The 57671-nt window shown below is 72.0% G+C and carries 46 protein-coding genes and 1 pseudogene (1 of these 47 running past the window's edge); 25 read left to right on the forward strand and 22 right to left on the reverse strand.

All coding sequences use genetic code 11. The features are described 5' to 3' along the window. The 4 genes from AWQ70_RS42055 to AWQ70_RS37835 all read right to left on the reverse strand — a co-directional run. Nucleotides 1-1328, reverse strand: a 1328-nt coding sequence (locus AWQ70_RS42055) for a serine/threonine protein kinase (RefSeq protein ID WP_157530214.1), incomplete at its 3' end; no start/stop codon positions are given. Nucleotides 1329-1370: 42 nt separating this feature from the next. Beyond that, on the reverse strand, nt 1371-2507 hold the full coding sequence (locus AWQ70_RS20790; protein ID WP_067178680.1) for a serine/threonine-protein kinase: 1137 nt from the start codon (nt 2505-2507) through the stop codon (nt 1371-1373). A 443-nt stretch (nt 2508-2950) separates the two neighbouring features. Beyond that, entirely contained in the window at nt 2951-4627 is a 1677-nt protein-coding gene (locus tag AWQ70_RS20795) for a fumarate hydratase (RefSeq protein ID WP_067178681.1), read from the reverse strand. After that, the gene (locus tag AWQ70_RS37835) at nt 4512-5606 is read right to left on the reverse strand and encodes a DMT family transporter (protein ID WP_245647071.1); all 1095 of its coding nucleotides are present in this window, start codon (nt 5604-5606) and stop codon (nt 4512-4514) included. The genes AWQ70_RS20795 and AWQ70_RS37835 overlap by 116 nt, the downstream gene beginning before the upstream one ends. Nucleotides 5607-5674: 68 nt before the next feature. Here AWQ70_RS37835 and AWQ70_RS20800 point away from each other — a divergent pair, with 68 nt between their 5' ends. Next, nucleotides 5675-7192: an aminotransferase-like domain-containing protein gene (locus tag AWQ70_RS20800; RefSeq protein WP_067178682.1), complete on the forward strand. Its 1518-nt coding sequence runs from the start codon at nt 5675-5677 to the stop codon at nt 7190-7192. A gap of 91 nt (nt 7193-7283) precedes the next feature. Beyond that, nucleotides 7284-8075 (forward strand): 5-deoxy-glucuronate isomerase, encoded by a 792-nt coding sequence (iolB, locus tag AWQ70_RS20805; protein ID WP_067178683.1) that lies wholly within the window; start codon nt 7284-7286, stop codon nt 8073-8075. Between the two features lie 44 nt (nt 8076-8119). On the opposite strand, the gene AWQ70_RS20810 is transcribed toward iolB, so the two are convergent. Beyond that, complete coding sequence (locus tag AWQ70_RS20810) at nt 8120-9322, reverse strand: MFS transporter (RefSeq protein WP_067178684.1); 1203 nt, start codon at nt 9320-9322, stop codon at nt 8120-8122. 135 nt (nt 9323-9457) lie between these two features. On the opposite strand from AWQ70_RS20810, the gene AWQ70_RS20815 reads away from it, so the two are divergent. Then, the gene (locus tag AWQ70_RS20815; RefSeq protein ID WP_245647072.1) at nt 9458-10111 is read left to right on the forward strand and encodes a DUF1707 SHOCT-like domain-containing protein; all 654 of its coding nucleotides are present in this window, start codon (nt 9458-9460) and stop codon (nt 10109-10111) included. 11 nt (nt 10112-10122) lie between these two features. On the opposite strand, the gene glpX is transcribed toward AWQ70_RS20815, so the two are convergent. Then, nucleotides 10123-11151, reverse strand: coding sequence for a class II fructose-bisphosphatase (glpX, locus tag AWQ70_RS20820; RefSeq protein ID WP_067178685.1), 1029 nt, complete (start codon nt 11149-11151; stop codon nt 10123-10125). 144 nt (nt 11152-11295) lie between these two features. Here glpX and AWQ70_RS20825 point away from each other — a divergent pair, with 144 nt between their 5' ends. Beyond that, nucleotides 11296-11883, forward strand: coding sequence for a TetR/AcrR family transcriptional regulator (locus AWQ70_RS20825; protein WP_067178686.1), 588 nt, complete (start codon nt 11296-11298; stop codon nt 11881-11883). 128 nt (nt 11884-12011) lie between these two features. Beyond that, nucleotides 12012-12545, forward strand: coding sequence for a DUF4245 domain-containing protein (locus tag AWQ70_RS20830; RefSeq protein ID WP_067178687.1), 534 nt, complete (start codon nt 12012-12014; stop codon nt 12543-12545). Nucleotides 12546-12566: 21 nt separating this feature from the next. Here AWQ70_RS20830 and AWQ70_RS20835 read toward each other — a convergent pair whose 3' ends face one another. The 3 genes from AWQ70_RS20835 to AWQ70_RS20845 all read right to left on the reverse strand — a co-directional run bounded on the left by AWQ70_RS20835 (nt 12567) and on the right by AWQ70_RS20845 (nt 15379). Further along, a complete protein-coding gene (locus tag AWQ70_RS20835; RefSeq protein ID WP_067178688.1) occupies nt 12567-12845 on the reverse strand; it encodes an exodeoxyribonuclease VII small subunit in 279 nt (92 codons plus the stop codon). Between the two features lie 305 nt (nt 12846-13150). Then, on the reverse strand, nt 13151-14356 hold the full coding sequence (gene xseA, locus AWQ70_RS20840) for an exodeoxyribonuclease VII large subunit (protein WP_084517517.1): 1206 nt from the start codon (nt 14354-14356) through the stop codon (nt 13151-13153). Then, a complete protein-coding gene (locus AWQ70_RS20845) occupies nt 14357-15379 on the reverse strand; it encodes a hypothetical protein (protein WP_067178689.1) in 1023 nt (340 codons plus the stop codon). Nucleotides 15380-15456: 77 nt separating this feature from the next. Here AWQ70_RS20845 and AWQ70_RS20850 point away from each other — a divergent pair, with 77 nt between their 5' ends. Next, nucleotides 15457-16431: a 4-hydroxy-3-methylbut-2-enyl diphosphate reductase gene (locus AWQ70_RS20850; protein ID WP_067178690.1), complete on the forward strand. Its 975-nt coding sequence runs from the start codon at nt 15457-15459 to the stop codon at nt 16429-16431. 424 nt (nt 16432-16855) lie between these two features. Here the strand turns inward: AWQ70_RS20850 and AWQ70_RS42060 are convergent, their stop codons facing one another. The 5 genes from AWQ70_RS42060 to AWQ70_RS20880 form a co-directional block, all read right to left on the reverse strand. Further along, nucleotides 16856-17230, reverse strand: a complete 375-nt coding sequence (locus tag AWQ70_RS42060) for a twin-arginine translocase TatA/TatE family subunit (protein WP_067178692.1) — start codon at nt 17228-17230, stop codon at nt 16856-16858. Nucleotides 17231-17444: 214 nt separating this feature from the next. Next, entirely contained in the window at nt 17445-20429 is a 2985-nt protein-coding gene (locus AWQ70_RS41380) for an HAD-IC family P-type ATPase (protein ID WP_067178693.1), read from the reverse strand. Continuing rightward, entirely contained in the window at nt 20413-20763 is a 351-nt protein-coding gene (locus tag AWQ70_RS20870; RefSeq protein ID WP_067178694.1) for an ArsR/SmtB family transcription factor, read from the reverse strand. Before AWQ70_RS20870 ends, AWQ70_RS41380 begins: the two co-directional genes overlap by 17 nt. 280 nt (nt 20764-21043) lie before the next feature. After that, on the reverse strand, nt 21044-21562 hold the full coding sequence (locus AWQ70_RS20875) for a DUF6542 domain-containing protein (protein ID WP_067178695.1): 519 nt from the start codon (nt 21560-21562) through the stop codon (nt 21044-21046). Between the two features lie 11 nt (nt 21563-21573). Next, entirely contained in the window at nt 21574-22854 is a 1281-nt protein-coding gene (locus AWQ70_RS20880; RefSeq protein WP_084517521.1) for a DNA recombination protein RmuC, read from the reverse strand. A gap of 152 nt (nt 22855-23006) precedes the next feature. Here AWQ70_RS20880 and AWQ70_RS20885 point away from each other — a divergent pair, with 152 nt between their 5' ends. The 13 genes from AWQ70_RS20885 to AWQ70_RS20945 all read left to right on the forward strand — a co-directional run bounded on the left by AWQ70_RS20885 (nt 23007) and on the right by AWQ70_RS20945 (nt 40445). Beyond that, a complete protein-coding gene (locus tag AWQ70_RS20885) occupies nt 23007-23750 on the forward strand; it encodes an LppU/SCO3897 family protein (RefSeq protein ID WP_157530215.1) in 744 nt (247 codons plus the stop codon). 11 nt (nt 23751-23761) lie between these two features. Next, nucleotides 23762-24850: a redox-regulated ATPase YchF gene (gene ychF, locus AWQ70_RS20890; RefSeq protein WP_067178697.1), complete on the forward strand. Its 1089-nt coding sequence runs from the start codon at nt 23762-23764 to the stop codon at nt 24848-24850. A 224-nt stretch (nt 24851-25074) separates the two neighbouring features. Continuing rightward, nucleotides 25075-26613, forward strand: coding sequence for an MFS transporter (locus tag AWQ70_RS20895; RefSeq protein ID WP_067178698.1), 1539 nt, complete (start codon nt 25075-25077; stop codon nt 26611-26613). Between the two features lie 28 nt (nt 26614-26641). Further along, entirely contained in the window at nt 26642-27229 is a 588-nt protein-coding gene (locus tag AWQ70_RS20900) for a TetR/AcrR family transcriptional regulator (RefSeq protein ID WP_067178699.1), read from the forward strand. A 425-nt stretch (nt 27230-27654) separates the two neighbouring features. Further along, nucleotides 27655-28662 (forward strand): conjugal transfer protein, encoded by a 1008-nt coding sequence (locus AWQ70_RS20905; RefSeq protein ID WP_067178700.1) that lies wholly within the window; start codon nt 27655-27657, stop codon nt 28660-28662. Between the two features lie 55 nt (nt 28663-28717). Then, nucleotides 28718-28990: a hypothetical protein gene (locus AWQ70_RS20910; protein ID WP_245647082.1), complete on the forward strand. Its 273-nt coding sequence runs from the start codon at nt 28718-28720 to the stop codon at nt 28988-28990. A gap of 21 nt (nt 28991-29011) precedes the next feature. Further along, on the forward strand, nt 29012-32137 hold the full coding sequence (locus AWQ70_RS20915) for a conjugal transfer protein (RefSeq protein WP_067178702.1): 3126 nt from the start codon (nt 29012-29014) through the stop codon (nt 32135-32137). Between the two features lie 245 nt (nt 32138-32382). After that, nucleotides 32383-34860 carry an ATP-binding protein gene (locus AWQ70_RS20920; RefSeq protein ID WP_084517523.1) on the forward strand — a complete coding sequence of 826 codons (2478 nt, stop codon included), beginning with the start codon at nt 32383-32385 and terminating at the stop codon, nt 34858-34860. A gap of 8 nt (nt 34861-34868) precedes the next feature. Next, nucleotides 34869-37205 carry a type IV secretion system protein gene (locus AWQ70_RS20925; RefSeq protein WP_245647073.1) on the forward strand — a complete coding sequence of 779 codons (2337 nt, stop codon included), beginning with the start codon at nt 34869-34871 and terminating at the stop codon, nt 37203-37205. Between the two features lie 2 nt (nt 37206-37207). Then, nucleotides 37208-37855, forward strand: coding sequence for a hypothetical protein (locus tag AWQ70_RS20930; protein ID WP_067178705.1), 648 nt, complete (start codon nt 37208-37210; stop codon nt 37853-37855). After that, the gene (locus AWQ70_RS20935; protein WP_067178706.1) at nt 37855-38940 is read left to right on the forward strand and encodes a C40 family peptidase; all 1086 of its coding nucleotides are present in this window, start codon (nt 37855-37857) and stop codon (nt 38938-38940) included. The genes AWQ70_RS20930 and AWQ70_RS20935 overlap by 1 nt, the downstream gene beginning before the upstream one ends. A gap of 5 nt (nt 38941-38945) precedes the next feature. Next, complete coding sequence (locus tag AWQ70_RS20940) at nt 38946-39338, forward strand: (deoxy)nucleoside triphosphate pyrophosphohydrolase (protein WP_067178707.1); 393 nt, start codon at nt 38946-38948, stop codon at nt 39336-39338. 72 nt (nt 39339-39410) lie between these two features. Then, nucleotides 39411-40445 carry a hypothetical protein gene (locus tag AWQ70_RS20945; protein ID WP_067178708.1) on the forward strand — a complete coding sequence of 345 codons (1035 nt, stop codon included), beginning with the start codon at nt 39411-39413 and terminating at the stop codon, nt 40443-40445. A gap of 181 nt (nt 40446-40626) precedes the next feature. Here the strand turns inward: AWQ70_RS20945 and AWQ70_RS20950 are convergent, their stop codons facing one another. Genes AWQ70_RS20950 through sdhC form a run of 3 tightly spaced genes read right to left on the reverse strand, consistent with a single transcriptional unit; the run spans nt 40627 to nt 44102 of the window. Further along, nucleotides 40627-41382 carry a succinate dehydrogenase/fumarate reductase iron-sulfur subunit gene (locus AWQ70_RS20950; protein WP_067178709.1) on the reverse strand — a complete coding sequence of 252 codons (756 nt, stop codon included), beginning with the start codon at nt 41380-41382 and terminating at the stop codon, nt 40627-40629. After that, on the reverse strand, nt 41382-43289 hold the full coding sequence (locus tag AWQ70_RS20955; RefSeq protein ID WP_067178714.1) for a fumarate reductase/succinate dehydrogenase flavoprotein subunit: 1908 nt from the start codon (nt 43287-43289) through the stop codon (nt 41382-41384). The genes AWQ70_RS20950 and AWQ70_RS20955 overlap by 1 nt, the downstream gene beginning before the upstream one ends. A gap of 12 nt (nt 43290-43301) precedes the next feature. Beyond that, nucleotides 43302-44102, reverse strand: coding sequence for a succinate dehydrogenase subunit SdhC (sdhC, locus tag AWQ70_RS20960; protein WP_067178718.1), 801 nt, complete (start codon nt 44100-44102; stop codon nt 43302-43304). Nucleotides 44103-45803: 1701 nt separating this feature from the next. Between sdhC and AWQ70_RS41385 the strand changes: the two are divergent. Then, a pseudogene (locus AWQ70_RS41385) lies at nt 45804-46166 on the forward strand (histidine kinase); the annotation flags it as partial. Nucleotides 46167-46553: 387 nt separating this feature from the next. On the opposite strand, the gene AWQ70_RS20965 reads toward AWQ70_RS41385, so the two are convergent. After that, nucleotides 46554-47159: a response regulator transcription factor gene (locus AWQ70_RS20965; RefSeq protein ID WP_067178719.1), complete on the reverse strand. Its 606-nt coding sequence runs from the start codon at nt 47157-47159 to the stop codon at nt 46554-46556. A gap of 98 nt (nt 47160-47257) precedes the next feature. On the opposite strand from AWQ70_RS20965, the gene AWQ70_RS20970 reads away from it, so the two are divergent. Both AWQ70_RS20970 and AWQ70_RS20975 read left to right on the forward strand, forming a co-directional pair. Then, nucleotides 47258-47989 carry an ABC transporter ATP-binding protein gene (locus AWQ70_RS20970; protein WP_067178904.1) on the forward strand — a complete coding sequence of 244 codons (732 nt, stop codon included), beginning with the start codon at nt 47258-47260 and terminating at the stop codon, nt 47987-47989. Then, nucleotides 47989-50466 (forward strand): ABC transporter permease, encoded by a 2478-nt coding sequence (locus tag AWQ70_RS20975; protein WP_174552407.1) that lies wholly within the window; start codon nt 47989-47991, stop codon nt 50464-50466. The genes AWQ70_RS20970 and AWQ70_RS20975 overlap by 1 nt, the downstream gene beginning before the upstream one ends. A 7-nt stretch (nt 50467-50473) precedes the next feature. Here AWQ70_RS20975 and AWQ70_RS20980 read toward each other — a convergent pair whose 3' ends face one another. From AWQ70_RS20980 to AWQ70_RS20995, 4 genes are all read right to left on the reverse strand, one after another. Then, a complete protein-coding gene (locus tag AWQ70_RS20980) occupies nt 50474-50923 on the reverse strand; it encodes a response regulator (protein WP_084517525.1) in 450 nt (149 codons plus the stop codon). Beyond that, a complete protein-coding gene (locus tag AWQ70_RS20985) occupies nt 50916-52535 on the reverse strand; it encodes a sensor histidine kinase (protein ID WP_067178724.1) in 1620 nt (539 codons plus the stop codon). Before AWQ70_RS20985 ends, AWQ70_RS20980 begins: the two co-directional genes overlap by 8 nt. Next, entirely contained in the window at nt 52532-53722 is a 1191-nt protein-coding gene (locus tag AWQ70_RS20990) for a PP2C family protein-serine/threonine phosphatase (RefSeq protein ID WP_245647074.1), read from the reverse strand. Before AWQ70_RS20990 ends, AWQ70_RS20985 begins: the two co-directional genes overlap by 4 nt. A gap of 79 nt (nt 53723-53801) precedes the next feature. Then, a complete protein-coding gene (locus AWQ70_RS20995) occupies nt 53802-54728 on the reverse strand; it encodes a LysR family transcriptional regulator (RefSeq protein ID WP_067178726.1) in 927 nt (308 codons plus the stop codon). 278 nt (nt 54729-55006) lie between these two features. Between AWQ70_RS20995 and AWQ70_RS21000 the strand changes: the two genes are divergently transcribed. The 3 genes from AWQ70_RS21000 to AWQ70_RS21010 form a co-directional block, all read left to right on the forward strand. Next, nucleotides 55007-55642, forward strand: coding sequence for a succinate dehydrogenase cytochrome b subunit (locus AWQ70_RS21000; RefSeq protein ID WP_067178728.1), 636 nt, complete (start codon nt 55007-55009; stop codon nt 55640-55642). Beyond that, nucleotides 55639-57582: a fumarate reductase/succinate dehydrogenase flavoprotein subunit gene (locus tag AWQ70_RS21005; RefSeq protein WP_067178730.1), complete on the forward strand. Its 1944-nt coding sequence runs from the start codon at nt 55639-55641 to the stop codon at nt 57580-57582. The genes AWQ70_RS21000 and AWQ70_RS21005 overlap by 4 nt, the downstream gene beginning before the upstream one ends. A gap of 76 nt (nt 57583-57658) precedes the next feature. Next, on the forward strand, nt 57659-57671 hold the 5' portion of the coding sequence (locus AWQ70_RS21010) for a succinate dehydrogenase/fumarate reductase iron-sulfur subunit (RefSeq protein WP_067178732.1). It continues 725 nt past the right edge of the window; the window shows 13 of its 738 coding nt (coding positions 1-13); it begins with the start codon at nt 57659-57661; its stop codon lies beyond the right edge, outside the window.

Consider the following 57671-nt stretch of genomic DNA (forward strand, 5'->3'; position numbering starts at 1 on the left):
GGAGCGCCGGCCGGGACCGGAGCACCGGCGGCCGGCGCCTGCGGGCCGGGACCCTTCCTGATCGGGGCCGGCGCGGCGGGGGACATCCCGGGGCTCGGGCGGCCGGCGGCGGGGGACATCCCGGGGCCCGGGCGGCCGGCGGCGGAGGGAATCCCGGGGCCGGGTCGTGCGGAGGCGGGCGGCGCCCCCGGGCCGGGCTGGGCGGAGGCCGGCGGCGGGGGGAGCCGGAGGCCCGCCTTGGGCCGGATGACCAGCATGGTCTTGTCGGCGTCGAGATCCCCGGCCCCCGGCTCGGCGTCGCCCTGCGCTCCCGGAACCTGCGCTCCCGGAACCTGAGCCTCCGCGATCTGAGCCGCGGGGACCTGCGTTCCCGGGATCCGCGTCCCCGGGACGTGGGCCGTCGGAACGGGCCGCCCGGGGGTCTCCGCGGCGGGGGCCTGCGTCCCGGCGGCCCTCGTGGGCCGTTCGCGCTCCAGCCGCCGCGCCGGAGGCGTGACGATCGGCGCCGCGCCGACCGGCGTGTCGGCGACCGTACGCAACATCGCCGCCGCGCGCTCCGGCGTCAGCCGTACGGTGTGGTCCTTCTCCAGCAGGCCGTCGAGGACGGGCCGGAGCGAACCGGCCTGGGTCGGCGGATCGGCGGACTCGGTCATCAGCGCGCTGAGGGTCTCCGCGACCGAGGAACGCTCGTACGCCGCGCGGCCCTCGACCGCGAAGTACAGGGTCGCGCCGAGCGACCAGAGGTCGGACTCAGGCCCGGTGTGCTCGCCGCGGGCCCGCTCGGGCGCGGTGTAGCCCGGAGAGCCGATGACCATGCCGGTCTTCGTCAGCGCGCTGTCACCCTCGGACTTGGCGATGCCGAAGTCGGTCAGCACGACCCGGCCGGTGTCGGTGATGAGCACGTTGCTCGGCTTCACGTCGCGGTGCAGGATGCCCTGGACGTGCGCCGCGCGCAGCGCGTCGAGCAGGTCGCAGCCGACCTCGGCCACCAGGCGGGGCGGCAACGGGCCCTCGTCCTCGATGACCTGCTCCAGCGATCTGCCCTCGACGAGCTCCATGATGATCCACGGGCTGCCGTCGATCTCGATGGCGTCGTAGACGGTGGCGACGGAGGGGTGGCTGATCCGGGCGGCCGCGCGGCCTTCGCGGATCATCCGTTCCCGGAGCTCGCGCCGCTGCTCGACGCCGAGCGACGGATCCTGGCGGATCTCCTTGACGGCCACATCGCGCCCGAGGGTGCGGTCGAAGGCCCGCCAGACGGTGCCCATCGTGCCGCGCCCCAGCATTGTGGTCAGTTCGTACCGGTCGATGAGCAGCCTGCTCCCCATGAGAAGAAAGATATCTATTTCTCCTCGCGGAGCGCTTTCTGGTCAGTTGAGAAAATTCTTGGGCCAGAATCGGCGGGGCAGGAACACCTGGATCAGCATCCGCAGCCCGCGCGCCACGGAGTTCCGCGACTTCGGGTACTCGGCCGGCTTGCGGTGGACACCTTCGGCGGGGCGGCGCCGCTGGGCGGGCACCGCGGTCATCTCCTCGCGGGGCTCGCGCTGGAACGTGTGCGGCGGCGTCCTCGGCACCGGCCGCGACTCGGCGCGGTGCTGCCCCCGGTGAGTGGGCCGACGAATCGCAGGGGGCAGGGCCGCGGGCATGGGCCGGACCGGCCGGTGCGCGATCGGCTCCTCGCTGCTCCCGCCGGCCGCGACCCGCGCGAGCGCCACCGCGGCCCGCACCCCGTCGAGCCGCGCGTCCGGATCGATCTGCAGCAGCCCGCGCAGGACCGGGGCGAGGGGCCCGGCCCGCTCCATCGGGATCGGCGCGCCGCTGGTCAGCGCGGCCAGCGCGGCGGCGGCGGTGCGCCGGCCGTGCAGGCCCCGCCCCTCGACCGCCGTGTACAGCGTGGCCCCGAGCGACCACAGGTCGGCCGCGGGGCTCGCCTTGGCCCCCAGCACCCGCTCCGGCGCGATGTAACCGGCGGAGCCGAGAACGATGCCGGCCTGTGTGATCGAGACGTCGCCCTCGAGCGCGGCCAGGCCGAAGTCGGTGAGCACGGCCCGGTCGTCGGTCACGAGCACGTTGCTCGGCTTCACGTCGCGGTGCAGGATGCCCTTCGCGTGTACGGCGCGGAGCGCGCCGAGCACCTGGCGTCCGATCTCGGCCACCCGCTGGGGTGGCAGCGGACCGACCCGCCGTACCAGCTCCTCCAGGGACTGCGCCCGGAGCAGCTCCATCACGATCCAGGGGCGGTCGTCCTCGGTGATGACGTCGAACACCGTGATGACCGACGGATGGGCCACCATCGCCGTGGCCCGGCCTTCGCGTTCGGTCCGCGCGCACAACTCGGCGCGCAGGTCCTCGTCGAGGACGAGCGGGAGCCGTACCTCCTTGACCGCCACGTCACGGTCGAGCAGCTCGTCGCGCGCCCGCCAGACGGTGCCCATGCCGCCGCGTCCGACCGGCTCGACAAGCCGATACCTCGCGGCGAGCTGGTATCCGGACGGCGCACGCATGGGTGGCAGCTTACCGATTTGTGTAATGCGACCTGTAGAGACCATGCCGCGAAATTGTTGAGATCTTTTGTCAGATCTTCTGACTGGCGTCATGACACGACATGGTGTCCGTGGCCGCCTCTCCGGCGGGTGGACGGGAGGCGGGCGGGCTCGCCAGTGGTGACGGCCTCACCGGCGCTCTCACCGGCGCTCTCGCCGGTGAAAACGACGGAGCGTGAGCGTCCGGGAACACCCTCGGACCGCGGCCGCGGGCAGGGAACCGGAGAGTGAGAGTCGATGGCGCGGCCGACACGCCGCCGGGCACAGGCGACCCTCGCGCCCGTGGCCGTACAAAAGGAACGCCCCTCGCGCCGGGCGAGGGGCGTTCCGTCTCCGTTACCTGCCTCCGGGCGGGGGCGTTCCGTTCCGTTACCTGCCGCTGGGCGGAGGGCGTTCCGTCTCCGCTACCTGCCGCCGTCGCGGGTGGGGATGCCGACGAAGGTGGCGCCCCCGTCCTGCTGCCGCTGGTCGAAGAAGTCGTTGCCCTTGTCGTCCACGACGATGAAGGCGGGGAAGTCGACGACCTCGATCTTCCAGACGGCCTCCATGCCGAGCTCGGGGTACTCCAGGACCTCGACCTTCTTGATGCAGTCCTGGGCGAGCCGCGCGGCGGGGCCGCCGATGGAGCCCAGATAGAACCCGCCGTACCGCTGGCACGCCTCGGTCACCTGCTTGGACCGGTTGCCCTTGGCCAGCATCACGAACGAGCCGCCCGCCTCCTGGAAGCGCTCCACGTACGAGTCCATGCGCCCGGCCGTGGTCGGGCCGAACGAGCCGGAGGCGTACCCCTCGGGGGTCTTGGCCGGTCCGGCGTAGTAGACGGCGTGGTTCTTCAGGTACTCGGGCATCTCCTCGCCCGCGTCCAGCCTCTCGGCGATCTTCGCGTGGGCGATGTCGCGGGCGACGACGAGGGGGCCGGTGAGGGAGAGCCGCGTCTTGACCGGATACTTCGTGAGCTCGGCGAGGATCTCCTGCATCGGGCGGTTGAGGTCGATGCCGACGACGTCGTCCGAGAGCTGCTCGTCGGTAGTGTCGGGGAGGAACCGGGCCGGGTCGGTCTCCAGCTTCTCCAGGAAGACACCCTCAGGGGTGATCTTGGCCAGGGCCTGCCGGTCGGCGCTGCAGCTCACCGCGATGGCGACCGGGCAGGACGCGCCGTGGCGCGGCAGCCGGATCACGCGTACGTCGTGGCAGAAGTACTTGCCGCCGAACTGGGCGCCGATGCCGAGCTTCTGGGTGAGCTCGAAGACCTTCTTCTCCATCTCGAGGTCGCGGAAGCCGTGCCCGCTCGTCGAGCCCTCGGTGGGGATGCTGTCGAGATAGCGGGCCGAGGCGTACTTGGCGGTCTTGAGCGCGAACTCGGCGCTGGTGCCGCCCACCACGATCGCCAGGTGGTACGGCGGGCAGGCGGCGGTGCCGAGCGAGCGGATCTTCTCCTCCAGGAACTGGAGCATCCGCTTCTCGTTCAGGACGGCCTTGGTCTCCTGGTAGAGGAACGACTTGTTGGCCGAACCGCCGCCCTTGGCCATGAACAGCAGCTTGTACTCGTCGGGGTGGCCGTGGGGGTCCTCGGCGTACAGCTCGATCTGGGCGGGGAGGTTGCTGCCGGTGTTCTTCTCGTCCCACATGGTGAGCGGGGCCATCTGGGAGTAGCGCAGGTTCAGCCGGGTGTAGGCGTCGTACACGCCCCGGCTGATGTGCTCGGCGTCGCGGCCGTCGGTGAGGACGTGCCCGCCCCGCTTGCCCATGACGATGGCGGTGCCGGTGTCCTGGCACATCGGCAGCACGCCGCCGGCGGAGATGCTCGCGTTCTTCAGCAGGTCGAGGGCGACGAAGCGGTCGTTCGCGCTGGACTCGGGGTCGTCGATGATCTTCCGGAGCTGGGCGAGGTGGGACGACCGGAGATAGTGCGAGATGTCGTGGACGGCGGTCTCGGTGAGCAGGCGCAGCGCCTCCGGCTCGACCTCAAGGAACCTGCGCCCCGCCGCCTCGGTGATCCGTACCCCCTCTGTGGTGATCAGACGGTATTCCGTCTCGTCCGTGCCAAGCGGCAGCAGGTCGGTGTAGTCGAACTCGGGCATCGTCTTCGATCCTCTGGTTTCTCGCCTGTTCCTCCGAGCGGAGGATATGCCCGTCCGCGTCCGGACGCGCCCGAGGGGGCCGCCCGCCGGTACGCGGGGCGAGGCCGAGCAGGATGCCCGCGACCACCACGGCGGCGCCGCCCACGTCCGCGGGCGAGGGCACGCCCAGGCCCAGGACCACCGAGGTCACGAGCGCGCCGATCGGGATCATCCCGGCGAACAGCCCCGCCCGGTCCGGACCGAGACGGGGGAGCGCGCTGTACCAGAGGAAGAACGCCACCGCCGTCACGATCACGGCCTGGTAGCCGATGCCGAGGGCCTCCGCCGCCGTCGGCGTGCGCAGCATCCCCGTCCCGTCCATCACCAGCCCGATGATCAGCAGGTACGGCACGGCGAGCGCCGACGAGTAGGCCGAGACGCGTACGGCCCCGAGCCGCGGCAGCAGCGGGAGGGCGAGCAGGGAGAACAGCGCCTCGCAGGCGAGCGCGCCCAGCGACCAGAGCAGGCCGGGAAGGTTGCCACTGCCCAGCCCGGTGGCCAGGGTGGCCCCCGCCATGACGACGACCGCCGACGCGACGATCCGCGGCGAGGGCGCCGAGCGGGGGCCGCCGGTGAACAGCGGGCCGAGCAGGGCCAGCACCACGGGAGCCGCGCCGAGGACGGTCCCGGCCAGCGTCGGGCCCGCCGCCACCGCCGCCTCGATGAGGCACACGTTGAAGACCACCAGCCCCGTCAGCGAGAGCGCCGAGAGCAGGACGAACTCCCGCGACGAGAGCCGCAGGAGGGTGAGGCCGCGGGCGCGGGCGGCGGCGAGCAGGACGGCGGCCGCGACGGCGTAGCGCAGGGCCTGCCCGCCGTACACGGGGTAGGTCGAGATGAGGTCGGAGACGGCGGTCAGGGTGCCCACCACGAACATCCCGGCCGTCGCACGGGCCGCCGCCCCGCCGAGGTCGGTGCCGGTGCTGGTTTCTTTCGTCACGATTGGCGATGCTAGGGAGGCAATGGCTCTCTCAATTAGTCCAATCAGCCGGTGAAATCGAGGACCAATTGGCTGATCTCCATCTCGCCGTCGACCGGAGCCGGGGCGGGCTGGCCGGGCAGATCGCCGGGGAGCTCCGGGAGGCGATCCGCTCGGGCCGGCTCGGCCGCGGCGCGCGGCTGCCCGCCAGCCGCGATCTCGCCCGGGACCTCGGTCTGTCCCGCGGCGTCGTGGTCGAGGCGTACGAGCAACTCGTCGCGGAGGGTTTCCTGGATGCCCGGGTCGGCGTGGGCACGCGCGTCGCGTCCGGTCCGGTGACCCGGGCCGAGCCGGGCCTCGCCGTACGCTCCGACGAGCCGGGGGCGAACTACTACGGTCACCGCCCGACATCTCCTGACCTGTCGGCCTTTCCGAGGCAGGCGTGGCTGGCGGCGATCCGCCACGTGCTGGCGACCCTGCCGGGAGACTGTCTCGACTACGGCGACCCGGGCGGGGTGGCCGAGCTGCGCGCGGAGCTGGCCGCCTACCTGCGGCGGGTGCGCGCGGCCGACACGGACACCGGAGAGGTGGTCGTCGTCACCGGCGTCGCCCAGGGGTTGAGTCTGGTCGTGCGCGCGCTCGTCGAGAGCGGCGCCGGCCGTGCCGCTGCGGACGGGGACCACGGTCCGCTCCCGGCGGCCTCGGACGGCGCGGCCCCCGCCGCGATCGGGGGCGAGAGCGAGGGCGCGGTTTCTGAGGGCGCGGTTTCTGAGGGCGCGGTTTCTGAGGGCGCGGTTTCTGAGGGCGCGGTTCTGCTCGCGGTCGAGGAGCCGACGAGCCCGCGGCAGCTCCCGCTGCTGCGACGGGCCGGCGCCCGCCTGACCGGCGTTCCGGTCGACGCCGAGGGGATCGACGTCGCGGCACTCGCCCGGACGGGCGCGCGGGCGGTGCTGCTCACCCCGGCGCACCACTACCCGACCGGAGTGGTGCTGTCGCCGCGCCGCCGCGCCGAGCTGATCGCCTGGGCCGCCGACACCGGCGCGGTCATCCTGGAGGACGACTACGACGCCGAGTTCAGGTTCGACCGGGAACCGATCGGCTGCCTCCAGGGGCTCGCCCCCGACCGCGTCGTCCTCGCCGGGAGCGTGAGCAAGGCCCTCGCACCGGGGCTGCGGCTCGGCTGGCTCGTGGCGCCCCCGGCCGTCGCCGCCGCCGTACGGCGGGCCCGGGGAGAGCTCGACCTCGGCTCCCCGGTGATCGACCAGTACGCGCTGGCCCGGTTCCTGAGCACCGGCGGCTACGACCGGCACCTGCGGAGGATGCGCAGGGAGTACCGGCGGCGCAGGGACGCGCTCGTGGGGGCGCTCGCGGAGCACCTGCCCGGGGTGCGGGCGCACGGCATCTCCGCCGGACTGCACCTGTACGCGGAGCTGCCCGCCGGGTGGGACGAGCGGCGCGTCGCCGAGGCGGCCCGCGCGTGCGGCCTCACCGTCGATCCGCTGCCGTCCGCCCTGGTGATCGGCTTCGCCCGGTTCCCCGAGCACCGGATCGCCGAGGCAGTACGGCAGTTGAGAGTGCTGACAGATCGTCAGGATGTCCGGACATAGCCTTGACCTGAGTGGCCTCTGTCCGGAAAGTTGGACGGGCGACACCGCGCGGGCCTCCCTTGCCGCGCGGGCCTCTCGACGAGGAGACGAGATGACGTACATACCCGCGGGTTCCGCGCCGTCGGGGCGGTGGAGCCTGGAGATCACTCCCGAGCTGGCGGGCTGGGTGTACAGCGGCCTGCGGGTCGTCGAGCTCGGGGACGAGCCGGTCGAGTTCGAGACCGGCCCCGAGGAGATGCTGGTGGTGCCCCTATCCGGGGCCTGCGAGGTCGTGGCCGACGGCGTCCGGATGGACCTGGCCGGGCGGCGCTCGGTCTTCGAGGGCGTCACCGACTTCGCGTACCTGCCCGTCGAGGCGTCCGTGCGCCTCGCCGGCGAGGGCCGCGTCGCGCTGCCCGCCGCCCGCGCCACCCGGCGGCTCCCCGTCCGGTACGGCCCGGCCGACGCGGTGCCCGTCGAGACCCGGGGCGGGGGAGCGGCCACCCGGCGGGTCAACAACTTCTGCGCTCCCGACGCGTTCGAGTGCGACCGGCTGATGGCCGTCGAGGTGATCACTCCGGGCGGCAACTGGTCGTCGTACCCGCCGCACAAGCACGACACCCCGGGCGGGCACGAGGCCGTGCTGGAGGAGATCTACTACTTCGAGGGCGGGCCCGGCTATCAGCGGGTCTACAGCTCGCCGGGCAACCCGATCGACGTGCTCGCCGAGGTGTCGTCCGGCGACGTCGTCCTCGTGCCGTACGGGTATCACGGGCCGTCGATGGCGTCCCCGGGCTACGACCTGTACTACCTCAACGTGCTGGCGGGGCCGGGCGAGCAGCGGTCCATGGCGTTCTCCGACGACCCGAGGCACGCGTGGATCCGCGGGACGTGGGGCCGCTGACGGGCCGCCGGACGGCCGTGCCCGCCGGTCGCGGCCTCACCCGGTCATGAGACCGCGGGTGGCGGCGTGCGGGGCTGGAAACCGCGCGCCAGGAGGATGATCAGCGCCGCCAGCACGAGGGGCGCGGCGAACGCTACACGATAGTCGGCGGCCTCGGCGATGCCGCCGACCAGGGCGGCCCCCACGATGAAGCCGACATAGTTGAACATGTTGACCCGGGCGATGGCCACGCCGGTCCCGGCCGGGTCGAGCCGCCCGGCGGCCGAGAACGACTGCGGGGCGACCACCGACAGGCCGATCCCGGTGAGGGCGAAGCCCGCGATGGCCAGCGGCTGGGTGGGAGCGGCCACGATCGCGACGAAGCCGGCCGTGGCGACCGCGCCGCCGATCCTGACGATCATCGCCGGGCCGTACTTCCGGACGGCGAGGTCTCCACCCACTCTGACCAGGAACGTCGTCGCCTGGTAGGCACCCAGCGCCAGGGGGACCACGGACGCCGACGCGTGCATGATCTTGTCCATGAAGACCGAGCCGAAGTTGGAGATCGACGCGTCGCCGACGTAAAGGAACGCCATGGCCAGGCACAGCGGGATGATCGGCTTCCAGGGGAACCGCACCTTGGCCGGGGCGGCCTCCTGGGCCACGTGCTCCTCCTCGGGAAGGCAGAGCCAGTGCGCGGCGACGACCGCGGCCACGGCGGCCGGCGCCATGACGATCGCGAACGTGACCGCGAGGTCCAGGTGGTCGGCGGCCGCCGACGCCCACAACGCCCCGACGACCGCCGCCGCGCTCCACAGCGCGTGGAACCCGGTCAGTACGGCCCGGCCGTACCGGCGCTCGACCGCGACGCCCTGCATGTTCATGCCCGCGTCCACGCCGCCGAGGCCGACGCCGAACAGCACGAGGGCCGCCACGAAGAGGGGGACCGTGGGGGCGAGACCGGCCAGCACCACGGCGGCGCACGTCAGCGGCTGGAACACGCGCAGGATCCACCGGCTGCCGGAACGCGCGGCGAGCGCGCCGGCCAGCACGCTGCCCGCGCCCGCGATCACCGGGACGATGAGCAGCAGGATCGTCAGCTCGCCGTCGCTCAGGCCGTGCTTGCGCTGGAGCGCGGCGACCTGCGTGAGCAGCGTCGCGAACGTGAGGCCCTGGACGAAGAAGACGGCGAACGTGGCGAGCCGCGCCTGCCGGTCGCGTTCGGTGGGCCGCGACGGGGACGACGGCGGCGGCGTGGACGTCGGCAACGCGACCTCCGAGGAGGGAAACGTGAGGGGGGTTCAGGTTACGACCCGCCGATCACGCGGTCAATGGCCGGGACAAGTGCCATTGGTCGTGGCCGGCCCGGTCCCTTCGCGCGCCGCAGCGCTTAGTCTCGACGTGTGAGCTTCGAGTCCCGCGCGAGTAACTGGATCTCCGCCTTCCTCGGCTCCGGGCCGTCCGGTGCCACCGGTCCCTCTCCGTCAGAGTTGCGGGCGTCCGACGCCGACAGGGAGCAGGTCATCGACCTGCTCAGAGAGGCCGCCGGCGACGGGCGGCTCTCCATGACCGAGCACGAGGAGCGGGTCGAGCGCGCCTACGCCGCCCGCACGCTGGGCGAGCTCGTCGGACTCACGGCGGACCTCGTCCCGCCGGATCGCCAGCCGTTCCTCATGGACGGCCGCCCCGTCGTCGCCCTGTTCCGTACGGAGAACCGGGCCGGCCGCTGGGTGGTGCCCTCGGAGGTGCCGGTCACCTCGCTCGGCGGGCGGGTCACGATGGACCTGTGCGAGGCGCTGCTGCAGTCGCGCCACGTGGTCGTACGGCTCTCGGTGATGGCCGGGACCGTGACCCTCGTCGTCCCGGAGGGGGTCCGCGTCGTCAGCGGGCCGGACGCCCGGATCAAGAGCTTCCAGGACGAGGTGCGGCTCCCGCCGGGCGCGACCGGTTTCGCGCCGGACGCGCCCGTCATCGAGCTCGCGGGGTTCGTCTATGGCGGCAAGGTCATCGCCAGATCGCCCAAACGCCCCAAGAAGGGGTTGTTCCGCCGGTCCTGACCGGCGGGACGTCAGACGGCGGTGTCGAAGTTGATCGCGCTGTAGGCGCTCAGCTTCCAGAGCTGGTGCTCGCTCTCGATCTTGCGGATGGTGCCGGAACGGCCCCGCATGACCAGGGAGTTCGTCACGGCGGCCCCGCCCTGGTAGCGCACGCCCGGCATCAGCTCGCCGTCCGTGATGCCCGTCGCGGCGAAGAACACGTCGTCGGAGCGGACCAGGTCGTCGGTGGTCAGCACCTGGTCGAGGTCGAGCCCGGCGTCGACGGCCTTGGCGCGCTCCTCCTCGTCGCGCGGCCAGAGCTTGCCCTGGATGACTCCGCCCATGCACTTCAGGGCGCAGGCCGCGACGATGCCCTCGGGCGTCCCGCCGATGCCGAGCATCAGGTCGACGCCGGTGCCGGCGCGGGCGGCCATGATCGCTCCCGCCACGTCGCCGTCCGTGATGAACCTGATCCGCGCGCCGGTCTCGCGGATCTCCTTGACGATCCGTTCGTGCCGCGGCCGGTCCAGGATCACGACCGTCACGTCGGACGGCTTGGCGCCCTTGGCCCGCGCCACGGCGCGGATGTTGTCCGCGACGGGGGCGTTGATGTCCACGGCGTCCGCCGCGGCCGGGCCGGTCACCAGCTTCTCCATGTAGAACACGGCGGACGGGTCGTACATCGAGCCGCGCTCGCTGACCGCGATGACGGAGATCGCGTTGTTCATGCCGAGGGCGCACAGGCGCGTGCCGTCGATCGGGTCCACCGCGACGTCGCATTCGGGGCCGGTGCCGTCCCCCACGTCCTCGCCGTTGTAGAGCATGGGGGCGTTGTCCTTCTCGCCCTCGCCGATCACGACGACGCCCTTCATGGACACCGTGTTGATCAACTGTCGCATGCCGTTGACCGCGGCTCCGTCCGCACCGTTCTTGTCGCCGCGGCCCACCCACCGTGCCGCCGCCATCGCGGCCGCCTCGGTGACGCGGACCAACTCCAGGGCGAGGTTGCGGTCGGGAGCACGCTCCCCTGTCGCCAGCGCTGCCGGTACGTGATCAGCCATCGTTCCCCTTAAGTCAGGCGTCGTAAAGCTGATGTTAGTTGTGTATGTCGTTCTTGTCCGATTGGTCTGGACCGGTCGTCGCAGGCAGGAGGCCATTTCCGTCGCTGCCGCCGCCGGACGGGCGGCCCGGGATATCGTCGCCGCATGAGCAGCGACACCGAGCCGTCGGTCACCGTCCGCACCTCGGAGCGGGGCGCCGCCACGAGGAGCGCGCTCCTCGAAGCGGCCAGGGAAACCTTCATCACCTGCGGTTTCACCGAGACCGGAGTGACGGACGTGGTCGCGCGGGCCGGGGCCAGTGTCGGCAGCCTTTACCACCATTTTTCGGGAAAGGCCGACCTTTACCTCACCTTGTTCGACGATTTTCAGTCGCGGCAGACACAACGCACGAGACAGGCCATCCAGGAGGCCAGGTCCCAGGGCGAGTCCGAGCCCATGACCCTGCTGCTGGCCGGCGCCCGGGCCTACCTCGACGGCTGCCTCGCCGAGCGCGACCTCGCCGCGCTGTTCCTCCGCGGGGACGGCCCGACCGGCTTCGAGGTCGTGATGCGCGACCGGCTGCGCCAGTGGACCCGGCGCAGCGCGGCGCTCTTCGAACGGGAGGACGCCCTCGTCCTCGTCGTGACCGGCGCCCTCGCGGCCGTGGTCCAGGAGGTGACCCTCTCCGAGGACGACGAGCGCGCCCGCGTGATCGCGGAGGAGGCGCTCGCCCTCATCGGCCGGATCCACTGACCCCGCCTCCCGCGCTTCCGCGCCGCCGAGGGCCGCGGCGCCCCGTTCAAGCAGGGCAGGAGGCGGGTGAGGCGGCTGGTACGTCTCCCCTGTCAGGACCGCGCCCCGGTGCCGGTAGGCTCCGCGACGTGCGCCGATTCACTGAGGGTTTCTACGGCTACGCGTTCGCCCTGATCGTCTGCCTGGCCGCCGCCGGGCTGTTCCTGCTGGTCGCGCCCACAGGCGGCAAGGAGCACATCCCCAGCGTGGACTTCTCGATCGACAGGCTCAACGCCGCGCGCGTCGCGCCGTACGCCGTCGAGGTGCCCAAGGAGGTGCCCGCCAACTGGGTGCCCACCAGCTCGCAGCTCACCGAGAAGGCCGGCGTCGTGTCGTGGCGGCTCGGCTTCGCCACCGGGAAGCGCATGCATGCCATGGTGGTGCAGAGCAACGAGAAGCCGTTCACCGACTTCGCCAGCCGGATGGCCAACTCCGACAAGGCGACGGGCACCCGGCAGATCGCCGGCACCGCCTGGGAGGAGCGCTTCCGCCAGGACAAGAACCAGCGGTCGCTGGTCCGGGTGCTCCAGGACCGCACGGTGGTGGTCACCGGCTCGGCCGACTGGGACGAGCTGACCGCCCTCGCCGCCTCCCTGGTGGTACAGCCCAAGCCCGCCACCTGACCCGGCGATCGGAGCCGGAGGTCAGAAGGGGGTCTCCTCCTGCGGCTCCTGCCGCTGGGCCATGGCCGCAGCGAGTTTGACGCGGGCGCCCTGGAGCCACTCCTCGCAGATCGCGGCCAGCCGCTCACCCCGCTCCCAGAGCTCGATGGACTGCTCCAGCGTGAGCCCGCCGGTCTCCAGCCGCCGCACCACGTCGGTGAGCTCCTCGCGCGCCCGCTCGTAGGAGGGGGTCCTCTCCTCGCCGCCCTCCTGCTCGGGGGAGGGGGACGCCTGCTTCGGGGATGCCTTCTCGTCTGCCACGTCACCACCCTAGGGTCCGCGTACGACAGGTCGACATAATCGGCTGTCATGGCCGTTCGCGCCGCCGGCGCCGACGACATCCCCGAACTCGTACGACTCCGTGAGGCGCCGGCCGTACGCACGGCCGAGGACATCCCCGGCCGGATCGAGCGGGGCCGGCAGAAGTCCTACGCCCGCCGGGGCGATCCTGGACGCGCTCACGGCCTGGTGCCGGGAGAACGGTGTGGCCCGCGTGGATCTCCATGCCACCTCGGACGGCATGGAGATCCACGCGGGCCACGGCTTCGCCGAGCGCTACCCCGGTCTCACGTGGACGTCGCCGTCACCGTGACCCGGTCGTCGGGGAAACGGATGGTCAGCTCGTCGCCGGACTTGACCTCGCCCGCGAGCCGTACGACCTGTCCGGAGGGACGCTGCACGATCGCGTAACCGCGCTCCAGCGTCGCCGCCGGCGACAGCGCGACGAGGCGGGCGCGCAGGTGTTCGAGCGAGTCGGCCGAACGGTCCAGGGAGGAGCCGAGGCAGCGCCGGGCCCGCTCGCGCAGAGCGTCGACCTGCTCCGCCCGGCGGTCGAGTTCGCGCACCGGGTCGGCCAGCGAGGGGCGGGACTGGACCGACCGCAGCCAGGAGAGCTCCCGGTCGAGCCAGCCGCCCAGCACGCGCCGGCCGCGGTCCCTGAGCTGGCGCACCAGCGTGAGCTGCTCGCCGACGTCCGGGACGACCTTCTTGGCCGCGTCCGTGGGGGTCGAGGCGCGTACGTCGGCCACGAGGTCGATCAGCGGGCTGTCCTGCTCGTGCCCGATCGCGCTGACCACTGGCGTGCGGCAGGCCGCCACGGCCCGCACCAGCGACTCGTCGGAGAACGGCAGCAGGTCCTCCAGGGAGCCGCCGCCGCGCGCGATGACGATCACATCGACCTCGCGGTCCGCGTCCAGCCTGCGCAGCGCCTCGGTGACCTCGCCCACGGCGTACGGCCCCTGGACCGCCACCGCCTCCACCTTGAACCGCACGGCGGGCCAGCGACGGCGGGCGTTCTCGATGACGTCACGCTCGGCGGCCGAGTCCCTGCCGCAGACGAGCCCGATCGTGGAGGGGAGGAAGGGCAGCCGCCGCTTGCGGTCGGCGTTCGTGAGACCCTCGGCGACGATGAGCCGGCGCAGCCGTTCCAGCCGGGCCAGCAGCTCGCCGACGCCGACCGGCCGGATCTCCATGGCGGTGAAGGCGAAAGACCCCTTGTTCACCCAGAAGTCCGGCTTGACGTGCATGACGACCCGCGCGCCGTCGGCCGGCCGGGGGAGGCTCGCCTCGTACACGCCTCGGCTGCAGGTCACGCGGGCCGAGACGTTGGCCACCGGGTCGCGGAGGGTGAGGAAGACGGTGCCGCCCCGGGCCGTCAGCTCGGTGATCTGCCCTTCGACCCAGACGGTGCCCAGACGGTTGATCCACTGCGCCACCATCTGGAGCACCGAACGGATCGGCAGCGGCTCCTCGGGAGAGGTCTTCGCGCTCACTCAGGACTCGGCTTCGATCTTGGCCAGACGAGTCTCGTACATGCGGACCACGTCGTCCCGGTTCGCCGTCGCCTTCTCGTACGCGATCAGCTCGCGCATCTGGCCGGCGGACTTGCCGCGCATCCGGGCGCGCAGCGACGCCAGGGTCAGCCCGGCGTATCCGGGGTACGGCTCGGCGACGCCCGCGTGCGCCACGCCCTCCGTGGCCTCGGCGGCCGCCTCCTTCTTCTTGGCGCGCGCCTTGGGCACCACGGTGGGCTCGGCCTCCGCCGCGGCCTCGGCGGCCTTCTTCGGGCGCGGCTTCGCGGCCGCGCGCTTCTCGGCTGCGGGCTTCTCCGCGGGCTTGGCGGGGGCCGCGGCCTCGGGCTTCGGCTTCTGCGCCGCCTTCCTCGCGGGCTTGGCGGCGGGCTTCTCCGCAACCTTCCCGGCCTCCTCGGCGGCCGGCTTCGTCTCGGCCGGCTTGGCCGCCTCGGGAGCGGTGGGCTTCTCTGCCGCGGGCTTCGCGGTGGGCGTCTCCACCGCGGGCTTCTCGACCGTGGGAGCCTGTGCGGCCTGGGCCTTCTCCGGCTCGGGCTTCTCAACGGGCTTCTCGGCCGTGGGAGCCTGCGGAGCCTGGGCCTTCTCCGGCTCGGGCTTCTCGACCGCGGGCGCCTCCCACTCCGCCTTCTCGGCGGGGGCGGCCGTCGGGCGCTCCGCGGTGGGGGCGGAACCGTCGGGCTCGCGCTCCTCCTTGGCCGCCGGACGCGGGGCGAAGATGACCGGCTCACGGCGAGCGGGACGCGCCTCCTCCGCGGCGGGCTCCGGCGCCGGGGCGGTCGTGGCCTCCTCCTCGTGGGTGGCGAGCCGCTTTATCGTGGAACGGACCTGGTCCCCGATCAGAAGCGCCTGGCCCACCCCGCTGATCGTGGTCTGCAAGGCGGTCGCGGGCAGGTCCTTGGCCTTGTCCTTCAGCTCGTCCTTCAGCTCGTCACCTCGTCTGAAGAGGCTACGGAGAGGCTTGGTCAGTGCTCGGAAGAGGGACATCGCAGCTCCAGCGGAGTCGTTTTCGGATGATGCGGGAGAGGTCAAGAGGCGGCTGACGCTCCACATAGCATAGGAACATGGAGCCATATACCCCCGCGACCCGTCGTGTCCTGGTTGCCAAGCCGCGCGGCTATTGCGCGGGAGTGGACCGCGCCGTAGAGGCGGTGGAGAAGGCGCTCGACCAGTACGGAGCGCCGATCTACGTACGCAAGCAGATCGTCCACAACACGCACGTGGTCCGGACTCTGGAGGCGCGAGGCGCGATCTTCGTCGATGAGACGGAGGAGGTGCCCGAGGGCGCGATCGTGGTGTTCTCGGCCCACGGCGTGGCGCCGAGCGTGCACGACGAGGCCGCCGAGCGGCGGCTCCGCACCATCGACGCGACCTGCCCGCTCGTCACGAAGGTGCACAACGAGGCCAAGCGCTTCGCCGCCAAGGACTACGACATCCTGCTCATCGGCCACGAGGGGCACGAAGAGGTCGAGGGCACGGCGGGTGAGGCTCCCGACCACATCCAGTTGGTCGACGGGCTCGACGGCGTCGCGCAGGTCTCCGTACGCGATCCCGACCGCGTCGTCTGGCTGTCGCAGACCACGCTCTCCGTGGACGAGACCACCGAGACGGTCGCCCGGCTGCGCGAGCGGTTCCCCAACCTGATCGACCCGCCGAGCGACGACATCTGCTACGCCACCTCCAACCGGCAGGCGGCGGTGAAGCAGATCGCGGCCGAGTCCCAGCTCGTCATCGTCGTCGGTTCGTCCAACTCGTCCAACTCCAAGCGGCTGGTCGAGGTGGCCAAGGACTACGGCGCCGACGCGTCCTATCTCGTGGACGACGCCTCCTTCATCCAGGACGCGTGGCTCGACGGCGTCAGCACGGTCGGCGTCACGAGCGGCGCCTCGGTTCCCGAGGAACTGGTGGAGGGTGTGCTGCGCAGGCTCGCCGAGCACGGCTTCACCGACGTCGAGGAGGTCGAGACGGTGAAGGAGAGCATGCGGTTCGCCCTTCCCCACGAGCTCCGCCGGGACCTGCGCGCCTCCTCGGCGTCGTAGGCGCGGCCCTTCGTCGCCCGCCACCGCCCGTGCCGACACCATGGGCGGTCGCGGGCCCACCGCAGGGTGCATGACGGTCGCCCGCCGCCTTAGGCGTTCGCGCATCGTCGTCATGCGCCGCCGTCCGCCCGAGCAGATCGCCGACTTCAACGACGCATGCTCAGGCGTTCGTTCGGTCACGGTGCTCACCGTTCCACCACGGGCCGGTCACGCCGGTGCCGGCGGCGGCCGGTCGGTCCGCTCCTGTGAGAACGTCCGGTGAGGCCGGGCCCAGGAGGCCGTAGGCCTTGAGAAGCCACACCAGAGCCCACAGCAGCACGGCGACCGACCGGCGTGCTCCCCGGCCCGTCCCTCCGGCTCCCGGCCGCGTCAGCACGACGCCTTCCCGGACGGGAAGCGCCCGGCGACGGGCCCGGCCCGCAAGCTAACGGACCTCATCGGCCCGTGCGGGCCCGCCCTCGGCCCGTGTCGCACCGTTCCCCTGACCGGGTACGGCACCGCTCCCGGGAACGTGGTCCACGCCCGATGAGGCGCCGCCGGCCGGGCCGTCGCCCCCGGCGGCCGCGCCTGAAAGGGCGGCGGCCCCGCCGGTGCCGGTCGCGGGAGAGTCCGCCCCGGCGGGGGTGACGTCGGCGGTCGTGACGTCGGCCCGCATGGCGGTGGTCTCGTTCTTGAAGATACGCAGTGACCTGCCCAGCGAACGGGCGGTCTCCGGCAGCTTCTTCGAGCCGAACAGCAAGATCAGGACGAGACCCAGGACCAACAGGTGCCCGGGCTCCAGGCCGTTGCGCAGGAACATCCGCACCCCTATCTGTGCTATCTGCGCCGGACACGAGATCTGGTGATCCGTACCCGTACGCCAAGTTTGCTAGATTGCGCAACTATACAAGTGGCGATCGTTCTGTGGTCGTCTTCCCCCGCAGGAGCGCGTTCATGAGGGCATCCACCAGGGCCGATCGCCGCCCCCCGGCCGAGCGGGCCGATATCGCGGATCAGCCGGCACGGCGGACGGGTCAGGTCAGGGCCGCGCGGCGGCGGTCGAACCACGCCTTCACGGCCAGGAGGGCCGCGCCGTAGACGGCCACGACCGCCGAGAGCAGCAGGTAGTACGCGGCCGGGAGGGCCGTCATGCCCAGCAGCGGCGCGAGTGGCGAGAAGGGCAGCAGCACGCCCACGGTGACGAGGAAACAGGCGGCGAGCCCGAGAGGCAGGGGGATCCGCCGCCATCCACGTAGCACGAGCATCGCCACGGCCTGCGTGAGCAGGTTCTCGACGAACCATCCGGCGTGGAAGGCGGCCTGGCCCGACACCTGAGCGGACCACGGGACGACCGACGTCAGCACGGCGAAGGTCGTGAGGTCGGCGAGGGAGTTCAGGGGGCCGAACACGGCGATGAAACGCAGGAGGCCGCGCGGCCGGAGCCGGGAGGGGCGCCCCAGCGCGTCCCGGCCCGGCCGGTCGAACGCGTACGCGAGCTGGGCGGCGTCGAAGCAGAGGTTCTGCGCCAGGACCTGTGTCGGCAACATCGGCAGGAAGGGCAGGAGCAGCCCGGCCGCGAGCATCGCGATGACGTTGCCGAGGTTCGAGGACAGGACGACGCGCAGATAGGTGACGATGTTCCCGGTGCTGCGGCGTCCGGCCGCGATCGTATGGTCGATGGCGGTGAGGTCCTTGGAGGCCAGCACGACGTCGGCGGACTGCCGGGTCACGTCGGCGGCGTCGCTGGGGCACATCCCGACGTCGGCGGCGCGCAGCGCGGGCAGGTCGTTGACGCCGTCGCCGAGGAACCCGGTCGTGTGCCCCGCCGACCGCAGCGCCGTGACGATGCGCGCCTTGTGCTCGGGGGTGCAGCGCGCGAAGACGGTGCAGCGCGCCGCGATCGCGGCCACGGCTGCGTCGTCGAGACCGTCCAGCCGGTCGGCGGTGACCACCCCTCCGAAGCCAAGGCCACGATCGGAACCGAGGTCGAGATCCTGGCCGCGTTCAAGACCGAAATCGGAGCTGCGGCCGGGATCGTGCCCGAGGCGGGGGCCAGGGCCGTGCTCGGGACCGAGGTCGAGGCCGAGGTCGCGGCAGGTCCGGGCGGCGGTGCCCGGATGGTCGCCGGTCAGGATCTTCACCGCGACGCCGCGCCGGGCGAGTACGGCCAGTGCCTCGGCGGCGTGCGGCGCGAGCGTGTCGCGCAGCCCGACGAAGCCCACGAAGGTCAGATCGTGCTCGTCACCGGGACCGTACGGCCCAGGGCGTGCGGGCCGGTCCGCGAGGGCGACGGCGAGCACGCGGAGCCCTTCCGCGGCCTGCTCCGCGGCGAATCGCAGGAGGCGGTCCCGGGTGGCCTGGTCGAGTTCCCGGCCCGTCTCCCCGGTGGCCCGGTCGGCCCGGTCGGTTTCGCCGGCGGCTCCGTCGACCGCGTCGACCGCGTCGGCTGTGCGGGCTTCGCCGGACTCGTCGGCTCCGGCGGCCCGCACCCGGGTGCAGCGGTCGAGCACGTCTTCGACCGCGCCCTTCACCACCAGGGTGTGCACCGCCGTACGGCCCGGCCGCAGGACGACCGCGCAGGAACTGCGGCGCGCGGGGTCGAACGGCAGCGCGGCCACGCCCTCGCAGGCGGGCAGCGCGGTCCCGAGCCCGTCGGCCGCGTCCAAGATCGCCTTGTCGAGGGCGTCCGGGCTGGGGAGGTCCGCGAGCTGGAGCGTCCACAGGCTGTTGACGGCGGCCCAGTCGAGGACCTCCGGATCGGGCCTGCCGTACGGATCGAGCGCGCGGTCGAGGACGGGCAGATCCCGCGTGAGGGTGCCGGTCTTGTCGGTGCACAGGACGTCCACCGCGCCGAGATCGTGCAGCGCCGGGAGCCGTCGCACCATCACCGCGTGGTCGCGCGCAAGTACGGCCGAGCCGCGGGCCAGCGCGGTGGTGACGATCACGGGGAGCATCTCGGGCGTCAGCCCGACGGCCACCGCGACGGCGAACGGCAGCGCCTCCAGTCCGCGCCCGCGCAGCGCCGCGTCGGCCAGGAGCGCGACCGGAGGGATCAGCAGCATGAATCGGATGAGCAGCCAGGAGATGCCGTTCACCGAACGGTCGAACGCGGACGGCGGGCGCGCGCTCGCGCCGCCTCGGTGCGCCCCGGCGAAGACGGTGCGGGCGGCCGTCGCCACGACGACCGCGGAGGCGGTCCCGGACACCACGCCGGTGCCCTGGAAGCACAGGTGCGGCAGGTCGAGCAGGTCCGCGACCGTGCTTTCGGCGTGGTCCATCCGTCCGTGGCCCGCGGCCGGGTGACCCGCGACCGTTCTCTCGGCGTCACCCGCAGGCGTGCTCTCGGCTTCTCGGGCTCCCCGGGTCATGACCGCCGTACGGTCGTCCATCGGGTGCTTGGCGACCGGGCGGGACTCGCCGGTGAGCGCGGCCTGGTGCACGGTGAGACCGTTCGAGCGCAGCAGCAGAACGTCGGCGGGCACGAGGTCGCCCGGACCGAGCCGGATCACGTCGCCGGGGACCAGCTCGTCCACGGGGATCTCACGATCCAGCGGCGCCGAAGTCGCGCTCGCCCGGCGCCGTACGGTCGCGGTGGTGGCGACCAGCTCACGCAGCGCCGCGATGGACCGGTCGGCGCGGTACTCCCCGCCGGACCGCAGCACGCAGCTCACCACCACCAGCAGCACCGTCACGCAGGCGGTCCCCCAGGAGGCGATCGCGGCGGACACCAGCCCGAGGCAGAGCAGCACCAGGGTGAACGGGTCGCGCAGGCTGCGCGCGAGACGCCACGGCCAGGAGGCGGGGACCGGCTCGGCCACCGTGTTCTCGCCGCACCGCAGCAGACGCTCCTCGGCCTGGGGCTCCACCAGGCCGCTCGGCCTGCTCCCCAGCAGCCGCAGCGCCTGCAACGGGGTGAGTCCCGCCGCGTCACGGATGGAGAGGAGGGGCGGGGGGCCGCCGTCCGGCTCGTGGCCGTCGCGCGGACCGGTGCCGGGTACGGCCTCAGGCGCCCAGACCACGGACGCGCTCCGCCGCCTCCCCATGGCCGGCCAACCGTCCGACCAGCCAACGGACCATGGTCACGACGTCCTGGTCGCTGATCAGATAGACGACCCGGCGTCCCTCGCGCCGCGAGCGCACCAGGCCGGCCAGCTTCAGCTTGGTCAGGTGCTGGCTGACGGCGGGCAGCGCGCCGCCCACGCTCTCGGCGAGCGCGCTCACGTCGCGCTCGCCCTGGGCCAGCGCCCAGACGATCTGCAGGCGCGCGGGGGAGGCCAGCAGGCCGAAGGTCGCGGCGGCCTCGGTCAGCACCTCGACCGACGGGTCCGCCATGTCGCCGCCGCTCGTCGCCACTGTCGCTCTCCCGTTCACCGAGCACCGCCTGGAACCTGTCCGGGAGTGGGACCCCGCCGCCTCCGCCGGGGCTCGTACGCGTCGCCTGGCGGGGTCGTGAGGAAGGGCGCACTCCGCGTGCTCACCGTAGCCGCAGCCGCGACCCTTCACGACGGCCCGAGGCCCGCTCCCGGCGTCACCGCGTGGCCCGGCTTCGACGGTGGCCGCCTGTGCGGCCGTACGGCCCGAGGCCCGCTCCCGTACGGATGTCGAACGGGGCGGTCCGAGAACGTTCAGGGCGTCAGTCGCGGGCCTCGCCGTACACGCGGGGCTCGAAGTAGCCCTCGGGCTCGGGGTCGAACGCGGGCTCCTCACCGCTGCGGGGGCGCGGCACCTCGGCGCGGGCGGCCAGGTCGTCCCGCAGTTCGCGCACGTTCCGGGAGAGGCCGCGCCAGTACGCGATCCCGAGCACGAGCGCCGACCCGCCGAACAGCCACGGCGCCGCGGACGACAGCGAGGTGAACAGCCCGAGCCCGAGCGCCTGGAGCATCGAGCCCGCGCGCAGCGACCGGAAGAACTCGACGAACACCGCGGTCGCGAAGAAGACCAGCGGCGGCGTGACCACGAGGGGGAGCAGGTCACGCGGCTGGACCAGCAGCACGGCCGCGACGCAGCCCACGACGAAGACCGGTCCGGGGCTGAAGACCTGGCCGAGCAGCGTGACCACGAGGAGCAGGGCGACGGCGCCCCTGGCCGTCAACCTGAGTCCCGCGACCTTACCGGCTCGAACGGTCTGGGCGGTCTGATCGGTGCCTCTCATCGTGTCCCCCTTTACGACGAGTCTCGCGTCAACTTACCGTTCTGGACAGGGCCAGGAGAGGCGCTTACGCGCTCTTCGTCCCCCAATTCCGGAACGGCGGGCAGCCGGGGCTGCTCCTCGACGAGGGCCGGACCGCCGAGTGCGGTGTCCGTTATGCCGAGATCGTTCAGTTTTCGCGCGCTCACCAGCACCCGGCTCTCCAGCGAGCCGACCGTCCTGTTGTACGCGGTGACGGTCCTGGACAGGGCGCGCCCGAGGCCGTCGACGTGGCGGCTCAGGCCGCCGAGCCGGTCGTACAGCTCCTTGCCGAGGTCGAAGACGGCCCGCGCGTTCTCGCTGAGCGCGGTCTGCTGCCAGGCGTACTGCGCGGTGCGCAGCATCGTGATCAGCGTGGTCGGGGTGGCGATGTGCACCCGCCTGTGCATCGCGTACTCCAGCAGTCCGGGGTCGCGTTCGAGCGCCGGGGCGAGGAACGCCTCGCCGGGGATGAACAGGACCATGAACTCCGGCGCGGGGCTGAACGCCTGCCAGTACGTCTTGGCGGCCAGCCGGTCCACGTGCTCGCGCAGGTGGCGGGCGTGGGCGTCGAGCCGGGCCGAGGCGAGGTCGGGGTCGTTCGCCTCCGCCGCCTCCAGGTACGCGGCGAGCGAGACCTTGGAGTCGACGATGACGTTCTTGCCTCCGCTGAGCCGCACGACCATGTCGGGGCGGACGAGACCGTCCGGGGTCATCGCGCTGACCTGCTCGTCGAAGTCGCAGAAACGGGCCATCCCGGCGATCTCCGCCACCCTGCGGAGCTGCAGCTCACCCCACCGGCCCCGCGCCTCCGGGCGTTGCAGCGCGCGGACCAGCGCCGTCGTCTGGCTCCTGAGCTGCTCGGAGCTCTGCCGTACGAACTCCATCTGTTTGCCCAGCTCGGCGCGGGCGGCGCGGGCGCCGAGCTCGCTCTCGCGTAGCTGGTTCTCGACCTTCGCGAGCGTCTCCCTGAGCGGCCCGACCAGGTTCTCCACGGCCTGCCTGCGCTGGTCGAGGTCGCCGGTCGCCTCCGCCCGTGTCGTGTTCAGCCGGTTCTCGGCGAGTTCGAGGAAGCGCAGGTTGTTGACGTCGAGTGCGCGGGCGCTGAGCGCCTGGAACCGTTCCGCGAGCTGGCCCTCGACGTACGCGACCTTGTCCTCGGCCGCTCGCCTCCCGGCCTCGGCTTCGGCGATTCTGGTCCGTGCCAGCAGGAACCCGATCAGGAGCCCCACGGCGAGACCTACGGCGAGCTGGAGGACGAGCGCCACGACATCCACGGTTCGGGATGATCCCAGGCAATCCGGTGCCGGAGGGGGAGGCGCGCTGGCGCCGGCTCCCCCGAAGCCGCCGGAGTTCCCTGTCAGGACGCCGTTCCGTACACCGTCGCGTTCGGCTTGTGCGATCGGCGGCGATCGCCCAGAGTCGTCATGTGACTACGTACGGCTTGCGCCCCCAGATGGCCGGGATCACGGCCGGGGTGGTGATCGCGCTCGTCGTGGGGGTCGGCGCGGTCATCGCCTCGGGCCGGGAGACCGCCCCCGAGACCGGAGACGTGCCGCTGTCCTGGACCGAAGGCGCCTGTGTGCGGCGGACCGGCCCCAGGGTCGGGCTGGTGCTGTGCGAGCAGGCCACCGGCCGGGTCAGCGCGATCACCGCGACCCCGCCCCGCTGCCCCGACGACACCGACGAGTTCGTCTCCCTCGGCTCGGGCCGTACGGCCTGCGTCCGGAACACGGGCGGCGACCACCCCGGGGACGCGGGGAACGGCGGCGGCGTGCTGCGGACGGGTGACTGCGTGGCGGTCCGGGGAGGCGAGCGGCCCTGCGCGGACGGGGACTGGTACGGCCGGGTGACGGGCGTCGCCGAGTCGGCCCGGCGGTGCCCGCTCGGGACGGTCGAGGCGCTTCCCCTGAAAGGGGGGGAGGTGGCGTGCCTCGGCAAGGACGGGCGGGTGGTCACGGCGGGCGACTGCGTCGAGCGCCCGGAGCTGCCCACATCCACCCGGCTGCTGGTCAAGGTCGCGTGCGCGTCCGAGCGGGCGTGGGCGAGGGTCACCGGCCGGGTGGAGTCGCCGACCAGGTGCGCGGAGGGATCCGACCGCTACCTCCGATCCCTGCGCGGGACCGAGGTGATCTGCCTGTCTGGTGTCGGAGCAACCCGCTCAGGCCCGTAAACTCGGCCTACGTGAGCCTGAGCATCGGCATCGTCGGCCTGCCCAACGTCGGCAAGTCCACCCTCTTCAACGCGCTGACCAAGAGCGGCAACGCCCTGGCGGCGAACTACCCCTTCGCCACGATCGAGCCCAACGTGGGCATCGTCGGCGTGCCCGACCCGCGGCTGGCCAAGCTGGCCGAGATCTACGGCTCGGCGCGCATCCTGCCGGCGAAGGTCGAGTTCGTCGACATCGCCGGTCTCGTCAAGGGGGCGTCCGAGGGGCAGGGCCGGGGCAACCAGTTCCTCGCCAACATCCGTGAGACCGACGCGATCTGCCAGGTGATCCGGGTGTTCTCCGACCCCGACGTCACACACGTGGACGGCGACGTCGCCCCCGAGCGCGACATCGAGACGATCAACACCGAGCTGATCCTCGCCGACCTGCAGACCATCGAGAAGGCGCTGCCCCGCCTCCAGAAGGAGGCCAGGACCAACAAGGACCGCAAGGCCCAGCTCGACGCGGTCGAGGCCGCGGCCAAGCTGCTGGACTCCGGCACCACCCTGTACGCGGGGGCCAAGGCGGCGGGGATCGACGTCGCCGAGCTGCGCGAGCTGCACCTGCTCACCGCCAAGCCGTTCCTGTACGTCTTCAACCTCGACGCCGACGAGCTGGTGGACGAGGAGCTGCGGGCGCGGTTGTCGGCTCTCGTCGCCCCGGCCGAGGCCGTCTTCCTGGACGCCAAGATCGAGTCCGAGCTGGTCGAGCTGCCGGACGAGGAGGCCCTCGAACTGCTCCAGTCGGTCGGCCAGGAGGAGTCCGGGCTGGCCCAGCTCGCCCGCGTCGGCTTCGAGACGCTCGGGCTGCAGACCTATCTGACCGCCGGGCCGAAGGAGACCCGCGCCTGGACGATCCGCAAGGGCGCCACCGCCCCCGAGGCCGCCGGCGTGATCCACACCGACTTCCAGCGCGGCTTCATCAAGGCCGAGGTCATCTCGTTCGACGAGCTGCTCGAGGCCGGGTCGATGACGGCCGCCCGCGCCGGAGGCAAGGCCAGGATCGAGGGCAAGGACTACATCATGCGCGACGGCGACGTGGTCGAGTTCAGGTTCAACGTCTGAGCCCCTGGTCAGACAGAGGAGCGCCGCCGAAAATCCCGCTGAGACCGACCTGGTCTCAGCGGGATTTCGCGTCTCTGCGGGCGTGTCACGGCGGTCGTGCGCCGCGACCGGCGGCGTCGCGGACGCCCTCCATGCCGAAGTGGGTGGCGCTGCTCTCGCTCGTCATTCTTGAACCATCGTACTACTTGTACTAGCGTTCAAGTAATGTCGAGAAGGAGGCGCACATGGTGGCTGCTGGCGGCCGGCGGGCCGGCGTGCGCGAGTGGACTGGCTTGGGCTTGCTCGCGTTGCCGACGGCGCTGCTTGGACTGGACGTGACCGTGCTCTACCTGGTCCTGCCGAGCATGGCTGAGGCACTTGACCCATCCGCGACGCAGACCCTATGGATCATGGACGCCTACGGGTTCTTCATCGCCGGGTTCCTCGTCACCATGGGCACCCTGGGCGACAGGATCGGCAGACGTCGGCTGCTGATGCTCGGGATGGGGGCGTTCGCGGCAGTATCGGTCTTCTCAGCCTTCGCACCCAGTGCCGAGCTGCTGATCATCGCGCGAGCACTGCTCGGAATCGCTGGGGCGACACTGATGCCCTCAACCTTGTCGCTGATCTCGAACATGTTCAGCGACACGCGCCAGCGCGCCCTCGCCATCGGCGTATGGGCCACGATGTTCGCGCTCGGGATGGCCGCCGGGCCAATTGCCGGCGGCATCCTTGTCGATGCCTTCTGGTGGGGCGCGGCCTTCCTGCTCGCGGTGCCGATCGCCGTCGCGGTGCTCGCGGGATCGAAATTCGTGCTGCCCGAGTACTCCGACCCGCAGGCGGGCCGTCTCGATCTGATCAGTGTCGTGTTGTCGTTGGCGGCGCTCCTGCCTGCCATCTACGTGGTCAAGCTCGCCGCTTCGCGTGGTGTCGACGTGACATCCATCGTCCTGCTCGTCGTCGGCGTGGTCGCGGGCGTCGTGTTCGTGCGACGGCAGCGCGGGCTCGCTTCCCCGCTGCTCGATGTCTCCCTGTTCGCCGATCGGGCGTTCTCCGCCGCGCTCGGCGTGCTCCTGGTCGGGCTGATCGGCGTGGGCGGGGCCATGTATCTGGTGACCCAGTACCTCCAGACGGTCGAGGAACTGACCCCCTTCACGGCGGGGTTGTGGATGGGGCCGCCTGCCCTGGCGATGTTCGCCGCCTCTATCGGGTCACCCTTGGTGGCCAGGCGTTCGCGGCCCGGTGTGGTGATGGCGGCCACGCTCACGCTGTCCGTGACGGGGTACGTGCTCCTGGCTACGGCCGGAGCGGGCGCGGTCCTCCACGTCGTGGCGGGGTTCGCTCTCGTGTACCTCGGTCTCGGCGCGATCGCCGCGCTGGGAACGGACATCGTGGTCGGGGCCGCCCCGGCGTCGAAGTCGGGTTCGGCGGCGGCGATGTCCGAGACCGTTCAAGAACTCGGCATCGCCATTGGCGTGGCGCTGCTGGGAAGTCTGACCGGGGCCGTCTACAGCAGTCGCGTCGCCTCGCCTCCGGACACCTCGCCGGACGTCGCCTGGCAGCTTAAGGACAGCCTGTCCGGCGCGCTCTCCGTCGCTGACCAGGTTCCTGCCGAGACGATCAACGCGGCGAAGGAGGCCTTCACCAACGGGATGAACATCGCCTCGGCGGTGGCAGGTGCCGCGATCCTCATCGCCGCGATCCTCTGCGTGATCGCGCTGCGCCACCTGCATCCACTCGCGGAGGACCACGGTGCGCACGCGGACGAACATGCGCATTGTTGACTACCCTGGATCTCTGATGGGAGGTGGCATGAGCGAGGCGAACGAACCGGTCGACGGACGACGAGCCAGAGGCAACAAGCGCCGCGCCGAGATCATCGATGCCACCCTCGCCGTCGTGCAGCGGGACGGCGCCGCGGGCGTCACGCATCGCACCGTTGCCAAGCAAGCCGGCATCACCACCAGCCTGAGCACGTACTACTTCGCGACTCTCGATGACCTTCTTGTCGCGGCCTTGTCCACCGTGGCCGATGACTACACGAAGCGGATCCAGGACATCGTCGACGGCCCCGGCGACAAGCTCCGGGGCCTGGCTGAGCTGATCGTCGAGTCCGGGGGTTCGGGCCGCGAGCGTGCTCTCGCCGAACGGGAACTCGCCACGCTCGCGGCCCGCCGCCCCGCTCTGGCCGCCGTGGCACGCCGCTGGCGGGAGAACGTCGCCGAACTCGCGGCGACCCTCACCGGCGACCGCACCGCCCAGGCGGCGCTGGTCGCGGCATCCGACGGCTTGTGCACCGCGATCCTCATCGACAATGCCCCCGCCGACCTCAACTACGTCTACGACGTCCTGGACCAGGCGATCCGATCGTCGCGGGGACCACGCGGCCGTTCCGCGTGACCGTCGCTGCTCGCCGCCGCGCTCGGCCGCGAGCTGCCGGGTCCGCTGCCGCTGCGCCGCCGTGTGCTGGTGCGCCTGGCGATGGGTTCGCCTCGCTGCGCGTTGTGCTCGTCCAGGTGCGGGGTCGCCGCCCGATCGCCGACCCGCCACGTCTCTGAACTGCGAGGACAGCAATACGTGGCGGTTAGGTAATCGATGATGCCGCTGGCCAGGCGTAACGTGCTTTCCCGGCGTGACGGTCGGTCATGGGGCGTGGAACCGGGATGAGACCCGGTTTGCTCGGTTGCGGCGATGCTTGCACCATGGGCGTGGCTTTCCTGGAAGAATTGGCCCGACCGCTAGGGTGAAAACTTCAATGCGGCTAACCGGATCGAGAGTAAGACGACACCGCGCCAGCCCGGGGGATCGGCGCGAGCGGAGGCGTGATGGCTCGCAGGTCAACCGTCCAGCCGGATCCTCGGATCGCTGGCGACCCCGAGTCGTACCCTCCGCAGGGCCCTGAACGCGTGGCGGACACGCACGGGAACGCCCGGCGGCGCGGGGGTTGGAGCGGCGGCGGGGGCCGCTGGCTCGTCTGGACCGGCCGCGCCGTCCTGTGGGCGTTGATCATCGTGATCGTCGTCAACGGGGTGCGGGCGCCGCTCGAACGGATCACCCAGGGTGACACGACGGCCGGGGCGACACCCGAGCCGAGCGATTCCGGATTTCCCGTGACGCAAGCCGCGGCATTTGCCAATCAGTTCGCGGCGGTCTATCTGAATTTCGACGCGTCTAATCCGCAACAAAGAGCGGAGCGGTTGAAGCCATTTCTCCCCGAAGGCGCCCAGGAGCAGTTCGGCTGGAATGGGTACGGCCGGATGTCGGCTGGCGCGTTCCAGTTCACCGGAATAAATGTGCGCGACGCCGGCAACGCGGTCGTCACCGTGACATATCAGGCGGGCAGCAGGCGCGGGCTCCTGTCAGTGCCGGTCTACTACGACGGGTCGAAGTTCGTCGTGTCCGAGCGGCCGGGGCTGCTGCCGGACTCCGGTCCGGCAGGGCTGCCGGCCGTGGCCGACCCCGACCGGGACTCCGCCACCGAGTCCGAGCTGCGTCCCCAGCTCGAGGGCTTCTTCAAGGCGTACGCCGCGGGCGACCAGGTGGACCTGCAGCGGTACGTCGCGAACGGCGTGACCATCGAGGGCTTCGACGGGGCGCTCACGCTCGCCCAGCTCAAGGACGTCGTCGTCCCCGCCGGCGGGGAGAGCACCCGGGAGGTCACCGCCGTCGTCGTCTGGGCCGTGTCCACGGGCGGGGGCTCCGCCACCCCGCGTACGGACGATCCCGCGACCCAGCCGGCCGGGCTCGAGCAGGCCTACCGGCTCACCGTGGAGAAGCAGGGCGGCAAATGGTTCGTCGAGGCGGTCCAGGGCGCGAGCCGCCCCATGGGGTAGCGCATGACCGAACACGACGCCGCTGATCCATACCCCAGGAGGCCGTGAATTGATTCTGAAGACCATCGTGGAGATCGCGTTCGATCCAACGGCTCCACCTGTCACGGGGATCAACACCGAGGGCCTGGCGGAGTTCCTGCGCAAGTTCTTCGCGCCGCTCTTCCTGGTCGTCGTATCCGTCGTGGCGATCTTCTTTCTCTTCACTCGAGAGATCACCAGGTTCATGCAGTTCATCCTTCTGGCGATCGCGATCGGCGTGATCTTCTACGTGCCCAACATCATCGAGGTGACGGCGAAGGCGATCGCGGGGGCGCTCGGCATCAAGTGATCAGGCAGAGAGGAGGATCGGGTGGATCTGCCCACGTATACCAATATTTGGCGAATTGAGAAGCGGCTCTACAAGCTGTACGACCTGAAGCTGCCGACACCGCTTCCCATCGTCTGGATCGGTGTGTTCGTGGGCGTCGCCGTCCCCTGGTGGCTGTTCCTCCGGATCGTCGGGCTCCCGTTCGACGCGCCGTGGCACGTGGTCTATCTGGTCCCGCCCGGGATCGTGACCTGGCTGTCGACCCGGCCGGTCATCGAGGGGAAACGGCTCACCGAGCTGATCCAGTCGCAGGTGCGCTACCTGGCCGAGCCGCGTACATGGTGCCGGATGGCGCCGGTCGACGAGCCGGACGAGGTCAGCCTCACCGTGCGGGTCTGGCGCTCCTCTCCGGCGCGCAGGGGCCGGTCCGCCGGACGGCAGCGCCGCGCCGCCGCCCCGACCGTCCAGCCCGCCGTGGCCCAGGCGGCCAAGGGAGCCGCCGCGGTCCCGGCCGTCGCCGAGCCGCTCCCCGCGCCTCCGCCCATGCCGCTGCCCCTGCCTGGCGCCGCGACCGGTGCGGCCTCGGCTTCGGGTACGGCCTCCGCTGCCACGCAGAAGGCGTCGCGGCCCGCTTCCGGCCGGAGGGGGAGGGCGGACACCGGTACCGGCCCCGCCAAGGCGGCCGGGGGCTCCTCGGGATCCGGAGCGCGAGGATCCGGGGGATCGAGGGGATCGAGGGGATCGCAGGGGCCCGCGGGATCCGCTCCCGGCAGCACGCTCCTCAGGAAGGACCGCGCCTCCGCGCGGGGGTCCTCCGGGACCGACCCCGGGTACGGCGAGACGGTGCCGCCGGCGCCGCCCATCGGTCCCGACGCCCTTCGCAAGCTCCGCAGGCTGGCCGCCTCGGCGCAGGACGGGGCGGGGGAGCGGCGGGTGCCGGAGCGGCCGGTGCTTCAGCCGGGCCTGCCCGCGCCCGGCACGCCGGCGCGGGACGACGAGCGCGGAGCCGTACCGGGAGGTGAGGACGCCCCCCGTCTCCCGCAGAAGGTCTGGTCCTCGCCCGAGACGCCCGGAGCCACGTCTGTCGAGTCCTCCGTCGGGACGCCCGAGGCCGCGCCCGGCTCCTCCGTCGGGACACCCGAGGTCACAGCCCGCGAATCCTCGCCCGAGTCGTCCGCGTCCGCGCCCGGCTCCTCCGTCGGGACACCCGTGGCCGCGCCCGGCGAATCCTCGGCCGAGACGTCCGAAGCGATGTCCGTCGAGTCCTCGACCGGGATGTCTCCGGCCATGTCTGTCGAGTCCGGCATGGGCGGCTCCGCCGTGTACGGCGGGGTGTCCCGTCTCGGCGCGGAGGCGGTCGAGGAAGCCATACCGGAGACGACCGATGCGGCCGGAGCCGACGCACCGGTCGGCATGGCCGGCGCCGACTCCGGAACGGCCGGTCCGACGGAGGCCGGGCACGCCGAACGCCGCGGGCACGAGCGGCCGAGGCACGCGCGGGCCGACGTGACGCCGGAGGAAGAGCGCGAGATCACGCACGACCGCCCCCGGCACGCCCGCCCGGACATGGCGCCGGAGGAGGCCGGAGAGCCCGCGTACGAGCCGATGACGCACGCCGACGCGGAACCGGCCTCCGGCGAGGTCAGCGGCGACGCGGATGTCGCGCCGCGGGCCGGAACGGTCGCGGAGCGGTCGAGCGGGCGCGTGGACGAGGCGCACCCGGTTGTCGAGCCATCGGCGCAGGGCCGGGTACGGCCCGAGGAGCGGCGCCTGCGGCCGGTCCGCGAGCCGGTCGCGGAAACTTCCGGGGACGACGGAACCGCCCGAGGGCACGACACCATCCGCGAAGGTGGAACCGCCTGGGGCGAGGTAACCGCCGAGGGCGAAGCCACCCGGCAAGGTGGAACGGCGTGGGGACACGGGACCGCCGACGAAGGTGGAACCGCCTGGGGCCAGGTAACCGCCGGGGAACACGAAACCACCGGGCGAAGCGGAAGCACGCGGCAAGGTGGAACGGCGTGGGGACACGGGACCGCCGAGGAGCGCGGGATCACCGGCGAAGGTGCGGCCGCCCGCGAGCATGGAACCGGCCGTGAAGACGGAACGCCGGAACCTGGAACCGCCGGTGACCTTGGGACCGGCGGGGAGGCTGGGACCGCGGAAGCAGTGGGAACCGCCGGCGGCCAGGTAGCCGCTGGGGAGACGGTCCACGAGTCGGTGGACGCGCCCGCGGTTCCCGTCTCGATCAGGACGGCGGCGCCGGGCGACGAGCCGAGGGTGCGCCGGGTCGAGTCGGTCGTCGGCCGGGACACCTCCGGCGGCTGGCGCAGGATCGCCCAGGTGGTCGTGGGCGGCGGCGGAGGCCGTACGGACGGGATGGAGATCGACGAGGCCCGGGCCCGCACGGTGCTCACGGGGAGCAGGCGGATCCTGGTCCTCGGCTGCACCGGCGGCGCGGGGCAGACGACGACGACCCTCATGCTCGGCCACACCTTCGCCAAATATCGCGACGACCGCGTCGTCGCGCTCGACGCGAGCACCGGCGAGCACACCCTCACCACCCGCATCGCGGCGGAGTCCCCCGAGACGCTGAGCTCCCTGCTCGCCGGGTCGGGAGGGGTGAGCGGCTATCTCGGGATGCGCGCGTACACGTCCCGGTGCGACTCGGGGCTGGAGGTCGTCGGCGCGGACTCCGAGGCCGGGGCCGCCCAGCGGCTGGAGAGCGGGTGGCCGCGGATGCTCGCCGCGCTGGACCGCCACTACCGGTTGATCGTGGTCGACCCGGCCGCGGCGCTGGCCGCGCGGCTGCTGCCGTACGCGGACCAACTCGTGCTGGTGGCGCCGGCCAGCGAGGACGCGCCCGACGCCGTGGCAATGACGTACGAGTGGCTGGACGGGCACGGCTGCTCCGACCTGCGCCGCCGGGCGGTCATGGTGGTCAACGGCGTGAGCAGGCGCAGCGCCTCCGACGTGGAGCAGGCCGAGGCGGTGGCCAGGGGACGCTGCCGGGCGATCGTCCGCATCCCCTGGGAGGACGAGCTCTCCCGTCTGGGGCCGGTCGATCCGGCCCGGCTCCGGCCGGGAGGCCGCAGGGCGTACGTGGCGCTCGCGGGAGTGATCGCGAGCGGCCTGGCGGCGAACCAGCACAAGCAGGAGGTGGCCAGGTGAGCGCGGAGCGAGCCGCGACTTGCGAGCGGAGTGGCCCGCGAGGGACGAGCGGTCCGCGTAGGGAGCGGGGAGCGGTGAGGGACCGATGAGTGTCGGGCGAGCCGCGACTTGCGAGCGGAGTGGCCCGCGAGGGACGAGCGGTCCGCGTAGGGAGCGGGGAGCGGTGAGGGACCGATGAGTGTCGGGCGAGCCGCGACTTGCGAGCGGAGCGGTGCGCTGGGGCGGCGAGGAGTGGTGAGCGACCAGTGAGCAGGACGCGCAGCCGTCTCGCGGTGCGGTACTTCGACGATCGTGTCCTTCTCACCGATACCGCGGCGTGGGCGTACTTCCGGCTTCCCACGGTGAGCTACGAGTTCATCACGCCGGAGGAGCGCGAGGCGCTGGCCACGAACATCACGATCGCCCTCGCGGCGATCAGGATGTCCGACGCCGAGGTCCACCTGCGGGTCGCGCACCGGACCTATCCGGCGGCGGAGTGGGCGATGGCCCTGAACGCCACATCCGACGAGGGGCCGGGCTGGCGCGACTACCTGGAGGAGATGTACCGGCACGTCTGGGCGAAGGACTTCTGGAGCAAGGAGATCTACCTCGGCGTACGGCTCGGCCGGCGAGGGGCCCAGCTCGGCAGCGGGGTGCTGGCCCAGCTCTTCGGCTTCTACCTGCGCAGCGAGAAGGCGCTCGGCATCGAGGACGACCACGTGCCCGAGCGGGAGATCGAGCGGTGGACGGAGCAGGCCGAGCGGCTCGGGCGCGCGCTCGCCTCCAGCTCCCTCTACGCGAGGCACGCCAGCTCCACCGAGATCGCCTGGTTGTTCCAGCATGCGGTGTCGGGCGCGCTGGGCGACCCGCCGCCGTCCGCCTCGCCGCGCCGCAGGTGGGGCAAGGGCGAGATCGAGTCCCTGGTCGAGGGGCAGATCCACAACGGACGTTCGCTGCTGCGGATCGAGCAGCCGACCGGCGACTCGTTCACCGCGCACCTGTCGTTCGCGCGGTTCCCCGACCTGATGCCGTTCCCCGACGGCGAGCCGTGGCTGCACTTCGCCGACCAGTTGCCGTTCCCGGTGGAGATCTCCAGCAGGATGCGGCTGATCCCGCCGGTCATGGCGAGCAAGGACGTGGCCAGGAAGCTGGCGCACGCCCGCGACATGGACATCCACATCCGCGAGGCGGGCGCCGAGGCCCCGCTCGCGCTGGCCGAGCAGATCGACGCGGCCCGGATGCTCGAACACGGCATCACCAAGGAACGGCTCCCCTTCGTGTACGGCTGGCACCGGCTGAGCGTGAGCGCGCCCACGGAGGAGATCTGCGTCCAGCGGGTCGAGGCGATCGTCGAGCACTACCGCGATCTCGGCATCGACGTGGTGAACTCCACCGGCGACCAGTTCTCGCTGTTCTGCGAGGCTCTGCCCGGAGAGAGGGTGCGGGTCAACGCGTACGCGCAGCGGCAGCCGCTGCGCACGATCGCGGGCGGGATGGCGACGGCGACGGTCGAGCTCGGCGACCGGGTGGACGAGTCGGGCGCGGGCTGGCTCGGCCCGTACGTGGGGGAGACGCTGGGGCGGGCGCGCAGCATCGTCCACTTCGACCCGCTGGTCGCGGCGACCCGGAACCGTCCGACGGCCATCGCGATCACCGGAGAGCCGGGCGGCGGAAAGACGACGCTGGCCCTGCTGCTCATCTACCAGATGGCGCTGCGCGGGGTCACGGTCGCGGTCATCGACCCGAAGGGCGACGCCGAGTCGCTGGTGCGGCTGCTGGAGGACCGGGGCCGCCGGGCGCGGATCATCCCGCTCGGGTCGGCGGCGCCCGGCCTGCTCGACCCGTTCTCGTTCGGCGACGACATCGCGGCCAAGAAGACGATGGCGACGGAGACGCTCCGGCTGCTGCTGCCGCGCATGTCGGAGGAGCGCGAGTCGGCGATGATCCAGGCGGTGGCGGCGGTCTCCAACCAGCCGGATCCGTCGCTGGGCAAGGTCGTCGACCATCTGGAGCAGTCCGAGGACCCGGCGTCCAAGAACCTCGGGGCCGTGCTGCGTTCGATGTCGGAGATGCACCTGGCGCAGCTCTGCTTCGACCCCTCCGGCGGAGACCAGATCGACACCGAGGGCTGGACGACCGTGTTCACCCTGGGCGGGCTGACCCTGCCCGACGTGGCGACGGCCCGGGATGACTACTCCTACGAGCAGCGGCTCTCGGTGGCCCTGCTGTACCTGGTCTCGCAGTTCGCCCGGCGGCTGATGAACGGCCTGGACCGGCGTACGCCGAAGGCCATCTTCCTGGACGAGGCGTGGGCGATCACCTCCACGCCGGAGGGGGCCAAGCTGGTGCCGGAGGTGTCGCGGATGGGCCGATCCCGCAACACGGCACTCGTCCTGGTCTCCCAGAACGCCGGTGACCTGCTGAGCGAGCAGGTCACCAACTGTCTCTCGTCGGTGTTCGCGTTCCGCTCCACAGAGCGGGTGGAGGTCGAGCACGTGATGGAACTCCTCGGGGTCGATCCATCAGAGGAACACAAGGCGGTGCTGCGGTCCCTGGGTAACGGGGAGTGCGTCTTCCGGGATCTGGACGGCCGGGCGGGGCGGATCGGGGTGGACCTCATCTCCGAGGACCTGCTCCGATGGCTCGACACGAATCCGACCCACGACAAACCGCACGAGAAAAGGCATGATCTTCTTGGCGGGGGCGCCGGCAAACAGGGGGTCGCGCAGGAGGTGCGGTCTTGAGAACGCGGGTGAACGGTCGCGCTCGCTCCGGTCGTCGGCGCAGGCTCGCCCTGCTCCTCGTGGTGTTCGCGGCGTTCCTGACGCTGCCCTTGGTACTGTCCAGCACCGCCAGCGCGGCGGGTGTGTGCGACCTGTCGCCCGCCCTCGCGCCCGAGATCGTGGACGGCGGTGTGGACGGCCTGGTCAAGCCGCCCCCGCCGGACGGCGGCGACACCGGCGCGGCGACCGGCGCCGCCGCCGAAGCGGGCGCGGAGGCCACCAGCACGACCGGCGGCACGACCGGCGGCACGGGCGCCGCCTCCGCCGCCGAGCAGGCGCCGCTCACCAACTACGCCCGGTACGGCATGGCCGGCCAGTTCTGGCACACGTACGACCTGGGCTGCTCGGACGTGACCGCGGTGCTCGGCAACTCCTGGGCGAACGCGATCTTCTCCTGGGCCAAGGCGATCGACCGGCTGACGATCAGCACCTACCAGGCGGCGGCCTCCGAGGGGCCCATCCAGCCCATCAAGGACGTGGTGGACGACATCGTCACCAACCTCGCCAACGCCATGTACTGGCCGTACCTGCGGCCGATCGTCATCCTCGGCGCGATCTGGCTCGCCTGGTACGGGCTCATCCGCAAGAGGGCGACGACGACCACCGAGGGCGTCATCTGGATGGTCCTCGCGGTGACCGTGGCGGTGTGGTTCTTCAGCCGTCCGGGGGACTTCACCGGGCTCGGCAAGGTCGTCACCGACAAGACGGGCGAGGTCGTCAACTCGGCGTTCTCCGGGCTGCCGGGGGCGGGAGGCGCGTCCTGCCTGCCCGCCGACGGCGGCGACGGGGAGGCCAAAGCCGGCGGGTACGCCCAGCCGGGCACCCCGGGGGTGGACCAGAACGCCGACGCGCTCTGGTCCACTCTTGTCTGCAAGCCCTGGCTGATGGGGGCGTTCGGCACCGCCGACCCGAACGCGCCGGTCGTGAAGACGTTCGGCGCCAAGCTGCTCGACTTCCAGGCGATCGACCGCGCGGAGCAGGCCGCCCAGCAGATGCCGAACACCGACGCCCACCAGAAGCGCTACGAGGAGGAGATCGCCAAGCCGCTGCAGAACACGTCGATGTACTTCCTCTTCCAGGGGAAGGACTGGACCGGCAGGCTCGGCATCGCGATCGGCGCGTTCGTCGCGGCCATGGTCGCGGGCCTGCTCATCTTCCTGGTGGCGGTCTCCCTGCTGGCGCTCAAGATCGGCTTCCTGCTGCTGCTGATCCTCGGGCCGGTGTTCCTGCTGATCGGCGTCCATCCCGGGTCGGGACGCATCATCGCGATGCGGTGGGTGGAGATGGTGGTCGGCACGCTGCTGCGCCAGGCCGTGCTGGCGCTGGTGCTCGGCGTGCTCGTGTACGGCTACTCGCTGATCATCTCGACGAGCCTGCCGTGGAGCATGCAGATCCTGTTCATGGCGCTGCTGACGATCGCGGTGTTCTTCTATCGGCGGCCGTTCCAGCACCTGTTCGCGTCGATGGACGGCCACACCCTCACCACGCGGATGCTCGGGGACGCGGCGAGCGCGCCGACCCTCTCCCGTGCCGCGAACGCGTTGCCGCCCGTGGCGGCGGGCCGGGTCGGGCGGTGGGGCCTACGCAAGGCCGAGCCGGTCATCGGCGCGGCCGCGATGGCGAGCGGCGCCGGTACGGCGGCCGCAGTGGCGGCCTCCTCCGTGGCCCAGGGCAGGGTGCGCGGCGAGGACGGCGCGGCCGGGACGATCCCGGCCGGCGTCCGGGCCGCGGCGCAGCCGGCGCCCCTGGAGACCGACGCGCCCGGCCCGGGACGCCGCAAGGTCACCGCGGTCCCGCGCCAGGGGTCGGCCCCGCCGCTCAACCTGTCCGGCGTACGGCCGGCCACGCCCACACGCGCGTCCTCGGGCGCGGGGGCGGCCTTCTCCGCGGGCTCCGGATCGTCGGGCTCGGGCGGGTCCGGTGGTGGCGGCGGCTGGTTCAGCGGCCGGTCCGGCGGTTGGGCCTCACGCCCCTCCCGTAGCGGCTCCGGCGGCTCGGGGGGCTCGGGCGGCGGTGGCGGCCGCAGGTCGGTGTGGTCGGGATCGTCGGGCGGCTCGTCCTCGCGCGGCGGCTCCGGCGGGTCGAACCGTTCCGGCGGGTCGAGCCGTACGAACGGCTCGCGGTCCGGCTCCGGCGGCCGGTCGTCGGGAGGCGGCATCTTCGGCGGCGGCTCCGGCGGGTCCGGCGGCTCGCGCACCTCCGACGCGCCCCCGCTGTGGCTGTCCAGCCGCGGCGACACCCGGCGCGACCCCGGTGACGCGCCCGGCCCCTTCTGGGCGCAGCCCTCCGGCTCCGACAAGGAATGACCATGAAGGGAAGGGACGGCCGGCGGGGGCTGGCCTTCGCCGGTGTCGTGGTCGTCCTGGCCGTCGTCGGCGTCTATCTCACGTCGGCCGGGTCGTCGGGCGACGACGACGCGTCCCGGCAGCGGCCGAGCGCGGCGGAACCGACCGGGACGCGGGCGCCCGGAGCGGTCCCGACCGTGATCCCCAGCCAGGTCGCCACCACGCCCGCGGCCTTCGACATCTACTCCTACCTCCCGCTGTCGAAGGCCGAGCTGGGGGCGGCGGCCGACCTCGCCCGCCGGTTCACCGAGTCGTACGGGACCTTCCGGCACGACGAGGACCCGGCGCTGTTCGCGAAGCGGCTCGCCGGGTTCGCCACGGCCGAGTTCGGCGCGGACCTGACCCGGACGACGACCTCGCCCGCGCTGGTGAACCACAACCGGTCGGACGCGGTCGTGTCGCGCGGCACCGCGACCGTGCGCTCCATCCGCGACATGACGGCCAACATGGTCACGCTGGTGGTCGGCTCGGTGCGGCACGTCACCGCGAAGAGCGGCGAGAAGGAGCAGCGTGACGAGTTCGCGGTGACGGTCGTCAAGGTCGGCTCCGACTGGAGGGTGTACGACCTGCAGCCCGCGGACGCCGGCCAGGACGGGGACACGTCGCCGTGATGCCGCCCAGGGCCCTGGCGGGGAGGTTCTCCTGGCGCGGGCTGGCCATCGCCCTCGCGGTGCTCGTCCCGTTCACGCTGTTCGGGGCGATCATGCTGATGACGCCCACGCCGTCCATCCTGATGGGCGGCGGCCTCGGCGGCGCGGACTGCGCGGAGGCCGCCACGGAGACCGGCCTGTCCGAGACGGCGCGCGAGGACATCCCCACCGACTATCTGGAGCTGTACAAGAAGTTCGGCGCCCAGATCGGCGTCCAGTGGAACGTGCTGGCCGCGGTGGGCAAGCGGGAGACCGACCACGGCAGGTCCAAGCTCCCCGGCGTGAAGGACGGCACCAACTACGCGGGCGCGGCCGGCCCGATGCAGTTCCTGATCAGCACCTGGGGCGGCAAGCCCAGGATCAAGATGGGCGACGAGTTCAACGGGTACGCCTCGGACGGCGACGGCGACGGGTACGGCGACGTCTACAACCCGGCGGACGCCATCCTCGCCGCGGCCAAGATGCTCAAGCGCAACGGCGCGCCCGACGACCTCAGGCGGGCCATCTTCGTCTACAACCGGGCGGACTGGTACGTGGATCAGGTCCTCGCCATCGCCCAGCGGTACGCGGCCACCGGCGGCATCGACACCCCCGACCCCGCCTGCGACACCGCGGACGCGCCGAACGGCGTCGTGCAGAAGATCCTCGAGTACGCGCTGGCACAGCGCGGCAAGCCGTACCGGTGGGGTGGGACGGGGCCGGACGCCTTCGACTGCTCCGGCATCATCTACATGGCCTACCGCAACGCGGGCCTGACGATCCCGCGCACGACCTTCGGCCAGTGGCCCTTCGGCGTACGCGTCGAGCCGGGCAGCGAGCAGCCGGGCGACCTGGTGTTCTTCAACGCGGGGCCGGGCACCGGGCCGGACCGGCCGGGGCACGTCGGCATGATCGTCTCACCGGGGAAGATGATCGAAGCCCGTTGCACCAGATGCGGCCCCATCAAAGTCACGACATATGCCGATCGGGGGAGTCTGGTGGGCTTCACCCGTCCGCTCCAGAACGCGGATGTGCTGGAGCAATTGAAAAGCGCCGCTCTAACGTAAGGACCATGGACACCATCGTCGTGGGGGCAGCGATCATCGAGAACGGCCGGCTCCTTGCCGCCCAGCGGGCCGACCCGCCCGAGCTGAAGGGCGGATGGGAGTTCCCCGGCGGCAAGGTCGACCCCGGTGAGAGCGACCACGACGCCCTGGTCCGCGAATGCGCCGAGGAGCTCGGCGTGAAGGTCGCGATCGGGCGCAGGGTCGGCGGCGAATGGCCCCTGTCCAGCGGCTCCGTGCTGCGGGTATGGCTCGCCACCATCGTGTCGGGCACGCCCGAGCCCCTGGAGCACCTGGCCCTGCGGTGGCTCGGGCCGGAGGAGCTCTACGAGGTCCCGTGGCTTCCCGGCGACCTGCCGATCGTGGGCGCGGTCCGAAGAATGCTCAATGGTTCTTCATGAGATGTCTTTACTGTTCCTTTTGCCTAAGTAGAATTCCGCTTTAGTTAAAGCGGGATGGCGACGGAGGCGGCAGTGAGCGGGAACGCACGACTGAGGGCCGCCTTCTCCGCCCTGATCGTCACGATTTCGGTGCTGGTCGCCGTTCCCGTCATCGCCGCCGCGGCGGACGACAAGGTCGAGCCGTGTGACGTCGGCCAGACCTGTCCGCCCGAGGTCACGGTGACGATCACCGAGACGCCCGGCGCCCCCGCCCCGAGCCAGACCGGCAGCCCGGTGGTGACGGAGACGGTCACCGTCACGCCGACGCCGAGCACGAGCCCCAGCCCCAGTCACTCGCCCACCCCCTCGCCCGAGCCGAACCCGATCGAGACCACGACCGCCGCGCCGATCCCCGACGTCGTCGACACGACGCCCGATCCGGAGCCGTCGAAGGAAGAGGAGCCGGACGTCTCGCTGCCGGAGGCGTCCGACAGCCCGACCGACGCGGTCACGGCGCCGACCGAGTTCGGCGACCCGACCCCGGACGACGCCGCGTACGAGCTGCGCAACGCCACCCCGGAGTTCGACCAGGTCACGCTGAGCCACAAGCTGGCCGTCCCGGCCGCGCTGCTCGTGCTGATCGCCCTGTTCGGCTGGCTCGTCTTCGAGGGCAGGCTGCGGCGGATGGCGCACGCGGCGGCCGTGCGCAAGGGCGGCCCGGCGGCCGCGACGCCCGCCGTGGCCGCGGCGGGGCCGGCGTACGCGCCGATGGTCGGCTTCGTGCCCGTCCCGGTGGCGTACCCGCCGGCGTACGGCTACCCGTACGCGGGGGAGCAGCCGTACGGGTACCCGCAGGGCTATCCGATGGCGCCCCAGCAGGGCTACCCGCCGCACCACGGGTACCCGGCCCAGCAGGCGTACGGGATGCCGCAGGGGTACGGCATGGCGCCGGGGTACGGCGTCGCGCCGCAGGCCCAGCAGCCGGACGCCTGGAGCTACGCGGTCAACGAGCCGGACCCGGCGGCCCGCCCGCAGACCCCGCAGGCCCCGGGGAACGCGGCTCCCGGCACGACCGGCGTCGACGCGACCGCGCCGTACCCCACGCAGGGCCCCGGACAGCCCGGCTGACCGTCCCCTCCAGAGGCGGGGGAGGAGCCGCGGCCGCTTCGGCCGGGAAACGGCGGGGGCGAAAGGGAACGGCCGCCCGCGCTGGACGCACGGACGGCCGTCTACGGTGATCGGCCCCGGAGGCCGCGACCGTGCCCGGCGCAGGCCCCGCCGTGGCGGAGCCTGTGCCGGAGGCCCCGGCTCAGCCGCCGGAACGCTTGAAGATCTTGTTGCCCAGCCAGACCAGGGGGTCGTACTTCCGGTCGACCACGCGCTCCTTCATCGGGATCAGCGCGTTGTCGGTGATCTTGATGTGCTCGGGGCAGACCTCGGTGCAGCACTTGGTGATGTTGCAGTAGCCGAGGCCGTGCTCGTTCTGCGCGGAGTCCTTGCGGTCGGCCACGTCGTACGGGTGCATGTCCAGCTCGGCGATCCGCATGAGGAAGCGCGGGCCCGCGAAGGCCGGCTTGTTCTCGTCATGGTCGCGGATGACGTGGCAGACGTTGTTGCACATGAAGCACTCGATGCACTTGCGGAACTCCTGGGACCGCTCGACATCGATCTGCTGCATCCGGTACTCGCCCGGCTTGACGTCCTTCGGCGGCGTGAATGACGGGATCTCGCGCGCCTTCTGGTAGTTGAACGAGACGTCGGTCACCAGGTCCTTGATGACGGGGAAGGTCCGCATCGGGGTGACCGTGATGGTCTCGGTCTCCTCGAAGGTGGACATCCGGGTCATGCAACCGAGCCGCGGCTTGCCGTTGATCTCCATCGAGCAGGAGCCGCACTTGCCCGCCTTGCAGTTCCAGCGGACCGCGAGATCGGGAGCCTGCGTCGCCTGCAACCGGTGGATGACGTCGAGGACGACCTCGCCCTCGTTCACCTCGACGGTGAAGTCCTCCAGGCGGCCCTCGCCGCCCTCCCCGCGCCAGACGCGGAACTTGGCCTTGTATCCCATCACGCCTCCTTGACCGCACCGTCGACGGCGTCGTACTCCGCCAGCTCGTCCTCGGTGAGGTACTTGCTGAGCTCCGGCCGGTCGAACAGGACCAGCAGGTCGGCGCGCATCGACGGCTGGATCTTCTCCTCGACGCTCACCGTCGCGCCGTCCGGGGTCGCGGAGCAGACCAGGAGCCTGCGCCGCCACTCGGGCGACATCTTCGGGTAGTCGTCCCTGGTGTGCCCGCCCCGGCTCTCCTCGCGCAGGAGCGCCGCCCGCGCGACGCACTCGCTGACGAGCAGCATGTTGCGCAGGTCGAGGGCCAGATGCCAGCCGGGGTTGTAGATCCGGCCGCCCGGGGACGCGGTGTTCTTCGACCGCTCCTTGAGCTTCTCGACGGCCTCCAGCGCCTCGGAGACCTCCTCGGCCTTGCGGATGATGCCGACGAGCTCGTTCATCGTTCGCTGCAGCTCGTGGTGGACCTCGTACGGGTTCTCGCCGCCCGACCGCTCGAGCGGCGCGAGCGCCTCGTCCCGGGCGTCCCGGATCGACTCCTCGGACGCCGCGGGCCGCTTCGCCAGGCCGTTCACGTACGCGGCGGCGCCGGCGCCGGCCCGGCGGCCGAAGACCAGCAGGTCGGACAGCGAGTTGCCGCCCAGGCGGTTGGAGCCGTGCATGCCGCCGGACACCTCGCCGGCCGCGAACAGGCCGGGCACGGACGCGGCGCCGGTGTCGGCGTCCACCTCCACGCCGCCCATGATGTAGTGGCACGTCGGGCCGACCTGCATGGGCTCCCTGGTGATGTCGACGTCCGCCAGCTCCTTGAACTGGTGGTGCATCGACGGCAGCCGCTTGACGATCTCGGCGGCGGGCAGCCGCGTCGAGACGTCGAGGAAGACGCCGCCCTGGGGCGAGCCGCGGCCCGCCTTCACCTCGGCGTTGATGGCCCTGGCCACCTCGTCACGCGGCAGCAGCTCCGGAGGGCGGCGGTTGTTCGCCTGGTCGGTGTACCAGCGGTCGGCCTCCTCCTCCGTCGTGGCGTACTTGTCCTTGAACACGTCCGGCACGTAGTCGAACATGAAGCGCCGGCCCTCGGAGTTGCGCAGCACGCCGCCGTCTCCGCGTACGGACTCGGTGACGAGGATGCCGCGCACCGACGGCGGCCAAACCATGCCGGTCGGGTGGAACTGGATGAACTCCATGTTGATCAACTCGGCGCCCGCGAGGAGCGCCAGCGCGTGGCCGTCGCCCGTGTACTCCCAGGAGTTGGACGTGACGACGTAGGACTTGCCGATGCCGCCGGTGGCCAGCACCACGGCCGGGGCGTCGAAGAGGACGAACTTCCCGGTCTCCCGCCAGTAGCCGAAGGCGCCCGCGATGGCGCCGCCTTCCTTGAGCAGCCGGGTGACCGTGCACTCGGCGAAGACCTTGATGTACGCCTCGGGGTCGCCGTGCAGCTTCTCGTCCTCCTGCTGGAGCGCGACGACGCGCTGCTGCAGGGTGCGGATGAGCTCGAGGCCGGTGCGGTCGCCGACGTGCGCGAGACGGGGGTACTCGTGGCCGCCGAAGTTCCGCTGGCTGATCTTGCCGTCCTTGGTGCGGTCGAACAGCGCGCCCCACGCCTCCAGCTCCCAGACGCGGTCCGGGGCCTCCTTGGCGTGCAGCTCGGCCATCCGCCAGTTGTTCAGGAACTTGCCCCCGCGCATGGTGTCGCGGAAGTGCACCATCCAGTTGTCGTCGGGGTTGACGTTCCCCATCGCGGCCGCCGCGCCGCCCTCGGCCATGACGGTGTGCGCCTTGCCGAAGAGCGACTTGCAGACGATCGCCGTGCGCTTGCCCTGCTGCCGCGCCTCGATCGCCGCGCGGAGACCGGCGCCTCCCGCGCCGATGACGACGACGTCGTATTCGTGACGCTCGATTTCCACTGTGATCCCTCGTTATGCGAACGGGAAGTTGATGATGCCCTTGGCGACCAGCCGGACGTAGAGGTCGGCGATCATGACCGAGAACATCGACGCCCAGGCGAATTGCTGGTGCTTGGCGTTGAGTTTCGACACGAACGTCCACGCCTTGTACCTGATCGGGTGCTTCGAGAAGTGGTTCAGGCGGCCCGCCGTGATGTGCCGGCAGGAATGGCAGCCGAAGGTGTAGGCGAGAATCAGGATCGCGTTGACCACGAGAATGATCGTGCCGAGACCCACATGTCCCCAGTTGCCGTCTTTATCCCGGAACGCGAGAACCGCGTCATAAGTGAGGATCAGGCCGATGATGGCCGCGAAGTAGAAGAAGTAGCGGTGGATGTTCTGGATGATCAGCGGCAGACGTGTCTCACCGGTGTACTTGCCGTGCGGCTCGGCCACCGAGCACGCGGGAGGCGACAGCCAGAACGAGCGGTAGTAGGACTTGCGGTAGTAGTAGCAGGTGAGCCGGAAGCCTCCGGGCAGTCCCAGGATCAGCAGCCCGGGAGGCAGGGTGTACCAGTCCCCGAAGGGCGCCAGGCCGAACAGCCGCGCCCCTTCGGGGCACGAGGTCGCCAGGCAGGGGGAGGCGAAGGGCGCGATGTACTGCCCCGCCAGATAGCTCTGGTCGAAGATCGCCCAGAAGCCGTAAACAAGGAATGCCATCAGTCCGGTGAATGTCAGCGCCGGCGCCAGCCACCATCGGTCGGTGCGCAGAGTGCGTACCTTGATCTGGGCGCGTTGCTTTCTGGCCGGGTTTTCGGCCGTTGTCTGGGTCATCGGAGACCTCTCCACCTTCCGCGGTGCCCTTTCCTGTACGCCGAGGGGGACCGCGTTCATTCGTGTCGCGCCGGCCGATGCGCCACGTGGTGTATCAACGCCGTGTAACAACGCCGACGCCTGTTGGTGGGGCATACGTTACGACGCTGACAGGGCAAAATGTGAGAAGGATCACCCCCTATTTCGGCAAGAGAGTGTGATTGTCGTCACGTCCCTCGGGTGCTCCGGCGCTATTCCCCCTCGTGTCCGGTTTTGTCGTGCGCTCTGGAAGACTTGCCCGTGACCGAAGGGGAGGTCGAGGCCGCAGTGAGCGGGGAGAACCGGTTCGCCGCCGGTGTCGAGCGGGGTGGGCCGCGACTCGCGCGGCTGACCGTCGCCGTGGTTTTCGCGGGTTTCGCCTCCGTGTACGTCCTGGCCGCGGGCGGCGTGGCGGCGGCGCTTCTGCCGGTCGCGATCCTCGTGCTCCAGCTCGCCCACGTCGTTCCGAGGTTGCGGCGGCTGCGCGGCCCGGCGCCGCTCGCCGCGCAGGGCGTCCTCGCGGTGGCGGCGGTGCTCGGCTGCGGCATGTCCGTCGGCGTACTCGGTTTCCTGGCGGGCTCGCTGCTGCTGGTCTCCGCGTGGCCCGCGGCGGTCCTCGTCGTGGCCGGGGCGGCCCTCGTGCAGGCCGCGCGCTCGGCGGACGCGCTCGCGGTGATCGACTCCACCATCACCGTGCTGCTCGCCGCCCTCGTGATCTACGGCCTGACCCGGATGGCCGAGCGGGTGGACGACGTCGCCGCCGCCCGGCTCGGGCTCGCGATGGCGGCCGTCGCCGAGGAGCGGCTCCGGATCGCCACGGAGCTGAACGAGGGGATCGGGAGGGGCCTCGACGCGGTCGAACGCGGCGCGCGCCGGGCGATCGAGCCCGCGGAGAACTCCCCAGAGGCCGTGGCGCGGATCATCGGGGACGTGGCCGCCACGGCCCGGCGCTGCCTGGCGGACGCCCGCTCGGCCGCGGCGGACTACCGGGCGTTGTCGCTCGCTCCGGAGGTGGCGACCGCGCGGGCGCTGCTGTCGGCCGCGGGCGTCGAGACGGAGGTGCGGATCGGCCACACCGAGCCGCTCGGCTCGGCCGGCACGCTGCTCGCGACCGTGCTCCGCGACGCCGTCACCGACGTCGTACGGCACGGCACCGCGCGGCACTGCCTGATCGAGACCGTCCACCGGGACGGCATGGTGCGGCTGCGCGTGACCAATGACGGCGTGCGCACGGCCGGCGCGGGCGTCGAGGGGCTGGACGACGTCGTCGAGCGCATGGCGGCCGCGTCGGGAGACCTGCGCGCCGGGCTCGACCCCGACGGCCGGTTCACTGTGGAGGCGGCCGTCCCGGCCACGCCGCCCGCCCCACCGCCGCCGGACACCGCGTACGGCCTGTCGATCGCCCTGCTCGCCGCGGTGCTCGCCGTGTTCTGCGTCAAGGGGCTGCTCCTCGTCCCGGGGGACCGGGTGCTCCCGGCCGCGGCGTGCCTGGCCGTGATCGCGTTCCTCCAGCTCCGGTCGGTGCGCGGGCGTCATCCGTACGCGCTGGCGGCCATGGCCCTGCTCACCTACCTGCCGCTGTTCGTGTTCGACCGGGCCTGGCTGGGCGTGGCCGGTTTCCTCGCGGGCCCGCTGCTGCTCGCGTTCCCCCGGGCGGTGTCGCTGCCGCTCGTGGGGGCCGTCATGGCGAGCGTGGCGGTGATCGCGGCGGCGCTGGGACTCCCGGCGGGGGCGGTCGTCAACTACACCGTCAGCACATTGGTCACCGGACTGGTGATCCACGGTCTGGTCGGGCTGGCCCTGCTGGTCAAGGAGTTGCAGGACTCGCGGGAGGAGCCCGCTCGCGCCGCGGTCGTCCAGGAGCGGCTGCGCGCCGCCCGCGACCTGCACGACCTGCTCGGGCACAACCTGGCGGCGATCCTGCTCAAGTGCGAGCTGGCCCGCCGCCTCGCGGGATCCGCCCCCGACCGGGCGCGCGCGGAGATCGCCGACGTCGTGGCGATGGCCGGGCGGGCGAAGGCCGATCTGCGGGCCGCGTCCGGCGGCCATCGGGAGATGTCCCTGGACGAGGAGGCGGAGTCGGCGCGTTCCGTGCTGGCCGCCGCGGGGATGGAGGTCCGGCTCTCGCTCGGCCACGGACCGCTGCCCGGCCCGGTCGAGACCGCGCTCGCGACCGTCCTGCGGGAGGCCGTGACCAACGTGCTCAGGCACAGCTCCGCGCGGCGCTGCCACATCGAGTCCGAGGCGTCCAGGGGCGTCGTACGGCTCGGCGTGGCGAACGACGGGGTGGGTCCGGGCGCCGGGCGGACCCGGCCGGGCTCGGGCATCGGCAACCTCACGACGCGGCTGGCCGCCCTCGGCGGCGAGCTGACCGCGCGGGCGGACGGCGACGGCTGGTTCCGGGTGCGCGCCGTCGTCGACGTGGACGCCGTCCTAGATCCAGCCGGCCTCACGGGCGACGCGGGCCGCGTCCGTACGGTTGCGGGCGCCGAGCTTGGCCACGATCGCGGTCAGGTAGTTGCGGACGGTCCCGGCGGTGAGGAACAGCTCCGCGGCGATCTCGGTCGCCTCGGCGCCGCCGGCGGCCAGCCGTAGCACGTCGATCTCGCGCGGGGTGAGCGGGTTGTCGGCGAGGTCCCAGGCGGTGACGGCCAGCGACGGGTCGAGGACGCGGCTTCCGGCGGCGACCGAGCGGATGGCCGCGACCAGGTCGTCCGGCGGCGCGGTCTTCAGCAGGAAACCGTTCACCTGGGCGGTCAGCGCCCGGCGCAGGTGGCCCGGCCTGCCGTGGCCGGTGAGCATCAGCGTCCGGCACTCGGGGAGCTTCGCGCGCAGCTCGGCCGCGGCGGCGAGCCCGTCCAGGCCGGGCATGTCGATGTCGAGCACGGCGACGTCCGGCCGGTGCCGGAGCGCGGCGGGCAGCACGGCGTCGCCCGAGCCGACGGAGTCGACCACGGTCAGGTCGTGCTCCAGCTCCAGCAGTGCGACGAGCGCCCCACGCACCACGTGCTGATCCTCGGCCAGCAGAACCTTGATCACGGCAATATGTCTATCAGTGTCCGGCTCATGACGAGGTCATGGGTGACGGGTGACGGGCTCTCTGGTCCGTGTCCCCCCGGTTCAGCAGGCTGAACACCATGAACGACGCGGTACGGCTCGACGCCGTGAGCAAGGTGTACGGCAAGGGGCAGGGCGCGGTGGCCGCCCTGCGCGAGGTGTCGATCGGCATCCCGCGCGGCGGCTTCACCGCCGTGATGGGGCCGTCCGGATCGGGCAAGAGCACCTTCCTCCACTGCGCCGCCGGGCTGGACCGGCCGACCTCGGGTTCGGTCCGGCTGGGCGGCGTCGACCTGGCGGGCATGGACGAGACCCGGCTGACCGAGCTGCGCCGGGAGCGGATCGGCTTCGTCTTCCAGGCGTTCAACCTGGTGTCCTCGCTGACGGTGACGCAGAACATCACGCTGCCGCTGCGGCTGGCCGGCGCCCCCGTGGACCGGGCCTGGCTGGAGGAGGTCGTACGGCGGGTCAGGCTCGACGGCCGCACCGGCCACCGGCCCGCGCAGCTCTCGGGCGGCCAGCAGCAGCGGGTGGCGATCGCGCGGGCCCTGGTCACCCGGCCCGAGGTGGTGTTCGGCGACGAGCCGACCGGGGCGCTCGACACGATGACCGCTCGCGACGTGCTCACCCTGCTGCGCGACGTGGTGGACGGCCTCGGCCAGACGGTGGTGATGGTGACCCACGACCCCGTGGCCGCGTCGTACGCCGACACGGTGCTGTTCCTCGCCGACGGCCGCATCGTGGACACGATGAGCGACCCGACGGCCGACAGGGTCGCCGACCGCATGACGCGGCTGGGAGCGTGGGTGTGATGATCGGGCTCGCCCTGCTGACGACGCGGAACCGCAAGGCCGGTTTCGCCGGCGCGTTCTTCGCGCTGCTGTGCGCCGCCGCGCTCGTCTGCGCCTGCGGCGTCCTGCTGGAGACCGGGCTGCGCGGCCAGGTCCGGCCCGAGCGGTACGCCGGGGCCCCCGTGCTCGTCGCGGGGGACCAGAACGTGCGTGAGACGATCACCAAGGACAAGGGGGACGGCGAGGTCAAGACGAAGGTCAAGGCCAAGCCGCTGTCCGAGCGGGCCTGGGTGCCCGCCTCCCTGGCCGGGAGGCTGGCCGGCGTGCCGGGCGTGCGCTCGGTGGTCGCCGAGGTGACGTTCCCCGTCCACGCCGGTGACGCCCGCTATGTCGGCCACGGCTGGGAGTCCGCCGGGCTGACCCCGTTCACCCTGCGGGAGGGACGGGCGCCGGAGGCCGCGGGAGAGGTCGTCGCGGACGCCGCGTCCGGGTTGTCCGTCGGCGATCGGCTCGCCGTCGAGGCCGCGGGCGCGTACGACGTGGTCGGCGTGACGGCGCAGGCACTGGACACCCAGGCCACCCTGTTCTTCGGCGCCGCCGAGGCCCGCAGGCTGGCCGGGCTGCTCGGCGGGCGCGCGGACGACGCGGTCAGCGCGATCGGCGTCTTCCCCGACGGGGATCCCGCCGCGGTCCTGAAGGGCGTGCGGGCGGCGATCGAGGGCACCGGCGCCCTCGCCTACACCGGGGACGAGCGCGGCGCCGTCGAGTTCCTTGACGCCGAGAAGTCCAGGGTCAAGCTGATCAGCCTGGGCGGCGCCCTCGGCGGCACCTCGCTGCTGGTCGCGATCCTCGTGGTCGTGGGCACGTTCGCGCTGTCGATCCAGCAGCGCCAGCGGGAGATCGCGCTGCTCCGCGCGGTCGCGGCGACACCCCGGCAGGTCCAGAGGATGCTCGGCGGCGAGGCGCTGCTCGTCGGCCTGGTCGCGGGTGTGCCCGGCTCCGCGCTCGGGATCGGTCTGGCGTTCTGGCTGCGGTCGAGGTTCGTGGCCCTCGGCGCGATGCCGCCGAACCTCGACCCGGTGCTGGGCCCGTTCCCCGTCGCCGCCGCGCTCGGGGCGACCGTGCTGGCGGCGTGGGCCGCGGCCCGCGTCTCCGCGCGCCGCGCCGCCCGGATCCGGCCGGTCGAGGCGCTGGGCGAGGCCGCGCTGCGCCGGGACCGGCTGCCCTGGGGCCGGCTGGTCGCCGGGCTGCTCTGCCTCGGCGGGGCGGTCACGCTCACGCTGGTGTTGTCCACGCTGTCGAACGAGGCCGCGTCCAGTCCGGTGACCATGCTGACGGCGCTGGTGTGGACGATCGCGATCGCGCTGCTCGGCCCCGTCATCGCGCGGTTCGCCGTCGCCGTGCTCGGGGTGCCGATGCGCGCCTTCCGGGTGGGCGGCCACCTCGCCGCGGCCAACCTGCGGGCGGGCACCGCGCGGCTCGCCGCCGTCGTCACCCCGCTCAGCCTGATGGTGGCGATGACCTGCACGATCCTGTTCGTCCAGACGACCATGGGACACGCGGCCCAGGAGCAGGCCCGCGCCGGGACCCGCGCCGACCACGTCCTCGGGCCGCGCGTCCCCGAGGCGGCGGCCGACGCCGTACGGCGGCTCCCCGGCGTGGTGGCGGTGACCGAGGTCCTGCGCACCTCGGTCCGGGTCGGCCTCACGAAGTACGGCGCGCAGGGCGTGACCCCCGCCGGTCTCGCCTCCACCATGGACCTCGGCGTACGGGAGGGCTCGCTGGACCGCATGGGCGCGGCGACGCTCGCGCTCAGCGCGAACGCGGCGGACGGCCTGGGCGTGTCCGTCGGCGACCGCGTGGCGCTCACCCTCGGCGACGGCGCCCCCGCGACGCTCACGGTCGCCGCCGTCTACACCCGCGGCCTGGGGTTCGCCGACCTCACGCTGCCGCACGACCTCGTCGCCGCGCACGTGGACGACCCGCTGGCCCGGACCGTGCTCGTGGCCGCCCCCTCGGTGGGCCGGGCCGCCCTGGCCGCCGCGCTGCGCGACCATCCCGGCGTGCGTGTGCTCGACGGCGTCGAGGCGACCGCCGCGCCCGCCAACGCCGAGGTCAACTACGTGGCGATGGGGCTGATCATCGCCTTCACCGCCATCGCGGTGGTCAACACGCTCGCGATGGCGACCTCCGACCGGGCGCGCGAGCTCGCGCTGCTCCGCCTCGTCGGCACCACCCGGCGCCAGATCATGCGCATGCTCCGCTGGGAGACCTCCGTGGCGCTGCTGGTCGCGGTGGCGCTCGGCGCGGGCGTCGCCCTGGTGACGCTCTCCGCGTTCAGCGCGGGGATGACCGGGTCGGCCACGCCGTACGTGCCGCCGGTGGCGGGGCTGGCGGTCGTCGCCGCCGTGGCCGCGCTCGCCCTGGCCGCCACCGTCGTGCCCGCCCGGGTGGTGCTGCGCGCCAGGCCGGCCGACGTCATCGGCGCGCGGGAGTGAGCGGGCGTCAGAACCGGTTCGAGGTGGACGGCAGCTTCACCACGGTGACGAAGAAGTCGTCGATCTGCCGGACCACCCGGATGAACTGGTCGAAGTCCACCGGCTTGGACACGTACGCGTTGGCGTGCAGGTGATAGCTGCGCACGATGTCCTCCTCGGCCTCGGACGTGGTGAGCACCACCACGGGGATGCTGCGCAGGCCGGGGTCGGCCTTGACCTCGGCCAGCACCTCCCGGCCGTCCTTACGCGGCAGGTTGAGGTCGAGGAGGATCATGTCGGGGCGCGGGGCGTCCGCGTACTCGCCCTCGCGACGGAGGAAGGCCATGGCCTGCTCGCCGTCGTTGACCACGTGCAGCCTGTTCTTGACCTTGTTGAGCTCGAACGCCTCCCGGGTCAGCAGGACGTCGCCCGCGTCGTCCTCGACCAGCAGGACCTCGATGGGCCGCATGTCATTCATCATTTTCCTCTCGGGAGGGCGGCGGCGCGTCTTCCGGGTCCGGGTCCGGGAGCGCGGGCAGCGTCCAGCGGAAGGTGGTGCCCGGCGCCCCCTCCCGGGAGTCCACCCAGATCCTGCCGCCGTGATATTCGACGATCTTCTTGCAGAGCGCCAGACCGATGCCGGTGCCCGAGTACACGTCCCTCGGGTGCAGCCGCTGGAAGATGAGGAAGATCCGGTCGCTGTACTTGTCCTCGATGCCGATCCCGTTGTCGGAGCAGGAGAACTCCCACATCGCCCCCTCGCGGCGCACCCGGAGGCGGATCCGCGGCGGCTCCTCGGACCGGAACTTCACCGCGTTGCCGATCAGGTTCTGCAGGAGCTGGGCGAGCTGAACCCGGTTCCCGCTGATCCGGGGCAGCTCGTCGGAGACGATCTCGGCCCCGGTCTCCTCGACGCGGGACGACAGGTTCTCCTCGGCCGCGCGGAGCACGTCGTTCAGGTCCACCATCGCGGTCTCGCCGACCCGGCCGACGCGGGAGAAGTCGAGCAGGTCGTTGATGAGGAGCTGCATCCGCTTGGCCCCGTCCACGGCGAAGCCGATGTACTGTCTGGCCCGGTCGTCGAGCCGGTCGCCGTAGCGCTGCTCCAGCATCTGGGTGAAGCTCGCCACCTTGCGCAGCGGCTCCTGCAGGTCGTGGCTGGCGACGTAGGCGAACTGCTCCAGCTCGGCGTTGGAACGGCGCAGCGTCTCGGCCTGCTCCGCCAGCTTGGTGTGGGCCGCGTCCGAGCGGTGCCACTCGTCCAGCATGCGGCGGCGCATCGCGTCCACCCGGTCGGACAGCTCCGCCAGCTCCGCGGGGCGCTCCACCGACAGCCGGTGGTCGAAGTCGCCCGCGGCGACCTCGCGCACCTGGTCGGCCAGCCGCCGTACGGGGCCGAGGACGACGGCGCGCAGGAGCAGGGCCAGGGCGACCAGTGCCAGCGTCAGGACGCCCAACAGGGTCGCGAACAGGAAGTAGAACCGGTCCGACTCGGCCTCGACCCGCGCGCTGCCGGTGTCGTGCAGCTCCCGCAGGTGGCGTTGCTGCGCCTCCAGCGCGGCGCGCACCTCGGTCATCCCCTCGGTGTTGACCGCCAGCAGCTCGCGGGTCAGCGCCCTCGCCCCGGCCTTCGGCACGTCGGCCACGACGACGTCGGAGTACTCGCGCCGCCAGCGCGCGCTCGCCTCCGACAACCGGCCCAGCTCGGCCCGCAGCTCGCCGCTCTCCGGCATGGCGTCCAGCAGCCGCGAGATGCGGTCGGCCGCCTCCCGCTCGGCCCGTACGGCGGCCCGGTAGTCGTCGAGGAACTGCGGGTCCCCCGACAGCCCGTACGCGCGTACGGAGGTCTCCTGCGAGGACAGGGCGGTCGAGAGTTCGAGCGTGCGCAGGGCGGCCGGGTCGATGACGTCGACCACGGTCCTGCGCGCCTCGCGCGAGTCGCCGAGCGCCGTCACGGTGAGCGACACGCCGACCAGCATGATGACCGCGATCGCGGCGCTCGCGAGCAGGAACCACTGGCCGAGGGTGAACCGCCCGACCCCCCGGGGCGGCCGGGGAGGCGGCAGCGGCTGCAGCTCGGGGAGGTTCATCCCGAGGCTCTCCTGGTGAGCAGCACCGCGGCGAGGTCGTCGCTGAGCGTGTCCTGGTTCAGCTCGATGACCCGCCCGACGATGCGGTCGAGGTCGATGCCGCCGTGCTCGTCGATGATGCGGATCAGCCCCTCCGTGCCGAGCAGGTCGGGGCCACCGCCCACCGTCGCCTCGATCAGGCCGTCGGTGTAGAGCAGCATGGACCACGCGTCGCCGAGGTCGACGTCGATCGCCGTCCATTCCTGCTCGGGGAAGATGCCGAGGGGCGGCCCGGACGGCGTGCCGGGGACGACCTCGATCTCCCCGCCGCGCAGCAGGAGCGGCGGCGGATGGCCCGCCACGTGCAGGCGGGCCCGGCGCAGGTCGGGCGCGACGGTGGCGAGGCAGAGCGTGGTGAAGATCTCGGGGAGCTTCCGTTCGAGCCGCAGCACGTCGTCGAGCGTGCGGAGCAGCTCGTTCCCCGCGTGACCGGCGAGCACCAGCGTGCGCCACGCGATGCGCAGCGCGACGCCCAGCGCGGCCTCGTCCGGCCCGTGGCCGCACACGTCGCCGACCACCACGTGGACCGAGCCGTCCTGGGCCTGCACGGTGTCGTAGAAGTCGCCCGCGAGCAGCGTGCGCTCGCGTCCGGGCAGGTAGCGGGCCTCGTGGACGAGCTCGTCGGTGGTCAGCACGGGCACCGGCAGCAGGCCGCGCTCCAGCCGGTCGTTCTCCCGCGCGAGCAGCTCGGCCTCGACCAGGCCGCGCTGGGCGAGGTCGGCCCGCCTGCGCTCGATGGCGTACCGGATGGCCCGGGTCAGCAGCCGGGCGTCGACGTTCTGCTTGACGAGGTAGTCCTGCGCCCCGGCGGTCACCGCGGCGAGGCCGACGTGGGCGTCGTCGAGCCCGGTCAGCACGATCACGGCCGCGTCGGGCGCGGCCGCGAGGACCCGCCGCAGCGCCTCCAGCCCGGTGGCGTCGGGCAGGGACAGGTCGACCAGCACGCACCTGACGTCGTCGCCGATCCGCTCGACCGCCTCCCCGAGCGTGCGGGCCCAGATGATCCGGGGAGAGGGATCGGCCTCCTTCAACAGCTCCTCGACCAGGAAGGCGTCGCCCGCGTCGTCCTCGATGAGTAACAGCGTCAACATCTCGGGCAACGCCGCTGCCATGCCGGGCGAAAGCGCGGTCACCAAACGCCTTTCCATGCCGTGGAGGGAACGAATCTCTCAGGAGGGCACAATATCGAGTCAAGGCTTCCGGTCGAGTCGGATCTCGGACAAGAGGTCAGTCCGCGGTGATCAGCTCTATGCCCTGCGGCAGGCTGCCGTGGTGCGCGGCCTCGGCCAGATAGAAGAGCAGCGTCGCCCGGAACGCCTGCGCCGCCCGGGTCGGCTCGACGTCCTTGCGGTGCGCCAGGGCGATGGTGCGGCGCAGCCCCGGGGGAGCGAGCGGGGTGCCGGCGAGGCCCGGCCGCCCGTCCAGCACCATCGACGGCACGACCGCGATCCCGAGTCCCGCCTCGACGAAGCGCAGCACCGCGTCCATCTCGCCGCCCTCGACCGCGAAGCGCGGCTCGAACCCCGCCTGCCGGCAGGCCGCCAGCGTCGCCTCGCGCACGTCGTAGCCGCGCCGGAACATCACCAGCGGCCGCCCGCGCAGATCCTCGATCCGCATGTACGGCCTGTTCCGGCCGGGGGGAGAGGCGACGACGAGGTTCTCGCGGAGGATCTCCTCAGTGACGAGGGAGGGGTCGCTGCTCTGCAGCGGCAGGATGATGAGCGCGAGATCGAGCTGGCCCCTGGCGAGGTCGCGGACCAGGTCGCGCGAGCCGCTCTCCTCCACGAGCAGTTCCACGCCCGGATAGTCCCGGTGGAACCGGGCGAGGGCGTCGGCGAGCAGCCCGGCGCACAGGGACGGCGTGGCGCCGAGCCGCACCCTGCCGCGGCGCAACCCGGCCAGCTCGGCGATCTCGCGGCGCGCGGTCTCGGCGTCGGCCAGCATCCGGCGGGCGAGCGGCAGCAGGGCCTCACCGGCCGGGGTGAGCGTGACGTTCCCCCGGGCCCGGCTGAACAGGGGCGCGCCGAGTTCGGTCTCCAGGGTCCTGATCTGCTTGCTCAGCGAGGGCTGGGCCACCCGCATCCGCTCCGCGGCATGGGTGAAGTGCCGGGTCTCGGCCACCGCCACGAAGTACGCGAGTTGCTGGAGCTGCACGCCTCCCAAGCGTACGGCTGTGAGATTTGTCGCATTGGGGCGAGGCCACCGGAAGCGGCAAGCCGTACCGGCCAGAGGTCATAGCCTGCGGCTATCGGGACGACGCCCGCGATGACTTGGACTCGCTTCGGAACCCGAACCTAGCGTGAACAGCTGTGACAGCCACGATAGACCGGGGAGCGGCCACTACGCCGGTCGCACCCCACGCAGCGCAGACAAGTCCCCCCACACGCCGCCGTCCGGGCTTCTTCGCCTCGTCGAACGGCAAGAAGGCCGTCATGGCCGTCACGGGTGCGATCCTGGTGCTCTTCCTCGTCGGCCACATGGTCGGCAATCTCAAGTCGTTCTTCGGAGCGGACTCCTTCAACCACTATGCCGAATGGCTGCGGACCGTGGGCACGCCCGCCGTTCCCGACCGCGTTCTGCTGACCGTCATCGAGATCGTCCTCGTGGTCGCGGTGGTCCTGCACATGTGGTCCGCCGTGTCCCTCGCCCGCCGCGCGTCCCAGGCCCGGCCGGTGAAGTACGCGGCCAAGCGGAAGTCCCAGGCGAACGGCTACGCCACGCACACCATGCGGTACGGCGGCGTCATCATCGTGCTGTTCGTCGTCTGGCACCTGCTGGACATGACGTTCGGCACGGTCAACCCCAAGGGCTTCGACGCCGAGCCGTTCGACCGGCTGGTCGCGGGCTTCGACCCCTCGCGCTGGTGGGTGACCCTCTTCTACGTCGTGGCGATGGTCATGGTCGGGCTGCACCTGCGGCACGGCCTGTGGAGCGCGTTCCAGACGCTGGGCCTGGCGAGCGGCCGGAGCTACGGGAAGCTGAAGGCGACCGCCGCCCTGGTGTCGCTGGTCCTCGTGGTCGGCTTCCTGTCCGTGCCCGTCGGGGTGATGATCGGAGTGATCAAGTGAGCGAGCGGGAGACGCACGGATACAAGGTCGGCGACCCGATCCGGGACACGAAGGCGCCCGAGGGCCCGATCGAGGACCGCTGGGACAAGCGCCGCTTCTCGGCCAAGCTGGTCAACCCGGCCAACAAGCGCAAGATCAACGTCATCGTGGTCGGCACCGGCCTCGCGGGAGGGTCGGCCGCGGCCACCCTCGGCGAGCTGGGCTACAAGGTCAAGTCGTTCTGTTACCAGGACTCCCCCCGGCGCGCGCACTCGATCGCCGCGCAGGGCGGGATCAACGCCGCGAAGAACTACCGTGGCGACGGCGACAGCGTCTACCGGCTCTTCTACGACACGGTCAAGGGCGGCGACTTCCGCGCCCGCGAGTCCAACGTGTACCGGCTGGCCCAGGTCAGCGTGAACATCATCGACCAGGCCGTGGCGCAGGGCGTGCCGTTCGCCCGCGAGTACGGCGGCCTGCTCGACACCCGCTCCTTCGGCGGCGCGCAGGTGTCCCGCACCTTCTACGCCCGCGGCCAGACGGGCCAGCAGCTCCTGCTGGGCGCGTACTCGGCCCTGGAGCGGCAGGTCGCGGCCGGGACCGTCGAGATGCACACCCGGCACGAGATGCTCGACCTGGTGGTCAGCGGCGGGCGGGCGCGCGGCGTCATCGTGCGCGACATGGTGACCGGCGAGATCGAGACGCACCTCGCCGACGCGGTCGTGCTCGCGACCGGCGGGTACGGCAACGTGTTCTTCCTGTCCACCAACGCCAAGGGCTGCAACACCACGGCGATCTGGCGGGCGCACGAGCGCGGCGCGATGTTCGCCAACCCGTGCTACACCCAGATCCACCCGACCTGCATCCCGGTCAGCGGCGACTACCAGTCGAAGCTGACGCTCATGTCGGAGTCGCTGCGCAACGACGGCCGCGTGTGGGTGCCGCTGGCCAAGGGCGACGCGCGCAAGCCGTCCGAGATCCCCGAGGACGAGCGCGACTACTACCTTGAGCGGATTTATCCCGCTTTCGGAAACCTGGTGCCGCGTGACATCGCCTCCCGGGCGGCCAAGAACGTCTGCGACGAGGGTCGCGGCGTCGGCCCCGGCGGGCTCGGCGTCTACCTGGACTTCGCCGACGCCATCGCCCGGCTCGGCCGCGACGCGGTCGAGAAGAAGTACGGCAACCTCTTCGAGATGTACGAGCGCATCACCGGGGAGAACCCGTACGAGACGCCGATGCGCATCTACCCCGCCGTGCACTACACGATGGGCGGCCTCTGGGTGGACTACGACCTGCAGTCCACGATCCCGGGCCTGTTCGTCGTCGGCGAGGCGAACTTCTCCGACCACGGCGCCAACCGCCTCGGCGCGTCCGCGCTGATGCAGGGCCTGGCCGACGGGTACTTCGTGCTGCCGACCACGATCGGCGACTATCTCGCGGGGTCGAAGTCGTTCGACGAGGTGGACGAGGCGGACGTGGAGGAGGCCCGGCAGAAGGTCCAGCAGAAGATCGACAAGCTGCTGAGCGTCAACGGCACCCGCACCGCCGACTCCTACCACCGCGAGCTCGGCAGGATCATGTGGGACTACTGCGGCATGGAGCGCACCGAGGAGTCGCTGCGCAAGGCCCTGGAGCGGATCCCCGAGCTGCGCGAGGAGTTCTGGAACAACGTCAAGGTTCCGGGCGACCCCGAGGGGCTCAACCAGGCGCTCGAGCGCGCCGGCCGGGTCGCGGACTTCTTCGACCTCGCCGAGCTCATGTGCATCGACGCGCTGCACCGTACGGAGTCCTGCGGCGGCCACTTCCGCGCCGAGTCCCAGGACGCGGACGGTGAGGCGCTGCGCGACGACGAGAACTTCGCGTACGTCGCCGCCTGGGAGTGGGGCCAGGACGGCCCGACCCTGCACAAGGAAGCGCTCGACTACGAGTACGTCAAGATGACCCAGCGGAGCTACAAGTGAGCGGGCGCGACGCGCTGAGCGGACCGGCAGGCGCCGCGCGGCGGGCCTTCCGCACAGCCGACGAGGAGCGGTGAGCATGAATCTGACCC

The organism is Microtetraspora niveoalba (assembly GCF_001570405.1).
Lineage (GTDB): Bacteria > Actinomycetota > Actinomycetes > Streptosporangiales > Streptosporangiaceae > Microtetraspora > Microtetraspora niveoalba.

Bases quoted from the DNA above. Each gene is read 5' to 3' on its own strand.
- AWQ70_RS20790 (WP_067178680.1), bottom strand. From the start codon at position 2,507: ATGCGTGCGCCGTCCGGATACCAGCTCGCCGCGAGGTATCGGCTTGTC.
- AWQ70_RS20795 (WP_067178681.1), bottom strand. From the start codon at position 4,627: ATGCCCGAGTTCGACTACACCGACCTGCTGCCGCTTGGCACGGACGAG.
- iolB (WP_067178683.1), top strand. From the start codon at position 7,284: ATGACGTACATACCCGCGGGTTCCGCGCCGTCGGGGCGGTGGAGCCTG.
- glpX (WP_067178685.1), bottom strand. From the start codon at position 11,151: ATGGCTGATCACGTACCGGCAGCGCTGGCGACAGGGGAGCGTGCTCCC.
- AWQ70_RS20825 (WP_067178686.1), top strand. From the start codon at position 11,296: ATGAGCAGCGACACCGAGCCGTCGGTCACCGTCCGCACCTCGGAGCGG.
- AWQ70_RS20845 (WP_067178689.1), bottom strand. From the start codon at position 15,379: ATGTCCCTCTTCCGAGCACTGACCAAGCCTCTCCGTAGCCTCTTCAGA.
- AWQ70_RS20850 (WP_067178690.1), top strand. From the start codon at position 15,457: ATGGAGCCATATACCCCCGCGACCCGTCGTGTCCTGGTTGCCAAGCCG.
- AWQ70_RS42060 (WP_067178692.1), bottom strand. From the start codon at position 17,230: ATGTTCCTGCGCAACGGCCTGGAGCCCGGGCACCTGTTGGTCCTGGGT.
- AWQ70_RS20875 (WP_067178695.1), bottom strand. From the start codon at position 21,562: ATGAGAGGCACCGATCAGACCGCCCAGACCGTTCGAGCCGGTAAGGTC.
- AWQ70_RS20895 (WP_067178698.1), top strand. From the start codon at position 25,075: ATGGTGGCTGCTGGCGGCCGGCGGGCCGGCGTGCGCGAGTGGACTGGC.
- AWQ70_RS20900 (WP_067178699.1), top strand. From the start codon at position 26,642: ATGAGCGAGGCGAACGAACCGGTCGACGGACGACGAGCCAGAGGCAAC.
- AWQ70_RS20905 (WP_067178700.1), top strand. From the start codon at position 27,655: ATGGCTCGCAGGTCAACCGTCCAGCCGGATCCTCGGATCGCTGGCGAC.
- AWQ70_RS20930 (WP_067178705.1), top strand. From the start codon at position 37,208: ATGAAGGGAAGGGACGGCCGGCGGGGGCTGGCCTTCGCCGGTGTCGTG.
- AWQ70_RS20935 (WP_067178706.1), top strand. From the start codon at position 37,855: ATGCCGCCCAGGGCCCTGGCGGGGAGGTTCTCCTGGCGCGGGCTGGCC.
- AWQ70_RS20940 (WP_067178707.1), top strand. From the start codon at position 38,946: ATGGACACCATCGTCGTGGGGGCAGCGATCATCGAGAACGGCCGGCTC.
- AWQ70_RS20950 (WP_067178709.1), bottom strand. From the start codon at position 41,382: ATGGGATACAAGGCCAAGTTCCGCGTCTGGCGCGGGGAGGGCGGCGAG.
- sdhC (WP_067178718.1), bottom strand. From the start codon at position 44,102: ATGACCCAGACAACGGCCGAAAACCCGGCCAGAAAGCAACGCGCCCAG.
- AWQ70_RS20970 (WP_067178904.1), top strand. From the start codon at position 47,258: ATGAACGACGCGGTACGGCTCGACGCCGTGAGCAAGGTGTACGGCAAG.
- AWQ70_RS20975 (WP_174552407.1), top strand. From the start codon at position 47,989: ATGATCGGGCTCGCCCTGCTGACGACGCGGAACCGCAAGGCCGGTTTC.
- AWQ70_RS20980 (WP_084517525.1), bottom strand. From the start codon at position 50,923: ATGAATGACATGCGGCCCATCGAGGTCCTGCTGGTCGAGGACGACGCG.
- AWQ70_RS20985 (WP_067178724.1), bottom strand. From the start codon at position 52,535: ATGAACCTCCCCGAGCTGCAGCCGCTGCCGCCTCCCCGGCCGCCCCGG.
- AWQ70_RS20990 (WP_245647074.1), bottom strand. From the start codon at position 53,722: ATGGAAAGGCGTTTGGTGACCGCGCTTTCGCCCGGCATGGCAGCGGCG.
- AWQ70_RS21000 (WP_067178728.1), top strand. From the start codon at position 55,007: ATGGCCGTCACGGGTGCGATCCTGGTGCTCTTCCTCGTCGGCCACATG.